General features: G+C 69.7%; 44 protein-coding genes and 6 pseudogenes (1 of these 50 running past the window's edge). 19 read left to right on the top strand and 31 right to left on the bottom strand.

Annotated features, from left to right (window positions below; translation table 11 throughout):
• The 4 genes and pseudogenes from IE242_RS35670 to IE242_RS35655 all read right to left on the bottom strand — a co-directional run.
• On the bottom strand, nucleotides 1–864 hold the 5' portion of the coding sequence (locus tag IE242_RS35670) for a flavin reductase family protein (protein WP_189866929.1). 90 nt of this gene lie to the left of the window's left edge; 864 of the gene's 954 nt are visible here — the first part of the coding sequence; the start codon lies at nucleotides 862–864; the stop codon falls past the left edge of the window.
• Nucleotides 865–1,720: 856 nt separating this feature from the next.
• A complete protein-coding gene (locus tag IE242_RS35665) occupies nucleotides 1,721–2,053 on the bottom strand; it encodes a helix-turn-helix domain-containing protein (protein ID WP_189866928.1) in 333 nt (110 codons plus the stop codon).
• Between the two features lie 4 nt (nucleotides 2,054–2,057).
• Complete coding sequence (locus tag IE242_RS35660) at nucleotides 2,058–3,218, bottom strand: site-specific integrase (RefSeq protein WP_373299673.1); 1,161 nt, start codon at nucleotides 3,216–3,218, stop codon at nucleotides 2,058–2,060.
• 450 nt (nucleotides 3,219–3,668) lie between these two features.
• A pseudogene (locus IE242_RS35655) lies at nucleotides 3,669–4,406 on the bottom strand (IS110 family transposase); the annotation flags it as partial.
• 769 nt (nucleotides 4,407–5,175) lie between these two features.
• On the opposite strand from IE242_RS35655, the pseudogene IE242_RS35650 reads away from it, so the two are divergent.
• Nucleotides 5,176–5,672, top strand: a pseudogene (locus IE242_RS35650) (IS701 family transposase); the annotation flags it as partial.
• A gap of 199 nt (nucleotides 5,673–5,871) precedes the next feature.
• Here the strand turns inward: IE242_RS35650 and IE242_RS35645 are convergent.
• The 7 genes from IE242_RS35645 to IE242_RS35615 form a co-directional block, all read right to left on the bottom strand.
• Nucleotides 5,872–7,113: an MFS transporter gene (locus IE242_RS35645; RefSeq protein WP_229859913.1), complete on the bottom strand. Its 1,242-nt coding sequence runs from the start codon at nucleotides 7,111–7,113 to the stop codon at nucleotides 5,872–5,874.
• A gap of 110 nt (nucleotides 7,114–7,223) precedes the next feature.
• On the bottom strand, nucleotides 7,224–8,144 hold the full coding sequence (locus tag IE242_RS35640; protein WP_189866925.1) for a TauD/TfdA dioxygenase family protein: 921 nt from the start codon (nucleotides 8,142–8,144) through the stop codon (nucleotides 7,224–7,226).
• Nucleotides 8,141–9,502 carry an ATP-grasp domain-containing protein gene (locus IE242_RS35635; protein ID WP_189866924.1) on the bottom strand — a complete coding sequence of 454 codons (1,362 nt, stop codon included), beginning with the start codon at nucleotides 9,500–9,502 and terminating at the stop codon, nucleotides 8,141–8,143. The genes IE242_RS35640 and IE242_RS35635 overlap by 4 nt, the downstream gene beginning before the upstream one ends.
• Nucleotides 9,499–10,632: a GNAT family N-acetyltransferase gene (locus tag IE242_RS35630; RefSeq protein WP_189866923.1), complete on the bottom strand. Its 1,134-nt coding sequence runs from the start codon at nucleotides 10,630–10,632 to the stop codon at nucleotides 9,499–9,501. The genes IE242_RS35635 and IE242_RS35630 overlap by 4 nt, the downstream gene beginning before the upstream one ends.
• Nucleotides 10,629–11,726 carry a potassium transporter TrkA gene (locus IE242_RS35625; protein ID WP_189866922.1) on the bottom strand — a complete coding sequence of 366 codons (1,098 nt, stop codon included), beginning with the start codon at nucleotides 11,724–11,726 and terminating at the stop codon, nucleotides 10,629–10,631. Before IE242_RS35625 ends, IE242_RS35630 begins: the two co-directional genes overlap by 4 nt.
• Entirely contained in the window at nucleotides 11,723–13,105 is a 1,383-nt protein-coding gene (locus IE242_RS35620; RefSeq protein WP_189866921.1) for a DUF6002 family protein, read from the bottom strand. Before IE242_RS35620 ends, IE242_RS35625 begins: the two co-directional genes overlap by 4 nt.
• A gap of 34 nt (nucleotides 13,106–13,139) precedes the next feature.
• Nucleotides 13,140–14,135 (bottom strand): methyltransferase, encoded by a 996-nt coding sequence (locus tag IE242_RS35615; RefSeq protein WP_229859912.1) that lies wholly within the window; start codon nucleotides 14,133–14,135, stop codon nucleotides 13,140–13,142.
• Between the two features lie 361 nt (nucleotides 14,136–14,496).
• On the opposite strand from IE242_RS35615, the gene IE242_RS35610 reads away from it, so the two are divergent.
• The 6 genes from IE242_RS35610 to dpgC are packed head-to-tail and all read left to right on the top strand — an operon-like array spanning nucleotide 14,497 to nucleotide 22,302.
• Nucleotides 14,497–16,488: a KedN5 family methylcobalamin-dependent radical SAM C-methyltransferase gene (locus IE242_RS35610; protein WP_229859911.1), complete on the top strand. Its 1,992-nt coding sequence runs from the start codon at nucleotides 14,497–14,499 to the stop codon at nucleotides 16,486–16,488.
• 44 nt (nucleotides 16,489–16,532) lie between these two features.
• Nucleotides 16,533–17,894, top strand: a complete 1,362-nt coding sequence (locus IE242_RS35605; RefSeq protein ID WP_189866918.1) for a preATP grasp domain-containing protein — start codon at nucleotides 16,533–16,535, stop codon at nucleotides 17,892–17,894.
• Nucleotides 17,885–19,018, top strand: a complete 1,134-nt coding sequence (locus tag IE242_RS35600) for a glycine amidinotransferase (protein WP_189866917.1) — start codon at nucleotides 17,885–17,887, stop codon at nucleotides 19,016–19,018. The genes IE242_RS35605 and IE242_RS35600 overlap by 10 nt, the downstream gene beginning before the upstream one ends.
• 21 nt (nucleotides 19,019–19,039) lie before the next feature.
• On the top strand, nucleotides 19,040–20,203 hold the full coding sequence (gene dpgA / locus IE242_RS35595; RefSeq protein WP_189866916.1) for a 3,5-dihydroxyphenylacetyl-CoA synthase DpgA: 1,164 nt from the start codon (nucleotides 19,040–19,042) through the stop codon (nucleotides 20,201–20,203).
• A gap of 21 nt (nucleotides 20,204–20,224) precedes the next feature.
• Complete coding sequence (dpgB, locus tag IE242_RS35590; RefSeq protein WP_189866915.1) at nucleotides 20,225–20,938, top strand: enoyl-CoA-hydratase DpgB; 714 nt, start codon at nucleotides 20,225–20,227, stop codon at nucleotides 20,936–20,938.
• Entirely contained in the window at nucleotides 20,929–22,302 is a 1,374-nt protein-coding gene (dpgC, locus tag IE242_RS35585; RefSeq protein ID WP_308436812.1) for a (3,5-dihydroxyphenyl)acetyl-CoA 1,2-dioxygenase DpgC, read from the top strand. Before dpgB ends, dpgC begins: the two co-directional genes overlap by 10 nt.
• Here the strand turns inward: dpgC and IE242_RS35580 are convergent.
• The 3 genes from IE242_RS35580 to IE242_RS35570 all read right to left on the bottom strand — a co-directional run bounded on the left by IE242_RS35580 (nucleotide 22,241) and on the right by IE242_RS35570 (nucleotide 26,288).
• Nucleotides 22,241–23,581: an aminotransferase-like domain-containing protein gene (locus IE242_RS35580; protein ID WP_229859907.1), complete on the bottom strand. Its 1,341-nt coding sequence runs from the start codon at nucleotides 23,579–23,581 to the stop codon at nucleotides 22,241–22,243. The genes dpgC and IE242_RS35580 overlap by 62 nt on opposite strands.
• Before the next feature lie 419 nt (nucleotides 23,582–24,000).
• Nucleotides 24,001–25,172 (bottom strand): IS3 family transposase gene (locus tag IE242_RS35575; protein ID WP_189866914.1). Its coding sequence is split into 2 segments (ribosomal slippage): nucleotides 24,001–24,908 and nucleotides 24,908–25,172, totalling 1,173 coding nucleotides; the frame shifts between segments, so codons are not numbered across the junction.
• A gap of 222 nt (nucleotides 25,173–25,394) precedes the next feature.
• On the bottom strand, nucleotides 25,395–26,288 hold the full coding sequence (locus tag IE242_RS35570) for an NADP-dependent oxidoreductase (RefSeq protein ID WP_189866913.1): 894 nt from the start codon (nucleotides 26,286–26,288) through the stop codon (nucleotides 25,395–25,397).
• Between the two features lie 70 nt (nucleotides 26,289–26,358).
• On the opposite strand from IE242_RS35570, the gene IE242_RS35565 reads away from it, so the two are divergent.
• On the top strand, nucleotides 26,359–26,997 hold the full coding sequence (locus IE242_RS35565) for a TetR/AcrR family transcriptional regulator (RefSeq protein WP_189866912.1): 639 nt from the start codon (nucleotides 26,359–26,361) through the stop codon (nucleotides 26,995–26,997).
• A 393-nt stretch (nucleotides 26,998–27,390) separates the two neighbouring features.
• On the opposite strand, the gene IE242_RS35560 is transcribed toward IE242_RS35565, so the two are convergent.
• From IE242_RS35560 to IE242_RS35540, 4 genes and pseudogenes are all read right to left on the bottom strand, one after another.
• Nucleotides 27,391–28,368, bottom strand: coding sequence for a hypothetical protein (locus tag IE242_RS35560; RefSeq protein WP_189866911.1), 978 nt, complete (start codon nucleotides 28,366–28,368; stop codon nucleotides 27,391–27,393).
• A 217-nt stretch (nucleotides 28,369–28,585) separates the two neighbouring features.
• Nucleotides 28,586–30,334: pseudogene (tap, locus tag IE242_RS39515) on the bottom strand (telomere-associated protein Tap); the annotation flags it as partial.
• Nucleotides 30,335–30,623: 289 nt separating this feature from the next.
• On the bottom strand, nucleotides 30,624–31,535 hold the full coding sequence (locus IE242_RS35545; RefSeq protein ID WP_189866909.1) for an alpha/beta hydrolase: 912 nt from the start codon (nucleotides 31,533–31,535) through the stop codon (nucleotides 30,624–30,626).
• A 167-nt stretch (nucleotides 31,536–31,702) separates the two neighbouring features.
• Nucleotides 31,703–32,560, bottom strand: a complete 858-nt coding sequence (locus IE242_RS35540) for an enoyl-CoA hydratase/isomerase family protein (protein ID WP_189866907.1) — start codon at nucleotides 32,558–32,560, stop codon at nucleotides 31,703–31,705.
• Nucleotides 32,561–32,762: 202 nt separating this feature from the next.
• On the opposite strand from IE242_RS35540, the gene IE242_RS35535 reads away from it, so the two are divergent.
• Entirely contained in the window at nucleotides 32,763–33,215 is a 453-nt protein-coding gene (locus IE242_RS35535; RefSeq protein ID WP_189866905.1) for a winged helix-turn-helix transcriptional regulator, read from the top strand.
• Between the two features lie 61 nt (nucleotides 33,216–33,276).
• Here the strand turns inward: IE242_RS35535 and IE242_RS35530 are convergent, their stop codons facing one another.
• Nucleotides 33,277–33,588: an ArsR/SmtB family transcription factor gene (locus IE242_RS35530; RefSeq protein ID WP_189866903.1), complete on the bottom strand. Its 312-nt coding sequence runs from the start codon at nucleotides 33,586–33,588 to the stop codon at nucleotides 33,277–33,279.
• Nucleotides 33,589–33,695: 107 nt separating this feature from the next.
• Between IE242_RS35530 and IE242_RS35525 the strand changes: the two genes are divergently transcribed.
• From IE242_RS35525 to maeA, 4 genes are all read left to right on the top strand, one after another.
• Entirely contained in the window at nucleotides 33,696–34,985 is a 1,290-nt protein-coding gene (locus IE242_RS35525) for an MFS transporter (protein WP_189866901.1), read from the top strand.
• 250 nt (nucleotides 34,986–35,235) lie between these two features.
• Nucleotides 35,236–35,691: an NAD-dependent malic enzyme gene (locus IE242_RS38790; protein WP_276530298.1), complete on the top strand. Its 456-nt coding sequence runs from the start codon at nucleotides 35,236–35,238 to the stop codon at nucleotides 35,689–35,691.
• Nucleotides 35,692–35,693: 2 nt separating this feature from the next.
• The gene (locus IE242_RS38785) at nucleotides 35,694–35,828 is read left to right on the top strand and encodes a hypothetical protein (protein ID WP_276530297.1); all 135 of its coding nucleotides are present in this window, start codon (nucleotides 35,694–35,696) and stop codon (nucleotides 35,826–35,828) included.
• Entirely contained in the window at nucleotides 35,828–37,801 is a 1,974-nt protein-coding gene (maeA, locus tag IE242_RS38780; protein ID WP_276530296.1) for an oxaloacetate-decarboxylating malate dehydrogenase, read from the top strand. Before IE242_RS38785 ends, maeA begins: the two co-directional genes overlap by 1 nt.
• Nucleotides 37,802–38,030: 229 nt before the next feature.
• Here the strand turns inward: maeA and IE242_RS35515 are convergent, their stop codons facing one another.
• From IE242_RS35515 to IE242_RS35485, 9 genes and pseudogenes are all read right to left on the bottom strand, one after another.
• Entirely contained in the window at nucleotides 38,031–39,080 is a 1,050-nt protein-coding gene (locus tag IE242_RS35515) for a hypothetical protein (protein WP_189866899.1), read from the bottom strand.
• Nucleotides 39,081–39,648: 568 nt separating this feature from the next.
• Complete coding sequence (locus IE242_RS35510; protein ID WP_189866897.1) at nucleotides 39,649–43,002, bottom strand: AfsR/SARP family transcriptional regulator; 3,354 nt, start codon at nucleotides 43,000–43,002, stop codon at nucleotides 39,649–39,651.
• The gene (locus tag IE242_RS35505) at nucleotides 43,002–43,922 is read right to left on the bottom strand and encodes a transposase (protein WP_229859905.1); all 921 of its coding nucleotides are present in this window, start codon (nucleotides 43,920–43,922) and stop codon (nucleotides 43,002–43,004) included. The genes IE242_RS35510 and IE242_RS35505 overlap by 1 nt, the downstream gene beginning before the upstream one ends.
• Before the next feature lie 615 nt (nucleotides 43,923–44,537).
• Nucleotides 44,538–44,696 (bottom strand): transposase, encoded by a 159-nt coding sequence (locus IE242_RS38390; RefSeq protein ID WP_229859922.1) that lies wholly within the window; start codon nucleotides 44,694–44,696, stop codon nucleotides 44,538–44,540.
• A gap of 428 nt (nucleotides 44,697–45,124) precedes the next feature.
• Nucleotides 45,125–45,478: pseudogene (locus IE242_RS38385) on the bottom strand (IS110 family transposase); the annotation flags it as partial.
• Nucleotides 45,479–45,780: 302 nt separating this feature from the next.
• Nucleotides 45,781–45,915, bottom strand: coding sequence for a transposase (locus IE242_RS38380; protein WP_229859903.1), 135 nt, complete (start codon nucleotides 45,913–45,915; stop codon nucleotides 45,781–45,783).
• 402 nt (nucleotides 45,916–46,317) lie between these two features.
• Nucleotides 46,318–46,575 (bottom strand): hypothetical protein, encoded by a 258-nt coding sequence (locus IE242_RS38375; RefSeq protein WP_229859900.1) that lies wholly within the window; start codon nucleotides 46,573–46,575, stop codon nucleotides 46,318–46,320.
• 41 nt (nucleotides 46,576–46,616) lie between these two features.
• Nucleotides 46,617–46,763, bottom strand: a pseudogene (locus IE242_RS39385) (transposase); the annotation flags it as partial.
• A gap of 23 nt (nucleotides 46,764–46,786) precedes the next feature.
• Nucleotides 46,787–47,992: an oxidoreductase gene (locus IE242_RS35485; RefSeq protein WP_189866893.1), complete on the bottom strand. Its 1,206-nt coding sequence runs from the start codon at nucleotides 47,990–47,992 to the stop codon at nucleotides 46,787–46,789.
• Between IE242_RS35485 and IE242_RS35480 the strand changes: the two genes are divergently transcribed.
• Complete coding sequence (locus IE242_RS35480) at nucleotides 47,991–48,248, top strand: hypothetical protein (protein WP_189866891.1); 258 nt, start codon at nucleotides 47,991–47,993, stop codon at nucleotides 48,246–48,248. The genes IE242_RS35485 and IE242_RS35480 overlap by 2 nt on opposite strands.
• A 256-nt stretch (nucleotides 48,249–48,504) precedes the next feature.
• A complete protein-coding gene (locus IE242_RS35475) occupies nucleotides 48,505–49,179 on the top strand; it encodes a TetR/AcrR family transcriptional regulator (protein WP_189866889.1) in 675 nt (224 codons plus the stop codon).
• A 215-nt stretch (nucleotides 49,180–49,394) separates the two neighbouring features.
• On the opposite strand, the gene IE242_RS39380 is transcribed toward IE242_RS35475, so the two are convergent.
• Nucleotides 49,395–49,862, bottom strand: a complete 468-nt coding sequence (locus IE242_RS39380; RefSeq protein ID WP_373299676.1) for a transposase — start codon at nucleotides 49,860–49,862, stop codon at nucleotides 49,395–49,397.
• 210 nt (nucleotides 49,863–50,072) lie between these two features.
• Here IE242_RS39380 and IE242_RS39510 point away from each other — a divergent pair.
• Both IE242_RS39510 and IE242_RS38365 read left to right on the top strand, forming a co-directional pair.
• Nucleotides 50,073–51,485: pseudogene (locus IE242_RS39510) on the top strand (IS701 family transposase).
• 1,457 nt (nucleotides 51,486–52,942) lie between these two features.
• Entirely contained in the window at nucleotides 52,943–53,197 is a 255-nt protein-coding gene (locus IE242_RS38365) for a DUF6207 family protein (RefSeq protein WP_229859894.1), read from the top strand.
• A gap of 50 nt (nucleotides 53,198–53,247) precedes the next feature.
• Here the strand turns inward: IE242_RS38365 and IE242_RS39010 are convergent, their stop codons facing one another.
• Together IE242_RS39010 and IE242_RS35435 are read right to left on the bottom strand one after the other, a co-directional pair.
• A complete protein-coding gene (locus tag IE242_RS39010) occupies nucleotides 53,248–53,889 on the bottom strand; it encodes a hypothetical protein (protein ID WP_308436811.1) in 642 nt (213 codons plus the stop codon).
• Nucleotides 53,890–53,891: 2 nt separating this feature from the next.
• Entirely contained in the window at nucleotides 53,892–54,158 is a 267-nt protein-coding gene (locus IE242_RS35435) for a hypothetical protein (RefSeq protein ID WP_189866882.1), read from the bottom strand.
• A 1,035-nt stretch (nucleotides 54,159–55,193) separates the two neighbouring features.
• Between IE242_RS35435 and IE242_RS35425 the strand changes: the two genes are divergently transcribed.
• Together IE242_RS35425 and IE242_RS35420 are read left to right on the top strand one after the other, a co-directional pair.
• Nucleotides 55,194–55,928 carry an alpha/beta hydrolase gene (locus IE242_RS35425; RefSeq protein WP_189866944.1) on the top strand — a complete coding sequence of 245 codons (735 nt, stop codon included), beginning with the start codon at nucleotides 55,194–55,196 and terminating at the stop codon, nucleotides 55,926–55,928.
• Nucleotides 55,929–56,264: 336 nt separating this feature from the next.
• Nucleotides 56,265–57,368: a DUF4037 domain-containing protein gene (locus IE242_RS35420; RefSeq protein WP_189866878.1), complete on the top strand. Its 1,104-nt coding sequence runs from the start codon at nucleotides 56,265–56,267 to the stop codon at nucleotides 57,366–57,368.
• The last annotated feature ends 303 nt before the right edge of the window (nucleotides 57,369–57,671 follow it).

Here is a 57,671-nt window from a genome sequence, read left to right as displayed (position 1 = left end):
GTGACGTACAGTCCCGCCGAGCTTGCGGCTGGTGCATGTCGTGCAGATGCCCTGACGGCACCCGAAGGGCGGCCGCAGACCGCTGGCCTCGGCCAGTTCGAGGAGGGAGACGCCGGCGGCAGGGGCGGAAACCCCGCTCCGGGCGAAGATCACCTTGGCGTGCGGCACGGAGTGCGTCGTTGGCGCAGCGGTCGGGGCGACCGGCGCCGCGAAGTTCTCGGTATGCAGCCGGTCCGCCAAGCCGCGCGCCGTCCAGATACCGCGAACCGTCTCCACCAGATCCGGCGGCCCGCTCACGTACGCGTCGGCCGCTGCGACATCGACGACATCGACGCCGACGGCAGCGAGATGCTCCTCCGACAGGTGCCCGTACAGGTCTCCTCCCGTGCGTTGAGCGGTGTATGCGCGCACCACGGTGAGGTGCGGGCGGTGTCGGGTCATGTCTTCGAGTTCGTCCCGGTACAGCATGTCCGCTTCGGTACGTGCGTAGTGCAGGAACGTGACTCGACCCGAATGGTGCTCGTCGTGCAGAGTACGAAGTATTGACATCAATGGAGTGACGCCGCTTCCCGAGCCGATCATCAGCAAGTGTGCCGGCCGTCGCTCGGGCAGGGTGAACTCCCCCTGTGCGGGCGAGACGGTGTACATCTCGCCGGTCGTCGCGCGGTGCTTGAGGTAGGGCGACACAATCCCGTCAGGGTTGACTCTCGCCGAGATCTCAATCGACCGGTCCTTGCGGTGGGCCGATGAGGCGAGGGAAAAGCACCGATGGCGTCGCACACCGTTCACCTCGACACCGAGACGGACGTACTGACCCGCTTCGAAGCCGCGCCAGTTGGCGTTGGGCCGCAGGACCAGCGTCACCGTGTCCGGTGTGTCAGGTGCTGGATCTGGGTGACCCGGGCCCGGATCTCGCACGTCGACCACATGGGATTGAGAGCAGCCAGGTAGTGGTCAACGCCGTTCGGCGCCGCCAGGACGTTCAGTAGCGGCGAGGTCAACAAGCGGCGGAACGGCTTCACAGGGGCTCCTCGGGAGGATGTGCCGGAGGCGAGGGTGAGGGGAGAGCCAGAGCGAGAACGCGTGGTCGCCATGCGACATCGGAACTCTACGCGTACGCGCGACCGCGTACGGCGACGAAGCGCGAACTGGAGAGCGTACCCGCATCGTGGTCCGCGACACTTCTGAGCACCCCGCAGAAGGTTCCGACCAGCGGTGCTCGTGACCAGCTGATCCGACCGGTGCTCTACGGGACGATGGGGCCGTCCCCCTTGTCTGGGTGTGCCGACAGGACATAACTGGTAGCGGAGCGGCTGGACAGGCCGAAGAGTCCATCAGCCGGAGGGGGTCGGCGCTGTGGCGCGCCTCGTCGATGATGCGGTCGGGCCTCCGGCAGCGCGACCTGCCCGATGTACAGGGTGAGCTGGCGCGGCCGCCCCGAGGGCAGGGTCTCTCCGTGCAGTTCGCTCTGAGCCCAGGGATTCTCCTCACCCAGGCGGACCGCCAGCAGGCAGGGCAGACACACGCCCGCCCGGGTGACGGGCATGACCCAGGCGCAGCGGCGGCACGGGGCGTCGCTCCAGCCGTCGCGGCCCGAGGGCACGCGCCGCCAGGCCCACGCGCACCGCAGGCACAGGGCATCCTGGTTCACCGCTCCCCAGCTCGCACAGGTGCGGCACGAACCCACCAGTCGAAAGCCCCTGATCATGGCTGACTCCCATCAGTTCGGCGGGAGCCGGCGGCGGGGTCCGCCACCGCCCGGCCGCGGAGCCGGGCGAGCGGGACCGCCGTCTCCAACAGCCCGCTGCTCGGTGTTGGGGCGGTCTTCGACGGCGGCCACCGGTTCGGCCTCCATCAGGTCCGCGACCGGGCACTGCAGGGCGGCGCAGATCATGTCAAGGCCCTCCAGCCGGATGGTGACCGGCTTGTTGGACCACAGCGCGGCCACCTTGCTCAAGGACGACGTGAACCCCACGTCCCAGAAGGCCGCCTGCAGCTGCGTCGGGCGCCAGATGTCCCGCTTGGCCGCGGCCCAGCGCAGATTCCACTTCACGGACTCACGCCTCCGTACTCAGCCGGCGAACCGCACGCCGGGACGACTCCAAGCTCGCCCGCTCCGGATCTCCCTGGGCGGTCGCGAGATACCCGACCGTGGTGGAGGCAAAGACGTGACCGAGCAAGACCTGCACGTCCCACAACGGCATCCCCGCCTCATAGTTGTGGGTCGCGCAGGCGTGGCGCAGCAGATGCGGGAAAAGCACGCTGACCGGGCCGCGCAGATGCTCGCGCGAGGCCATCTTCAGCGCGCGCCGGAAAGTGTCCGGCACCACCGGAGGCGCGGGCAGGCCCTCTATGCCGGCCAGGGACTTCGCCAGCCGCTCGGAGGGAAACAGCGGCGCACGCGGATCACTGGGATCATCCGCAAACTCACCCCTCACTTCCTCGACATACCACCACAACAGTTCGCGTCCCTCAGCGAAGAGGAACGCTTCGCGATCCCGCGGTCCGGAACCGCCGGCCCCCTTGCCGTGGACCAGGAAGCGGCCCCACTGTCCGTTCTCCCAATGCACGTCCCCCAGCTGCACCGGGCGCAGCTCCGCCGCCCGGACCCCGGAGATGTACGCCACCTTCGACATCACGTAGCTGCGGACCGCCACCGGGTACTTCCGCGCCCGTGGCAGCGCCTCGCGCCACGCGGCGAAGAATTCCTTCGTCGCCCTCGCCGACGGCGGGATCCGCAGCCCGAAGTGCCCCCGGTGCACAGGCCGGTTGAACGCGTCGACGGGTGACTCGACCACCGCTCCGAACCGGCGATTGATCTCACCGGCATACCGCTGCTCGAGAAAGGCGTTCTTCGATCGCACCGTGGAGGGACGCGGCCGCTTGCCCGGGCCCGCGAAGTACCCGTCCAGTTGTCGCGAGCTCAGGTGCCACGGCATGACGTCGTAGTAGGCGCAAATCTCCAGCACCGGCTGGACCAGCGCTTCCAGGGTCCGGGGCGACAGCCCCGCGACATCCCGCGCCCACACGTCTTCAGCGAGAGAGTCCTGGAAGAGCGCGCGCTCGGCTTCAGCGGACACGGTCGCCGCGCTCTGCCGTTGCAGCGTCAGGACGTCAGCCAGGCCCGGCTCGGGCTCACGGTACCTGCCAGGCCGGTTCTGCGCAGCGACATCGCCGCCCGTGATGAGGGAGAAGCGGCGAGTCCCGGAATCCGTCACAGACAGGCAGATTGCCGAGAGAACTCCTGAAATCCGAGAGTGCTCGTCAGATTCCTACACTTTGAGGTGACTTGTTCGCCTACGGCCTTGACACCTGTCCCTCGTGCTCGCGCAGTGAGGGTTCGCCCGCCGCCCAGGCCATCAGCAACGCCGTCGACATGGTCCGGGTAGGGCTCGTCATCGTGTTGCCCCTGTCCTCCTGCGGCCCCAGGCAGGCCCCCATGGGGATGTACACGACAAACGATCGACCTGTCCACACTCCCTCGCAATCAGGGGCTTTACGAATGCAGTTGCAACGTTGCTCTACCTATCTACCGCATCGCAGGTCAGCGGCATGATCCAACAACGATAGTTGCCATCACTGCAGTTCAGAGCCCATCGAATTCCTGTAGCTGGAACTAGCGCATCACAGGTCAGGGGCCTCCTCATGTTGCAACTACATAAGTAACTGACAGCCAGCAGACCCTTCGCGATGCGGGCCACCATGGAGGCCGCGAGCCGCTCGCCCGGCAGCGCGATGTGCTGGGCTTCGGCCGCCTCGATGACGGCGCGGGCGAGCTCGGAGGCGTTCTTGACGCCCCGGTTGCTCAGCCAGGATTCGAGGCGGCGGACACCGGTGCGGCGGATCGCGCCCGGCCTCTGGTAGCCGGTCAGCAGCATGACCGGACCCCGGCCCTTGCGGGGCAGGACCCGCTCCAGTGCCGGGAAGATTTCTAGGAGCTGTTCGCGCAGCCGGTTGATCTGCCGGGTACGGTCGTTGACGAGGTCGAGGCGGCGGCCGGTGAGGATGCGCAGGTCGACGGCGGTTTCGTCGCCGAGCCGCAAGAGTCCGAGGTCCTGGCGCATGCGGGCCTGGCCGGCGATGACGTGGGCGTCCTTGGCGTCGGTCCTGCCCTGGCCGCGGTAGCCGGCCGAGGCGCGGTGGACGGCCAGGCCGGTGAGGTACACCATCGGCTGCCCGGCGTCGAGCAGGAGCCCGATGAGCAGGGCGGCGCTGCCGTGATTGGTGTCCATCGCCCACAGCACCTCGCCCCGGTCGGCGAGTGCGAGCACCTCCCGGATGAGCTCCAGCAGCTCGGGCTCGTCGTTGCCGACGCGGCGCGACAGCCGCCGTTCGCCCTGGGCGTCGAGCACCACGCAGTGATGATGCTCCTTGCCTACGTCGACCCCGGCCCAGATCGTGAACATGGCCGCCTCCGTCAGCTGTTCGCTTTGCGGTCCCGCGGACGGCCTTGCCGACGTTGTCCTACACAGCGACACAGCGATCAAGTCGCGTATCCCAATGAGCGGTTGTGACCGTCACGGGCTCCGGTCGGCCAAGTCCTTTCAGCCATCGAGCGGCGACAAGCTCACTCCCATACCCGGAGTCCTCGGGCTCACCGATCCTACGAATGACCGGCGTGGGCCCGCGTCAGAACGGTAGGACAAGCTGAGCTGCTCGGCGACCGGGTCGGCGTCGGCCAGGTCCTGGGCGGTGAGGGCGATGCCGGTGAGGCGGGAGCGCTGGAGGCCGGCGGCGGCCCAGCAGCCGGTAGGCCATCGCGCGCAGGTCGTCGTACGCGGAGGCCGCGGTCAGGCGGCGGATCTTTCCCCAGCCGGCCCCGCCGGCGCAGCGCAGCGTCATCTGCGGTGCCCGGGCCGCCTGGCTGCGCCCGGGCAGCCAGGCGGCCGAGCCGGACCACGCAGTCGAGCAGGGCGGCCCCGACTTCGGCGCCGTCCAGGGTGTGCCGGGCGAAGACGTGGCTGTTGACGCCGCGGTGCCCGGGGCTTCGGAGGTGGAGCGGCGACCCGGCAGCAGTCGCACCAGGACCTGACGGCCAGGGCATGGGCAAAGGTGCACGAGTGGGAGCAGGTCCGCGCCCGGCAGGCTGCCGCCGCTCAGGACCGCGCCCGTGGCCCCGGTCAGGCTGCCCGCACCGCGCCCGGCCGCCGTCGCCCCGGCCCCGCAGCATGCGGCCTGCCGGAGAAGAGCACCTGGTACCTGGTCACCGACCTGCCCCGCCACGGCGGCCCACGAGTCGCCGAGTCGCCTCACGCGCCCGCCGATCTCGCTGAGGTGGTGCGGATCCACGGCGTCCGCGACTGGATCGAGCAGAGCCACAAGCAGGTCAAGGACGAGCTGGGCTGGGCCGACTCCCAGATCCGCACCGACCGCGCGATCCGCCGCCGTCGGACCCTGGTCAACCGCGCGTTCTCCTTCTGCCGGCATGCCGGTCTGCCCCCGGCCCCCGACCCGCCGCCAGAGAGGGGGCATCCGGCCGCCCGGCGGCCCCGTTGGCCACAGACTCCGCGGGCCGGCCGCAGCCGGCTGACCCCGGCCATCATGCTGCAACGCTGGTGGAAAGCCTGGTCCAGCACGCCCCCGCCGGCACCACTGCCGGACCTGATCGACGCCGTCAGCCACGGCCAACGACTCAACCCCTACCTGCCCCCGCCCTGACAAACCACCGGTAGCCAGGGGTGGAGCCGGAGCCGGTCCTCCAGGGCCGGCACGATCAACGCCCACGAATGATCCCGGTACCCCGGCACTCGAAGTTCTGCGCACGGCAGGGGCCGCACCTCTGCGACGGCCCGCATGAGACCGCTCCGCCCGGCTCCGGCGGCGGCGCGGTCGGCTTCGAGGGGCAGTCCGTCGTTCGTGTGATAGCCGAGCTCAGCCCTGCACAGCCGCCTCGTTCTCCTTCTCCCCCGTTGCCTTACCGGTCGTGGCGGACCGGGCGTCGTAGCGGCGCAGCGCCGGGAACGCGCAGGCGAGGATCACCGCCCCAACGACGCAGGAGACGCCGCCACTCACCACTCCGGTCACGGGGGAGGTGAACTGGGCCACCGCGCCCGACCGGAGTTCGCCGAGCCGGGGGCCGGCCGCGCTGACCACGAAGTCCAGGCCGCTGAGCCTGCCGCGCAGCTGGTCGGGTGTGCTGACCTGAAGGACCGTGGTCCGGAAGACATCGCTGACGACGTCGCATGCGCCCGCGGCCATCAGCATCAGCAGTGCCAGCCACAGGGCGGTGCTGAGCCCGAAGCCGATCAGGGCCAGGCCCCAGAGCGCGCCCGCCGCCATCATCGCCCTGCCCTGGCGACGGGTATGGCCCAGCCACCCGGAGAACACGGAGGCGAGGATCCCTCCCACGGCAGGGGCTGCGTAGAGCAGGCCCAGCGTCTGCGAGCCGCCGTCGAAGCGGGTCTCGGCGAGAGCGGGGAAGAGGGCGCGCGGTGCGCCGAGCACCATCGCGTTCAGGTCGACCAGGAACACGGCGGCGATCAGCGGGTGTCGACGGGCGAAGCGCACACCGTCCACCACGGCGGCCACACCGGGGCCCGGGCCGCCGCCCTCGGGGGTCATCGCCCGGAGCCGGAGCACGGCGTACAGGCCGACGAGGAAGGTGACGGCGTCGAGCACATAGGCCGTCTCGAGGCCTGCAGTCGCGATAACGACACCGGCCACCAACGGTCCGACGGTCATGCTGGCCTGGAAGGAGAGTTGGGACAGCGCGCCGGCGGCGGGCAGGTGTTCCGCGGGCAGCAGCCGGGGGATGAAGGCCCGCCGGGCGGGCTGGTCGAGGGCGAACAGACAGGAGTGCAGGACAGAGAGCGTGTACAGCAGCGCCACATTGCGCAGGTCCAGCACCGCCTGTGCGGCCAGTAGCAGAGCGACGACGGACAGGCCGCTGCTGGTGATCAGGACGAGTCTGCGCCGGTCGAAGGCGTCCGCCAGAGTGCTGCCCAGCACCCCCATGACGACCAGGGGGACGAACGTGGTCAGGCCGAGCGCGCCGACGGCCAGAGTGGAGTGGGTGAGGGCGTAGACCTGGAACGGCAGTGCCACCGCCGTCATCTGACTGCCGATCGCCGAGAGCGACTGCCCGACCCACAGCCGGCGGTACTCGGGGGACACCCTCAAAGGACGGGTGTCGGCCAGTAAGCGTCGGCGGGGTGTGCGCTTCGAGGGTTTCGTTTCGTCCACTTCGGCTCCGTCAATCGGGGTCGCTCGGCTTCCGGGGCGGCTCAGACAGCCGGCAGTGCCCTGCTCGTGCCGCCCTCCGGGCCGACGAGCGGGGCGGCGCCCGCCATCGCACGCTGAATCAGCCGTTCACCCGAGCCGTGATCGAGTACATAGTTGTGCAGCAGCCGCACATTATCCCAGACGGCGATGTCACCCTCGTCCCACTTCCAGCGGACGGTGCGTTCAGGGACCAGGGTGTGGGCGAGGAACAGGTCCAGCAGGGTGCTGCTCTCCAACTGGGAGAACCCGTCGATGCCGGTCACGCAGTTCGGGTTGAGGACGAGCGACTTGCGGCCGGTTCCCGGGGCGACGGCCACCAGGGGGTGGGTGACGACGGGCAGGGCGAGCAGCCGGTTCCTGCTCTCCTCGTCGTGGCCGGGGAGCAGCCAGTCGCTGTACAGGAGTTTGGCGTCGTGCGGGCAGCTGAGCCGGTCTGCGAGGTCTCGCAGGGGACGGGCCAGGCCGTCGTAAGCGCCGGCGAGGTCCGCGAAGAGGGTGTCCCCGCCGAACGGCTGCACGGTCACGGCCTGGAGCAGTGAGTAGACCGGGACGTCGCGGAGGAAGGTGCAGTCCACGTGCCAGTTGGTGGCATGCCGGTTGTAGCGGTCGCGGCAGCGAGTGTCCTCCGCGGTCACCCCGCCCGTCTGGTTGGCCAGCACATGCGGATGGCCGGCGAGTCCGGGCTTGAGGGGGTGGGCGGGTTGCAGCGGGCCCAGCAGGGAGGCGAACCGGGTCAGGTCAGCCGGATCCGTCGACTGGCCACGGAAGAACAGCACTCCGTGTTCCTCGACGAGCCGCGCGACCGCCTCGGCCGTCGCGCCGTCCGCCGCGCGGACGTCCACGCCGGTGACCTCGGCGCCGATACTGCCCGTGAGGCGCCTGACCCGCAGGCCGGTGCCCTGTTCGACGGTGCTCCGTGTCACCTCTGTACTCCTCTCAGTACGGCGTTCTCCATTGCGCCCTGCCCGTAGACACTGACCACACCGCTCTCCCCCGAGGGGAAGTAGCGGGCGTAGCAGCCGCCCGGCCGGCCACCGAACACCATGGGACTCAGAACGGGAGCGACGGCGACCCGTTCGGCGCGGGTCCCCGACGCGTCGCACATCTCCAGTTCGTACGGCACCGACTCGGTGTACTCCTGGACGATCGTGTCCCCCTCGGCGAGGGCGCGTTCCAGCTCGGCCGCCCACTGCGCGGGAGTGCTCAGCAGGCCGATGAGGACCTCGCGGCCCATCATGCCGATGGCCTTCTTCAGGACGAACCGTTCCCTGGCGGACAGGAGGAGTTCGGGCAGGTCGAACGTGCGCCCGTGCCAGTCCGCCTTGGTGTCGCCCACGACTCTGCTCCAGGGGACGTACCGCCCCACGAGCGCGCGGTCCGCCCCGGTCATCCAGGGCAGCCCCTCGGAGAGCCAGGCCAGCACCTTCTTGTTGGCGAGCAGATAGCTGCTCTGCGGCGGAAGCAGCAGGCATCCCGCGGCCAGCACCGATCGCACCGGGTCCAGCGACTGGCCGCGGCTGGTCCAGTCGGCGGTGGCGAAGTAGCGCAGGCCGACGGGAAAGTCCAGCCGTTCGGGCAGGCCGAGGCCATGGGGCAGCCGGTCCGGTTCGAAGAACTCGGCGCGCAGACCGCGGCGCCGCAGGACGTCGACCTCGATGTCGTAGTAACGCGACGTGGCCGCCTGGTCCTGTTCGTAGGGGCTGCCCACCAGGGCGACCGCACGCGGCAGCCCGAGGTCCTGGCAAACCTGGTCGAAGAAGGCGGCGCGCGCCTCCAACGGGTCGTGGCCGGTGAACGGAGCGCCGTCGTGGCCGCCGTACACCTCGGTCCAGACGCGGGACAGCAGATGGGTCTCGGCGGGGCCGCCGAACGCGCCGCTCACATTGAACTCGATGAACCGCGGGCCCTGCGGGCCGAGGATCACGTCGGGGCGGGCCATCGCGGCGCAGTAGCGCTCCTCGAAGGGGTCATCGTCGGTGAAGAGCGGGTAGTCGTCGCCGTCGGGAGCGAGTCCGAGCGCCGCCAGTCTCCCGGCGCGGGTCGGCGCCGACTCCAGCACCGCGCGGCGCAGCAGGGCCAGCAGCCCGGTCGCGGCGGTGAACAACTCGTCGTACGCGGGTCCGGGCAGCACGAACGGCTCCAGGGGCGCCCGCTCGGTCTCGATACGGGTGCCGCAGTCGCGCAGTTCGTATTGAAGCGTCCGGAGCACCTCGGACACCGGCCAGCGGCGTACGAGAGCGGACCGGGCGGTGCCGGGGCGGGTGAGTGCCCGTTCGGTCACCGGTACTCCCTCCGTCGGTCCGGCCGGGCGGGGAGCGCGCCGGCGAGGAACTGGTCGAGGTCGACGAACCGCGGCTCGGCCAGACCCGGGGTCCGCCAGCGCAGGCCGGTTCGGGGCGGCCGGTCGTGGTCGTGGAAGTAGACGGGCCGCAGCGTCCCCCGGCCGTCGACGGCGACCGGCGGATTGCTCACCAGGAAGTCGCGCAGCGGCTCGCTGTCGCGGCGCGCCCGGAGCCAGATCCGCTGCCCGCCCCAGTGATTGGCGGGGAGTGAGACCTCTGGGTGGATCTTCCGCTTGAACTGGAAGGTGCCCTTGCTGAGGAAGGGTTCGCAGCCGCCGAGGTCCACGGTGTCCGCGCCGTGGCGGGCGGCCCAGTCGAGCACTTCGATGTACAAGGCCATCGAGACGCCGGAGCGGTAGTGGGTGGTGTCACCGTCGAGCACTCCGGCCAGCCGGATCACCAGCTTGCGCCCGGACCGCTCCCATTTGCACAGCATGCCCGCCACGCGGGTGCCGGAGTCGCGCAGGAAGAGGAGGGCTCCCCCGCGGAAGATGCAGGAGTACGCACTGCCGCGGGGTTCGGAGCGGGCGGCGGCGCCATGCCGGTGGGCCATGGTGGGCTGGTGCATACGGTCGTAGAAGAAGTCGAAGTCGGCCGTGCCTGTGGCGCGTTCGAGGGTCCAGGTACGGCGGGTGCGCTGACGGCGGTAATGGCCGCGGTCCTTGGCCGACACCCGCTCCAGGGGTGCGGTGCCGCCGCCGACGGGGACCTGGAGCGAGAGGCGCAGCGGCAGCAGCAGCGCCTGGCGGCTGGGGAGACGTCGTGCCTTGGCAGCAGTGCAGGCGAGCACCAGCAGATCGGGGGTGGCGGTGAGGGCCGCGGCACCGGTGGTCCGGCGGACGGCGGGTCCCGCGTGGGGCTCGCGACGTTCCTCCAGGAACGGCAGGGTCAGTCCGACGCTCTCCGCGGGGCCCCGGCAGCCGATGGTCAGTTCCCCCTCGGCCGTGTGGGAGACGAGGCCGGTCGGGCGGGTACCGTGCAGGGCGTCGACGGCGCGGTGGGCGCCCAGGACGATGCGTCCGTCGCCGTTGCGCCAGCGATAGCCGAGGCCGTCCCACAGTGCGCTCAAGGGCATCGTTCCTCCAGCCGAGGCCGTGCCGCACGCCGGCGCAGCCGGTCGCGTACGGTCTTCAGTTCCGTCTGTGCCTCGTCGAGCGCGGTGGCCGCGAAGCCCTCCGCCAGGGCGGGGGCGTATGCGGTGACGGCTGCCTGGGCCGGTCCGGTGAAGCGGACCCGGCCGTCGTGGACAGTCACTCCGTCGCCGGTGCCGACGCGCTGGTTCCATTCGGTGGCCTCCTGCTCGGTGAGGAGCGGCGGAAGGTCGAGGGTCAGCGTGCCGTCGCGCGCCGTCACGGGGTAGCCGCCGGGCAGTCCGTGCGGGCCGGGGAGCGAGGTGTACAGCGTGTGGCCGTGCGCGAGCGCGGCGATCAGGAGGGCCGCGGTGTGTCCGGTGACGAGGTTCAGCCGCTCCCGGTCGGTGGTGCGCTGCCGGGTCAGTAGTGCGGTCACGTCGGGAAGGGGTGCGCCGTCGAGCCAGGCTCGCGCCTCGTCGGCGGGGTCGGCGGGCGGGTGCAGATGGACGTGGTGGGCGAGGACCTTGAGCCGGGGTGTGGGGCCGAGACCGAGGGCGTGGCCGAGAGATGCCGCCACCAGGCCGGCGTTGCCGATGCCGCAGAGCACCGGCAGGTTCAGTGTCTTGAGCAGGGGGTTCACCGCGTCGGGGAAGCAGGCATTGATCAGCAGGGTGTCGGGGGCGGCGTCGGCGACGGCGCGGGCGGCCCGTACCGGTATCTCCGCCTGCAGAGGCAGGGTGAGGCCGAACCCGGCCTCCGCGATCAGGTCGGTCCAGGCGCTGGGGTGCCGGGTGCGTTCCCACGGCGACTGGGAGGAGGCGCAGACGACGAGCAGCCGGGGGCTGGTGCGGGCCAGCAGTTCCGTGACGGCGGGGCTGCCGGGATCGACGTACGCCGCGTCGAAGTCGATGGGTGCGCCCGACAGCAGGGCTCTGCTTCCGGCCAGATAGGCGATCTCGTCCGCGGCTCGCACGTCGCGGCCCGCGACGGTGACGCGCAGCGGGCCCGACCGGGTGGCGGCCAGCGAGCAGCACACCGAACGGGCCAGCGACCCGGTGCCCAGCACGACCAGGTGAGGCGCGCCGCTCAACGCTTCCACACCGCGGCGGCCACGTCCTCGACCGAGTGCACCACGTGGTAGTCGGCGGCGCCGACCGCGTCGTAGTCGCCGCGGGCGTAGGTGCCGCTGCCGTGGACGACGACGGGGCCGTCGCCGACAAGGTCGCGGTCGATGGCGTTGAGGACGCCGGTCAGTGCCATGACGAGCGACCACTCGGTGAGGGTGCGCGGGTCGTCGGGGAGCCGGGCGGCGGTGTCGGCGAGCAGCCCGAAGACCAGCGGATAGCGCTCCAGGCACTCCTGGAGCGAGACGACGATGCCCGCCCCGCCGTGTCGGCCGATCAGCTCGTTCATGGCCGGGGAGGTCGCGGGGCGCTGGGTGTAGAAGGTCGGGTCGAGCACTTCGTCGAGCCGGTGCACGGTCCGCGGGAAGGAGGGGTCCTCGTGCTGGACGTGGAGCCCGGTGGCCGTGTCGAGGGTGTAGCGGGGCAGCCTGGACCGGTCGAAGCTGCCGTACTTCCAGCTGAGCACCATGTCGGGGGTGTTGAGATGCTGCACGAGGAGGGAGGCGGGCCGGCTCTCGGGCGAGGACTCGCCGGACTCCTCCAGGACGGTACGGCCCCGGTGGTAGCCGAGCAGCCCGAAGGCGCTGGAGACGGCGTGCGCGTGCAGCCTCCTGGGGCCGTGGTCGCAGGGGTCGACGCGGTTCTCGAAGAAGGCCCGGGCGGCGTCGGCGATCAGGTAGTTCTCCAGTTCCAGGGAGAACCACAGCCGTCCGCCGGTCTCCCGCGCCCAGGCCCGTGCACGGGCGTCGGCGAAGGCGCGGGCGAGGGGCTTGACGTCCTCGGGCCGCTCCGAGTCGAGGAGCAGCAGGGGGTTGAGGGCCTGGAGTTCGCTGTCCGTGGACAGTCGGGAGCGGCGGAGTTTGGCGTGGCTGGACAGAGGGGCGAGCGTGGTGATCCGCAGTTCGTGGGGTTCGGCCAGGCCGGCTTCCAGGGCGCGCAGGACGGCATCGCGCAGTGCGGTGCCCTTGTTCCCCGAGGTCGGGGTGAAGAGCATGACGGGTGTGCCGGTGCGCCGAATGTGTTCGACGGCTCGCGCAACGATGAGGAGGGAAGCGAACGTCTTGGTCGTCCCGGTCGCCGGGTTGCCGGTGAGGTCCAGGAGGGTGAGCGGGCGGTCCCGGTACGTCCCGAGGGGCTGCCAGCGCGCCGTGGCCGCGGAGTAGTACGCGCGGGTGGCCGGGTCGAGCGCGGGGAAGGCGAAGCCGGGGCGGAACCCCTCGGCCTCGAGGCGGGGACTCGGGTCGGTGACGCAAGCGGCCACCACTGCGGGCAAGCACTCGTAGTGATCGAGGATCAGGTTGCCGGACGTGGTCTCGGTGCCGGCCGGACGTGGGGGCGACGTCATCGTCGGGGTCCTCCCCTGCTGGGTGGCTTGGTGGTCATCCCTTGACGCCGACGACGAGCGCGTGCTCATACGGCAGCCCGGTGTACGAGCGGACGCTGTCGCAGCCGGCCTCCGTCAGCCACCGCTCGTAGTCCTTGGGCGGGTAGGCCATGCCCTCGCCGCTCGCCAGGACGTTGAGGAAGAGCGAGAGCCGGGCGGAGAGCAGTCCGCTGTTCTCGTCGTCGGGGGCACACATGTTGTAGAGGAAGATCTTCCCGCCCGGGGGCAGCGCCTCGTAGGCCTTCGCCAGCAGCCTGCCGTTGTGCTCGGGGGAGAAGACTTCCATGGAGTGGCTGAACAGGATGCCGTCGAAGCCACCGGGGAAGTCGTCCTCGAAGATGTCCCCGGGGTACGTCAGCACCCGGCCCTTCACATCGTCCGGGAGTCCGCTCTCGGCGTGCCGGCACACGCTGGGCATGTCGAAGATGGTCACCGTGGCGTGTGTGTGCCGCCGGACGAACTTGATCGCGGTCGTGCCGTCGCCGCCGCCGACGTCGAGCAGTCGGCCGACCTCGGCGATCTCGGCGTTGTCCAGGAGTGCGTGGGCGAAGAGATGGGTGAACGGCCCGATGGAGTCGTGATAGCTCGCCACCAGTTCCGGGTCGTTCGCCAGCCGGTCGTAAAGTGTGTTTCCCGGCCCGGGATAGGACGCGAGCGCCGCCTCGTTCTTTCCGGTCCGCAGGGCGTCGGTCAGGTGCGGGAAGGCCGGGTATTGGAACTTCCGCCAGCCGAGAAGCGTGTCCCGCCATCCCTCGGGGCTGTCGGTCACCAGATGCTCCTCGGCGACCCGTGAATTCACGTATCCGCCGTCGCGCCGCTCCACCAGTTCGGTGGCGCACAACGCCAGCATCAGCACGCGCAGTTTGTGCGGCTCGATTCCGACGTGATCCCGCAGCTCCTCGAAGGTGGCACCCGGGTGGCGTGAAACGAAGGGGAGCACATCCAGCTCCAGAGCCGTGACGACGGCGTTGAAAAGCGCCGGCCCGTTCACGATGAGCTGGAATCTTTCGTATACGCGGTCAAATTCTTGCGAATCGCCCATCAGCTAAATGGCCCCTTTCAAGGGTGTGACTGATGTTGAGATCGACAAGACCTCGGGGAGGCTAACACGCCATCTCGGACAGGGTCAACGACGCTCACACCGGCACAGAATGACCGATTTTCGGGTTTCGAGGCCGAAAATGATATGCCGAGCAACAAGTTGTCGGGTGAAACAAGCCATTCTGCAGTCCTCCCCGACCAGGCAGCCCGACAGGGTTGACATCGAGATCAACAGCCCTTGAGCATAAGGAAACGGCGCGAAACCTGCGACTCATCTTCATTTGTTCCGACGCTCGATGCGAGGAGCACGCGTGACAGGTTCCGAAGACCGCAAAACCACCATCTTCCTGGTGCAGCAGGGCGTCTGGGAAATGCCACTGGAGTCGATGCCGCTGGCTTCCGGATATCTGAAATCGACCCTCATGGCCGACGACGAAATCAGCCCCCACATCGAGGTCTCCATCAAGAACTTCCGGGGCGGAACCACGAATGCGGTCATGGCCAACGCGCTTTTCAGCGAGGGCCCGCCCGACATTCTCGCCTTCTCTGTACTGGGGTGGAACTACCAGTCCTTCGGCGCGCTCGCCGCCACCTTCCGACAGCTCAACCCGGCAGGCCTCGTCGTGTTCGGCGGCACCCATGTGACCAACCAGGCGGCCCGTGTCTTCCGGATGTTTCCCGAGGTGGACGTCGTGGTCAACGGGGAGGGCGAGCTGACGTTCAGAGAGCTGGTCCGGGCCCGGCTGACGGGCGCGGACCGGCACGCCCTCGGCTCGGTCGCCGGGATCTCCTACCGCGCGCCGGACGGCAAGGTCGTCACCACCGAGGAGCGCCCGCGCCTCGACAACCTCGAGCAGATCCCCTCGCCCTTCCTCACCGGCGCGCTGGAACTGACCGACGAGAACGGCGAGTTCCGGTACGACGTGGCCCTGATGGAGACCAACCGCGGCTGCCCCTACAAGTGCGCCTTCTGCTACTGGGGCGGCGCCGTCGGCCAGAAGGTCCGCGCCTTCTCCACGGAGCGGCTCCGCCGCGAGCTGAAACTGTTCGCCAAGCTCAAGGTGCACACCATTGTGGCCTGCGACGCCAACTTCGGACTGCTGCCGGGCGACCTCGAGTTCGTCGAGGCGCTGATCGAGACCCGGGACACCTACGGCTTCCCGCGCGCCCTGGAGACCTCCTGGGCCAAGAACAAGTCCAAGACGTTCTTCAGGATCGTCCAGCGGATGAAGGAGGCCGGCATGCACAGCTCCTTCACGCTGGCCCTCCAGACCCTCAGCGACAGCGCGCTGGAGACCATGAACCGGCGCAACATGAAGGTCAACGAGTGGGAAGATCTGGCGGCCTGGCTCGACCGGGAGGGCCTCGACTGCTACGCCGAGCTGATCTGGGGCGCCCCCGGAGAGACCGTGGAGTCCTTCATGGAGGGCTACGACCGCCTCGCCCGGCGCGTGTCCAGGATTGCCGTCTACCCCATCCTGCTACTCCCCAACACCGACTACATGGAGAAGAAGGAGCTCTTCGGGATCACGGCGACCCGCGGCGACCGCGACGACTTCGAGTACGTGCTCGCCCACAACACCATGACCTTCGCCGACAACCAGTACATGCAGCGTTTTCTGTTCTGGGCCCGGGTGGTCGCCGAGAACGCGGTGTTCCGCCACATCTGGGGCTCGCTCCGGCACTTCGCCGGCCTGACCCAGTCACAGGTGCTGACCAACCTGGGTGACTGGATGGCGCAGGCCGACGATCCGGCGGCCGTGCCGTTACGGGAGTACTGCGCGACCGCCGTCGGAGGCACCGAGTCCTTCGGCGCGGCGATCAGCTACTTCTACACCGATCCGGAGGCCGTGCGGCTGCTGCACCGCTGGTGGGACGAGGCGGTCCGCCCCTTCGTGCCCGAGCGGTTCCGGCCGGTCCTCGACGAGGTGTTCCGCTACGACCTGCTCACCCAGCCCGTCTTCCGCCCGGACCACTCCGGGACCGCGTACGAGGAACTGCCCGTCGAGGTCATCCGCGACGAGCAGTACTACGTACGCAGGGACGTCCGGCTGGCCTATGACGTGCCCGCGATCGTCGCCGCCCTCCGCGCGGACCGGGAACCCGACCTCTCCCCCTCGCCGTGCGTCCTCGACCTCTACTACCGGACCGGGTCGGAGTCCGCGGTCACGTCGACCAACCACGAGATCGTCATCCACTTCATGGGGATGACGAAGGAGCACATCCTCGCCAACGCCAACGCGGGCGGCCCGGCGACCGGCGCGACCGGCGAAGGAGGCAGCGTCCGGGGCGGCTGCGGTTGACCCCAAGGGCACACACCGAGCGTCTCCACGGAGGGGGAACGCCCTTGACACGGCTACTCATCGGCAACGACTTCAACGAAGACCTCTTCACCCGTATCGCCGCCTCCTGGTCGGTACAGCGGCTGGTGTGGTTCGCCCAGGACGGCGATGTCCTCGTCCTCCCCGTCCACCCCGAGGAGGACTTCCTCGCCTACGTCACCTCGCTCACCGGCACCCGGCGCGCCACCCTCGAGGTGGTCGTCCCGGCACCGGGGGCCGGTGGGGAGGACCTGCTGACCGCCGACCGGCTGGCGGATCCCGCCTTCCTCGGCGCACTGCGCCGGGCGCTGGCGGGCCGTCCCGTCACGGACATCCTCGCCCTGTGGCCGGACACCTCGGTGGCCGCACTGGCCCGCGCCCTCGGTGCCGAAAACGCGCTCCCGGGCCTCGGCTTCGCCGCCCAGAGCGGCGGCACCCTGGTCAACAGCAAGGCGGTGTTCCGGGCGGTGGCGGCGGGCGCCGGCGTACCGATACCCGAAGGCGCGGTCTGCGCCACCCGGGAACGCGCCGCGTCCACGATCACCGAACTGCTCGACGCGGACGCGCCGGTCATCGTCAAGCAGGACTACTCGCTCGGCGGCAAGGGCAACGAGATACTCAGCCGCGTCCCCGGCGTCCCGCCCGTCGGCGGCCGCCGGACACTGACCCTCACGGGTGCCTCCGACACACAGGGTTATCTCGAGGAGCGGTGGGCGGAACTGAGCCGCGACGGCCGCGACCCGGTCGTCGTAGAACGCTACTACCCGGGCAGCACTTCCCTGTTCGCCGAGTTCCTGATCACCGACGACGGTGTCGAGTTCGGCGGCACCGGCGAAATGATCATGGCGCCGCTAGCCAAGGCGCAGGTGGTGCCCGCGCAGGGACTCGAACGGGACACCGCCTGCGACCTCGTCGCGCACGGACGGCGGCTGTGCGTCCCGCTGCACGCCATGGGGTACCGCGGGCGCCTCAGCGCGGACGCCGTCCTGAGCCCCGACGGCGAACTGTTCTTCACCGAGTACAACGGCCGCGTCACCATGTCGACCCACACCTACGCGGTCATCGGCGCCCGGCTGGCGGGCCTGGACCACGCGGACGACCGGGTCGTCGTCGAGTGCATCTGGCCCGACGGCTGGTCGGCCCGCTCCTTCGCCTCCGCCGTCACAGCGCTCACCGAGACCGGCCTCGCCTACGACCCCTCGACCCGCACCGGGGTGGTCTTCAGCAGCGCCCTCGACCTGAGGGACCACTCGATCATGCAGTGCGTGATCGCCGAGGACCCGGCCCACGCGGCCGTGTACGAGCAACGGCTCAAGGACCTGTTCGGCCCCGGCGGCACCGCCGCACGTACCGACCCCACCGGCAAGGAGAACGCAGCATGCGGTTGAACAGCTTCGACGAATGGTCCCCGCTCAAGGAGGTCGTCGTCGGATCCGCCGTGAACTACACCTCCCACGAACGGGAGTTGTCGTTCGACCTGTTCTTCCACGACAACATCGTCCGCTCCGAGTGGTATTATCCGCGCCTCAGCACCGGCGGCACCGCCGCCCGCTCCCCCATCAAACAGCGGTACGTGGACGAACTCATCGAGGACGTCGAGGGCATCGCCGCCACCCTGGAGTCCCTGTCGGTGAAGGTGCACCGGCCGCTGGACGTCGACGCGGCCACCACGGAGGTCCGCACCCCCGCCTGGTCGGCGGCCGTCGTGCCCCCGTTGAACGTCCGGGACAACACCCTGGTCCTCGGTGACGAGATCATCGAAACCCCGCCCATGATCCGCTCCCGCTACTTCGAGACCCAGTTCCTCACGCCGGTCTTCGCCGAGTACTTCCGGCAGGGCGCCCGGTGGACCGTGATGCCCCGCCCGCTGCTGACGGACGCCTCCTTCGACCTGTCGTACGCCCGGAGCAGCAACGTGGGCGGCCCCACGGAGCCGATCGAGAATCCGCAGCCCTCCGTGTACGACGTGGGCTTCGAGATGATGTTCGACGGGGCACAGTGCCTGCGGCTGGGCCGGGACATTGTCGTGAACATCTCCACGGCCAACCACGCCCTGGCCTGTGACTGGCTGGAACGGCATCTGGAGGGCCGGTTCCGTATCCACCGGGTGCACCGGCTCAGCGACAGCCATATCGACAGCATGGTGCTGGCGTTGCGGCCCGGCACGCTGCTGGTGCGCAATAAGGAGGTGCTGGACTTCCTCCCGGAAGCGCTGCGGAGCTGGGACCTGATCGTGCCGCCGCCGCCCGGGAAGAACAACTTCCCGCAGTACGAGGACGACGACCTGGTGCTCACCAGCCCGTTCATCGACCTCAACGTCCTGTCGGTCGACCCGTCGACGGTTCTGGTGAACAGTGCATGCCCGGAACTCATGCGGACCCTGGAGCAGCACGGGTTCACCGTCGTCCCGGTGCGCCACCGCCATCGACGGCTGTTCGGCGGCGGCTTCCACTGCTTCACGCTCGACACCGTCCGCGACGGCGGCCCCGAGGACTACCTCGGCCTCGGCTGACACCGCGGAGAGGAGTAGACGATGACCCGGATCAGCGGCTCTCTCGCACGGATCGCGTCGGTCGGGACCGCCGTGCCGCCGGCCTCGTACACACAGGAAGAACTGCTCTCGATCTTCGGGGTGACCGATCCCAGGGTCCGGTCGGTCTTCCTCAACAGCGCGATCGAGCGCCGCCATCTCACCCTGCCGCCACGCGGCACGGACGGCACGCCGCGTACGGAGACACAGGGCGATCTGCTCCGCAAGCACGTCTCCAGCGGGCTCCTCATCGGCCGGGAGGCGATCGAGGCGTGTCTGAAGCGGCTCGACGCGGATCCGGACGAGGTGGCGTTCCTGGCGTGCGTCTCCACGACCGGGTTCCTCGCACCCGGCTTCAGCGCACTGCTGATCAAGGACCTCGGGCTGCGGCCCTCGTGCGGGCGACTCGACGTGGTCGGCATGGGGTGCAACGCCGGGCTCAACGCGCTCGCCGCGGTGACCGGCTGGGCGAGCACGCACCCCGGACGGCTCGCCCTCATGGTGAGCATCGAGGTCTGCTCGGCCGCATACGTCTTCGACGGCACCATGCGCACTTCCGTCGTCAACAGCCTCTTCGGCGACGGCGCAGCAGCCATCGCCGTGGTCGCGGACGCCGGGGCGGGGCCTGGAACGGGACACGGAACCGCGCACGGGCCGGAACACGGGATCGCGCACGCGTCGGGGCGCAGGGTCGGCCGTGACGTACGGGCGCCGGGCTTCGGGGTGGGACCCGTGGTGCTCGGGTATGCGAGTCGTATCGTCACCGACGCGATCGACGCGATGCGTTACGACTGGGACGAGGACCAGGGACGGTTCTCCTTCTTCCTCGATCCGGAGGTGCCCTACGTGGTCGGCGCGCATGCGGAGGAGACCGTCGACCGATTGCTCGGCGACGCCGGTCTACGCCGCTCGGACATCGCCCACTGGGTGATCCACTCGGGCGGTAGGAAGGTCATCGACGCGGTCCGCGTGAACCTCGGCCTCACCCGTCACGACGTGCGCCACACCCTGTCGGTGCTGAGGGACTACGGAAACCTCTCCAGCGGCGCCTTCCTGTTCTCCTTCCGGCAACTGTGGGAGGAGGGAACCGTCCGGCCCGGTGACCACGCGGTGCTGATGGCCATGGGCCCCGGCTCGACGATCGAGACCGCACTGCTGCGCTGGTGAGACGCGCGGAATGGGAGAAGCATGAACAAGCATGTCATCCGGGACGTCGCCGAGTTCGTCGACGGACTCGGCTTCATTCTGACGGTCGACGGAACCCGCCCCCTCGACGAACTGACGGCGGCGGTGACCTCGGTCTGCGCCCGGGCGGAGGAACACGACGGCCGGAACGCGGTCGTCCTGCGGCTGCGGTCAGCTCGGCCCGAGCGGTCCTGGCCCGGCCGGGTCCGCATCGGGCAGGTGAACCGCTGGGAGCGCGCGGTCCGCAGGGTCGAGCGGCTGGCGGCGGTGACCGTCGCCGTGCCGGAGGGTGTATGCGGCGGCCCCGCGCTGGATCTGCTGCTCACCACCGACTTCCGGATCGCCTCGCCCGACTTCCGGCTGCTGCTGCCGGTCAACGACGAGCACTTCTGGCCGGGCATGGCGGTCCACCGGCTGGTCGACCAGCTGGGAGCCGCCCAGGCCCGCCGGCTGGTGCTGTGGGGCCACGAGATCACCGCGGAGCAGGCCGTGCCCCTCGGCCTGGTGAACGAGATCGCCCAGGACCCGGAGGAGGCGCTGCGCGCGGCCGTCGTCATGCTCGGCCAGCTCAGCGGGGCCGAGGTCGCGGTTCGGCGCAATCTGATCCTGGAAGCGTCCGCCACCCCCTACGAGGATGCCATCGGCACACATCTGGCCGCCTGCGACCGCGAGTTGCGCCGGCTGGCCCGCACCGAGGAGTCCAAAGCATGGTCATGACACCCCCGGGGGCAACCGCCGCAGCCGGCCCGGTGCCCGCCGTGCTCCCGCCGGACGGCACCCTCGACGAGGACGCCTCGGTGCTGGCCGAGCAGGCGGAGGACGGGGAACGGGCCCTGGCGCGCCTGCCCGCCCCGGCGGACCGCGACGCCGGACAACGGAACCTGGCAGCGGCCGTGTTCGGCTCCTGCCGTCAGATCCGCGAGCAGTTCATGCGACGCCACGCGGACGCGGTCTACGACGCCCTGACGGACGGGCGCACCCGCCGGCACCGGCTGACCGAGCTGGTGTTCGCCGCCGCCGAACGCTTCCCCGGCCTGGTGCCCGACCGCAGCCGGATGGACGAGGAGAGCGCCCGTGTCCAGGCCCACAAGGAGGGCAGGGAGATCGATCAGGGCATCTTCTTCCGCGGCATCCTCCGCTCCCCGACGGCCGGGGCGCATCTGACGGACACCATGCTGATGGCCTCGCCGCGCGCCCTCGCGCTGGTCGACCGCTACCGCCATGACGGAAGGGTCGACCTGGGCCCGGTGCTGCTGGAACGCCGCGCCGCGGCCGGGCATCTCACCGTGCGCAACCCGCACTGCCTCAACGCCGAGGACAACGCGCTGATCGACGCGATGGAGACGGCCGTCGACCTGGTTCTGCTGGACGAACGGACCCATGTGGGCGTCCTCCGGGGCGGTGTGATGACCCACCCCCGCTACGCCGGCCGGCGCGTCTTCAGCGCCGGGATCAATCTGTCGGACCTGCGCGACGGCCGGATCTCGTACGTGGAGTTCCTGCTGCGCAGGGAGCTGACGTATCTGAGCAAGATCCTCCGTGGTCTGCTGCTCCCACCCGCCGAGGCCACCTTTGCGGTGCCGTCCCTGCAGAAACCGTGGGTGGCCGCGGTCGACTCGTTCGCCATCGGCGGTGGCATGCAACTGCTGCTGGTCTTCGACCGGGTCATCGCCGCTGACGACGCCTTCTTCAGCCTCCCGGCCGCCCAGGAGGGCATCGTGCCCGGGGCGGGCAATCTGCGGCTCGGCCGGCTGACCGGTTCCCGGCTGGCCCGCCAGATCATCCTCTCCGGCAGAAGGATCCGGGCCACCGACCCGGAATCGGCCCTCGTCTGCGACGACGTGGTGACCGCGGACGCCATGGACGACGCCGTCGAGGCCGCCGTACGGGAGCTGGACAACCCCGCCGTGGCCGCCAACCGCGCGATGCTCGCCCTCGCCGAGGAGCCAGCGGACCGGTTCCGTGTCTATATGGCCGAGTTCGCTTTCACCCAGGCGTGCAGGCTCTACGGCGAGGACGTCATCGGCAAGGTGGACCGGGCCTGGTCCCGTTCGGCCGCCCGGAGGCGACCTCCTTCCTGAGGAACCCGGCGAGCCGGGCCACGCCTTCCTCGATCCGGTCCGGCTCCAGATAACTGCAGGACAGCCGCAGTTCGTGGTCGCCCCTGCCGCCGGCGTGAAACTGCGACATCGGCGTCCACAGCACGCCGTGCTCCGACGCGGACGTCTCCAGCAGGGCGGCGTCGGCCGGCACCGGCAGCCGCATCCGTACGAAGAAGCCCCCCGACGGACGCGACCAGCTCACCCCCGGCAGCGGCCCGGCCCCGGGCCCGAGATGCCGGTCGAGCGCGTCCAGCAGCAGCGCGAGGTTGCGGCGGTACAGCGCGGACTTGCGCTGCGCGAGGGCCTTCAGCGATCCGCCGTGTTCCAGAAGCATGCCGCCCACCACCGCCTGGCAGATGGGCGAGGTGTTGACGGTCACCATGCTCTTGCTCACCGCCAGTTCGTCCGCGAGCAGCCGCCGCCCGCCGTCGCCAGTACGGATCACTTGGTCCGCGACCACATAGCCGACCCGGGTACCCGGCAGACACACCTTGGCGAAGGTGCCCAGATGGATCACCTGGCCCGCGGTGTCCAGCGCCTTGAGCGGTGGGATCTCCTCCCCCGTCGGTGCGGTGAAGCCGTAGGCGCCGTCCTCCAGCAGCAGCAGGTCCTCGTCCTCGGCCAGGGCCAGCAGGCGCCTACGGGCGGCGAGACTCGTCAGGCTCCCCGACGGGTTGGAGTAGTCCGGGGAGACGTAGACGGCCCGGATCCGCTCGCCCCGGGACCGCGCGGCGCGGCAGTGCGCCCGCAGCGCGGCGACGTCGACGCCGTCCTCGGCCTCGTCCACGGAGACGACGTCGACGTTCAGCAGCCGGGCGGCGCCACGGATGCCGACGAAGCACGGGTCGACGACGGCCAGCAGGTCCCCCGGCCGGGCGCACAGGGCATGCAGCGTGAGCAGCATCGCCTCCTGCGCGCCCACCGTGACGACCACGGCGTCCGGTCCGGCGTCGATGCCGTGATCGCGGCGGAGCGCGTCCGCCACGAGTCCGTTGATCAGCCCCCGGCTGGGTCCGTACTCGTAGAGCAGACGCCGGGTCCGCTCCCGGCTCAACGCGCGCTCCGCGGCCTCGTGGGCGACCCAGGTGTCGACATGGCGGGCGATGTCGAGGTCGTCGAGGAAGGCAAGATGCGGGGCGCCGGGGGCGAACGAGATCGCGTCGGGGTACCGGCTCATGATTTCGTTGAGGAAGCTGATCGCGCCGAGCACCGGATCACCGAACGCGCTGTGCAGCTCGTCCTGTCGCAGCTCAAGCACGATCCCACCTCATTCGTCTCCTGGCCCCTCCTCCCTACCCTCGAAGGGACCGGGACAAGCGCGGCGAGCGGCCGGGCGGCATAGGTGACGCGGACGGCGCCGTCGGCGTGGCGTTGCCTCGTACGCCGAAGACCTCGCGGAGGACGACGAGGTGGTCGCAGAGGCGGGCGGCCGGGTCGAGGTGCACCGGCATCACCACCCTCGCCGTCCTGTACGACGAGCAGGACACGTCGGCGTTCGCCGCCGGAGAGGGGGACGTAGTCGCGGTCCGCGAAGGGGGCGACTCCGCAGCGGGCGACCGCCTCGACAACGGTCTCGCGGTCCAACCACCGGAGCATCGGGCAAGCCACGCGAGGAGGGGCCATGGGATGGGTGGATCCGAAGTGGGGGCCTTCCACCTTGATCGTGGACACCGGTTGTCATGCAGCGATGGCCAGCGTAGTTGATCTCTGTTCGAAGGCGACCGGTGCGAGGTAGCCGATCGTGGAGTGCCTGCGCCGGTGGTTGTAGAAGCCGAGCCAGCGGAAGACGGCGAGCCGGGCGGCTCGTGCGGTCGGCCAGCCGCGCCGGTCGGGCAGGATCTCCCGCTTGAGCGAGGCGAAGAACGACTCCGCGGCGGCGTTGTCCGCCGAGGTGCCGACCGCTCCCATGGACCGGCGGATTCCGGCGCGGTGGCAGGCGTCGGCGAACGTTTTGGTCCCGTACTGAGCCCCGTGATCGGAGTGAGAAATGACGCCGTCCACCTGTCCGCCGCGGGTGCGGACGGCCGCCTTGAGTGCGTCGGTGACGAGCTCGGCCCGCATGTGATCGGCCATCGACCAGCCCAGCAGGCGGCGGGAGAACACGTCGATGACGGTGGCCGGATACATGAATCTCCCGCCGGCGAGGGGCAGGTAGGTGATGTCACCGGCCCAGGCCCGGTCGGGGGCGGGTGCGGTGAAGTTCCGCCGCAGCAGATCGGGCACCGCCTGGGCGGTGGGGCGCGGGATCGTAGTGCGGTGTCGCCGTTTCAACCTCCGTCCCTGAATGCCGTGTTGGCGCATGAGCCGCTCGATGCGCTTGCGGTTCACCATCACACCGCCTGCGCGGAGTTCGGCGGTGATCCGCTTGGCTCCGTACGTCTTCCCGGACTCCGTGTGGACCGTGCGTATCCGCCGGGTGAGCGCGGCGTCCGCGGCCTTCTTCGCGGCCCGGGCCGGGGCGGTCTTCAGCCACCAGTAGAACCCGGACCTCGACAGGTTCAGCACAGTGCACAGCCGCTTCACGCCGAAGGCGCCACGGTGGTCGGCAACGAACTCGGAGCGGCTCACCAGTTCGTCTCGCCCGCAAAATATTTGGCCGCCCGGCGCAGGATGTCGCGTTCCATCTCCAGCTCGCGGACCTGCTTGCGCAAGGCAGCGATCTCCGCGTCCTTCGTGGACTGCGCGACCGCCTCGGGCCGCTCGGCATGCTCCGCGGTCTTGATCCACTGCCGCAGCGTCTCGTGGTTCACGCCCAGCTCGGCGACCACGCGCGAGACGGGCCGACCCGACGAACGGGCCAGTGCCACCGCGTCGGCCCGGAACTCCACCGAGTACTTATAGGTCCCCACCTGGGACTCCTCTCCCTGGACTCAAGATCCAGTGTCGAGGTGTCCACGATCAAGGTGGAAGGCCCGAAGGACTGCACCCCGAAGAAGCAGACACACGAACGCGCCCCTGCCTGCGGGTTCTTTGCCGGCACAAGGCGCGCTGTAGTGCCTGGGCTCTCTCCGGTCCGTCAGCGCCACGTGGATGTGTGCCGAGCCGGGCCGTGCGACTGCGCAGGGAACAGCTCAGACGACGATGACCCGGCGCCCGCGCGTGTGACCGGCCTGGCTGTCGATGTGCGCCGCAGCGGCCTCGGCGAGTGTGTACGACTTCTCGACCGGGATGTGGAGTTTCTTCCGCGAGATGAGGCTGACGGCTTCGGCGAGTGCTGCCGGCACGCTCCCGGCCACGCCGGAGAACCGGACGCCCAGATCCGGCGCATCGAGATCGGCGATGGAGATCACCTTCTGCGGGTCCCCGGTCAGTTCGACGAGCTCGCGGATCACGCCCGAGCCGGCCAGATCGAGAGCCGCGTCGATCCGGCCGAGCCGCCGTACCCGTTCGACCCAGCCCTCGCCGTACGTCGTGGCGAGGGCACCCAGGCTCCGCAGATACTCCTGGTTCGCGGCCCCGGCCGTGCCGATCACCGTGATGCCGCGGTCGCGGGCGATCTGCAGCACGGCCGATCCGACTCCCCCGGACGCACCGCTGACCAGCAGTGTCTGCCCGGACTGCACACCGACCTCGCGGATGATGCGCAGCGCGGTCTCCACCACGGAGGGGTACCCGGCCGCCTCCTCGAACGTCAGCCCCTCGGGCATACGGGCCCAGGCCGACAGCACGGCGAACTCCGCATAGGTGCTCGCCCCTTCGCCGAACACGTGGTCACCGACCTCGACCCCTTCGACACCCTCGCCGACCTCGTCCACCACCCCGGAGGCGTCCAGTCCGACTCCGGACGGCAATTCGACCGGATGGGCTCCCAGTCTCTGGCCTTCACGGACCCTCCAGTCGGCAGGGTTCACGCCCGCCGCCCGCACGGCGATGCGTACCTGGTCGGGGCCCGCGTGGGGCTCCTCGGCATCCACGAGGTGCAGAACATCCGGACCGCCGAACTCGGCGAAGCTCACTTTCTTCATGCCGTCGACCGTAACACTAACGGTTAGCATTTAAGGACCGTTACACCTTTGTAACTGGTAGGATCAAGGCATGACCTTGCCGACCGGACGCCGCGAGCGCAAGAAGGCCGCGACCCGCCAGAAGATCGCTGACACGGCCCTGCGGCTCTTCCTGGAACGCGGGTACGACGCGGTGGGCATCCGTGATGTGGCCGCCGAGGCCGACGTGGCCGTCACCACCGTCTTCTCCCACTTCGCCTCGAAAGAGGCCCTGGTGTTCGAGCAGGACCAAGACTTCGAGCAACGCCTCACGCAGGCGGTCACCCGCCGTGCACGACACGAGCCGCTCATTCCTGCGCTGCGCCGCGAGATCGAGGCCTTGGTGCGCCATTGCACGGCGGACAGCGCCGCCCCGATCTGGCACATGGTCGACGCATCACCCGCCTTGCGGGAGTACGAGGAGTCGATGAGGCTGCGCCATGCGGAATCGCTGGCAATGGCCATCGCCGCCGATCCCGACCTGCCACAGACCACAACGGTCTGCCGGACGATCGCGAGATTCGTGATCGACGCCCATTCGCTGGCCCGGGAGGCGGCCGATCCGGAGACCGCGCTCGACGAGATCTTCCGGATGATCGAGGCAGCCTGGGCAGCCACCCGCCCTTCGACGGACGCACACAGCTGTTCCGGAACTGCTTCTCGGGGCAGGGTAGGAGACAGTCCGGAGTAAGGAGTTACGGCTCGGGGTGTAGTTCCTCGGAGGGAGAGCCGGACCGACATGGACCTTCGGATCCACAAGTGGCGGGTGACCCTTCCGACCGCTGTTGCCCGCCCCGCCTTCGACTGCGTCGGCCATACTGCGGTCTGGCCGTGACTGACACGAGTATCTGCGGCGCTTGCCGAAGTCGCAGCTCAACCTGTCCCTCCAGAGGAGCCTCACCCATCGCGCTTTGACTCACCGGTGAGCCGAAGCACGACAGTTGTCACCGGCGGAGCCTGATGAGCTGGCGAATGGGGCCGGTCGAAGCAGCCTGGTTGTCACAAGCGAGGCACGCTACTTGCCGCAAGACGCCCATCAGCAGCTTTCTTGTCACCAGATGCAAATATCGGAAGCCCCGAACTCTCAACCTGCCGGGTGCGGCGGGTGGGAAAGCAGCGGAGAGCGTGTCCAGCGGAAGGGGTTGCCGTCGGGACCGTCGGTGAGCCAGGAGCCGTCACTCAGGGGAACCAGTTCGTACGGGTTGGTCACATCGACGGCGATCTCGCCGCTGAGTGTGCCCGTGCGCACGTCGATCAGGTGGTAACGGAACCACTCCTCCTCGTCCTGACCCTCACCGCCCAGTGTGACGACGGCCAGGTCGGGGGTCAGGTAGCCGCCGCTCCATTCCACGAAGGTCTCCTCCGCGTCGTACTTGAAGGCTTCGACGGGCAGAGTGAACAGCACGTCCCCGCTGGAGTGGCGGTGGAAGGCGACGTCCGCCTGCCCGTGGTCGACGGTCATGAACTGCTGTCCATCCGGCGACAGGTCGATCAGACAACGGTCCTGCCACGGGTATGTCACGAAGTCAACCTCGCCGTCGGCCCCGGCCACACCCCGCAGAATGACGGATCCGTCCTGGCCCTCACCGATGTCGAGGTAGATGCTGCCGTCCACAGGGTGCACGTGGTGGCTGGCGCCGTGCCCGACTGTCTCCAACTCATGGCGGGCGAGGACTGCCCCGCTATTGGCGTCGTGCACGACCCACTGGTCTGCGCCCCCGCGTCCCGCCATCGCGTCTGGCCGGTACAACCACACGGTGCGGCAGTCCAAGGACAGCGCACAGCCAGGCCGGTGACCGTGGCGCTGGTCCGAGTGCGGCCTGAAGTCCGATTTCCACAGCAGCTCACCGGCGCGGGTGAGGCAAACGACGCTGTTCAGCGTCGTGTACACGACTCGCTTCAGATCGGGCCAAACCGCGGACTCCACGACGTCGTCGCCGGGCCGTGGTTGGAACACCGCGGCAGGCTCCAGTGCCCCGAACACGCCGGAGTCCATCGCGTAGGCATGGATCCGCCCGTCGCGGTGGCGCGTGATCACCTTCAGAGGCCGCACAGGAATCATCTGCCGAGGCTAACGCCCAGTTCAGGCCGGCCGACAGCCGGACTCGTTGGGCGCACCGTTCTCCAAGGCGACCACTCCGACGAAGGGACCGATTCGCCCGGGCTCGATCACCGAAAGCGTTCAGACACAACAGTTGGTGACAACCGGCCTGCCTAAGTGACAACTACCGTGCTTCGGCTCAACCGGCTGCCACTGCTCGACCTATTCGGCCTCTTGGTCAGAAATCCAGGTCGAGGTAGTCAATGTCGTTGATGGCCACGTCCGACAGCCCCATGGCGCGTGCTCCACCGTCCTGGAAATAGACCTCTTTGAATCCGTCGGCGATCGGCGATGATCTGGCGCATCTGCTGGTCGCTCGCCCCGGCGTCGCAGGCGTCGAACAGGCGCTGCGCGTACGTCGGGGGAGGTGCACGGTGAGGCGGCGGAAGCGTCCGTCGTCGGTCGTGCCGATCGGCGCGGTGCAGCCGAACCGGGCGCGGGTCTCCACCGTGATCCCGCCGGTGCTGGCGGCCTGCTTCCGCCGACGCTTGCGGACCTGGGGCTGCCAGCGGGCCCGGACGGCGGCGTCGATCTTCTGCTGGATGTCCTTGGGCGGGTGCTTGTGCTCGCCCTTGCGGTAGCGCTCCACCGACCGCTGGCTCACCCCGAGCTCCGCCGCGACGGCCCGGGTCGTCTTGAGCTGCTTGAGCAGGAAGCCGATCTGGCCCTTGAGGGTCTTGGGCGGCTCCCGGGTGAAGGCTTCCCGGTCGGCGCGCTCGATGGCGTCCTCGATCTCTCCCACAGCGTCAGCTCCCTTCGGGGGTGGGGGGCTGGCCGTCAGGGGCGACCAGCCGGAACCAGGTCTCGCGCGTCTCAGGAAGGCGAGCGGGCTGTCGCCGGGGCTGGGGTAGACGCCGCAGTCGGAGAGCAGGGCGAGCGGGTACAGGCCCGTCAGCTTCGCCATGTTCATCAGCTTGCGGTGCATGTTGACCCGGGCCTTGCTGATGACGGCGGCGCGGATGTCGGGGCGCCAGGTCGGCCGCTGAAGGGCCGGCCACCGCTCACCCTCCTTGTAGTGGCGGCCCTGGGGGCGCTCGCGCAGCTTGCCCACGCCGCCCTTGATGGTGGCCTTGATGGCGGCCAGCACGGCGACCAGGGCCGGGTCGACGTCCTTGTGCCGCTCCAACGCGGCGAGGAACTGCCGGTCGTCCAGGTCTACGGTGACGCCGAGGTCGGCGAGGGTGTCGACGTAGGCGGTCTTCAGCCGGTCGTGCCATGGATCCAGATACGCGCCGGTCTCCCGGCGCAGGTAGGCCTCGAGGGGCTGGACGTTGTAGCCGAGCTGCTGGGCGTAGGCGACGGTGTGCGTCTGGTACCAGGCAGGGCCGGTCGGGCGCTCGCCGGTCGGCGTGAACGGGCTGGGCAGGCGCGGGTCCAGCTCGTTGTGGGACAGGTCGACCAGCCAGGAACCGGGCACCTTGGGGTTGAACGGCGGGTTCACGAAATGCTCGGGGCCGGACAGGCCGACGACCAGACGGGCCGTGGAGGCGAGGAACGCCGTGTTCAGGTCCAGGCCCACCGCGAAGGGCAGCGTGCACTCCTCATCGGTGAGCAGGTTCACGTCGCGCACCCACTGGTAGGCCTCCTCGTTGAGGAACCCGCCCCTCCAGCCGGAGTTGACGACGACGGGGTGCCCGGGGGTGGCCTCCGGCGGCGCCGGGTCCATCGGCTGTGTACCGAGCGAGCCGGGATGGTGGCCACTGACCCAGTTCCCGGTCGCCGGGTCCTGCACGGCCCGCGTGGGCGGGCGCAGCGCCGTCATCAGCTCCAGGCCCGACACGGCCGTTGACCCGCGCGGGGTGATCACGCGCTGGGCGTAGATCCCGAGGGCGCGGGCGATGTCGGCCGGCTCCATGTCCGCCGCCCCGGGCCAGGACCGCTCATCGAGGGCGTCCCAGGACAGGATCGCCAACTGCACGCACCCCCTCGTGCATGGACCAGGTCCGCCCGCACATCACCTGGGAACACCACCCGGAGATCGGCACTGTCCCCCTTCCCGAGCCGGCCCTGGTCGACCAGCTGCGCCACCTCCCCTCACCGCTGTAACCGGTTGGCCGACGCCCGCACACAGCGTCAGCCGACACGCAGCAAGTGGTCGCGACTCCTGGGCGGCTCGACCGGTCCACCGGTCGAGCCGCCCAGGAGCACTATCGGTGTGGGAACCGTGTTTGCGTCCGGCCAGCCGTGCTGCCTCTCACTGTTGGTCGCGCCGGTCCTTACTGCTTCTGTGCGGTCTTCAGGTGGGTGTCGAACCAGTCGATGGCGACCGAAGAGGACAGCTCAAACTGTTGCACGTAGGGCGAAAAGTGGTTGCCGTCCATGAATACGAGCTTCTTCGGTTCACGAGCGCACGCGAAACCGTCGAGGGCGATGTCGGTCGGGGCGACGTCATCGTCCTTGGCCACGAGCATCAGCAGCGGGGTGGGTGCGATACGCGGCAGCCACAGGCCGGGCTCGTAGGCGCGGGCACGGCGGTTGGACTGGAGAGTGACCTCGTTGGTCCACTTGTCCTCGGGAGCCCAGTTCAAGTAGAAGTCGACCGCGCCCTGCTGCCGGTAGGCGGCCTGGTTGTCGGGGTCGGTGTCGACGAACGGCACGTAGACGGGTGGCTTGCCGGCCAGCTGGTCGCGCTCGTCCTGGTTGAACCGCTCCTCCAGGGCGCGGACCTCGTGCGGCGGGACGCGGCGCAGGCCGGTCTCGTACCCGCTGACGGTGGGAACCTGGGCGCACACGGCCTTGATGCGGCGGTCGGTGGCGGCCAGGATCAGAGTGTGGCCGCCCGCGTAGCTGGAACCCCAGATGCCGATGCGCTGGTCGTCGACCTCCTCACGGGTGCCGAGGTAGGTGATCACCCAGCGCCAGTCGGCTATCTGCTGGTAGGGGTCGATGTCCTGGCGGGGCGTGCCATCGCTGTCGCCGAAGTTGCGGTGGTCGTGCAGGAGGACGGCGTAGCCGACCTCGCTGAAGCGGCGGGCGATGTGCTCGATGCCGTGGTAGCGGGTGCCGCCGAAGCCGTGGGCCATGGTGATGGCGGGCAACGGCCGCTCGGCGTCGTCGGGCAGGAACAGCCAGGCAGCCAGCTCGATGCCGTCGGGCAGGGGGACACGCACGTCGAAGCGCTGGGTCATGGTGATCACCTTTCATGCGGCCGGCGGTCCAGCCGCTGTCGTGTCGAAGCTGCGAGGGGGCGGCTGCGGTGGCTCAGGGATCGCTGAGGGAACGCGGCAGCTAGAGATGCGAGGGCTTGACTCCTCGCGGTGATGTATCCGCAGGGCGGGGAGCGAAGGCTCGCGGATCAGAGCTGGTCGGGCGTGATGGCGGCCATCACTTCGCCCAGCTCCAGCTCGGTCGTGCCGCGGGTCTGCAGGCCCTGCCGGAGCAGCCAGGCCGTGCGGGGGGCGACCGAGCCCTCACGCACCAGGTGCTGGAAGACGACGGCCGCAGCACGGATCTCCTCGTCGGAGGGTGCGCTGATGCGGGTGACGGCCGCTTTGGTGACCGCGACGGCGTCCGCGGGGAAACTCGCCACGCGGCGGGCGAAGCGTTCGACGAAGGCGTCGAGTTCGGCGTCGGGCACGGCACGGTTGATCCAGCCGTAGCGCTCGGCGACATCGGCGGTGAAGTCGTCGCAGCCCAGGAGCACTTCCAGGGCGCGGCCGGCGCCCAGCAGCCGGGTCAGGCGCTCGACGGCGCCGGCGCCGGGCGGGGCTCCGAAGCCCACCTCGGGCTGGCCGAGGACCGCGTTCTCCCGTGCGGCGAAGCGCACGTCGCAGGCGAGCAGGAACTCACTGCCCGCGCCGCGGGCCCGGCCGCGCAGCTTGCCGATGGTGACGACCGGCAGCCTGCTCAGGCGCTGGTAGAGCATGCCGAGTGAGGCGTCACCCGGGCCGCCGGCCTTGGCGGCCTCGGCGGTGTACTCGGGGACCTTCGTCATGTCCACGTGCGGGATGAAGAAGTCCGGGTCGGCGCTGTCGAACACCACCGCCTGGAACGGGGTGGGACTGCTCAGGTAGCCGATGAGGTGGACCAGGTCGCGGACGAGTTCCGGTCCGATCAGGTTGAGGGGCGGGGCGTCGAACGTCGCGTACAGGACGCCGCCGCCGTCGGCACGCAGGCGGATGCTCTCCGTCTGCGGCAGGACATCGTCTGGCATTTCAGTTCCTCCGCCGGCGGGTTCTGGTGGGCGCCGCCGACGCCATCATGAGCACGACTGGTTTAAAAACGCAACCACACGGCGGACGGGGGCGCAGGGGGCGCAACTCGGCGCGAGCGGAGAGGATGGCGGCGGCCCGGCGATGACCGTCATGCATGGTTTAAAGTTGAAACCCTCGCGCAGGTGAGGGAGGGATGCACCCATGCGGAAGACGGATCTCAGTGAGGCGACCTGCCCGGTCGCCCGTTCGCTCGGCGAGGTCGGCGACTGGTGGTCGCTGCTCATCGTCCGGGACGCCCTGAGCGGAGTGAGCCGGTTCAGCGACTTCCAGCGCAGCCTGGGGTGTGCGCGCAACATCCTCAGCGCCCGGCTGGCCAAGCTGGTGGAGACCGGGGTCATGGTGACCGAGCCGGCCTCTGACGGAAGCCCGTACCGCGAGTACCGCCTGACGGAGAAGGGCAAGTCCCTCCGGGTCGTCCTGGTGGCGCTGCGCCAGTGGGGGGTGGCTCATCTGTTCGACGACAGGGAGGAGCGACTCCAGCTGGTCGACATCCGGGACGGCGAGCCGGTGGCCCGGCTGGAGATGCGCGCCCACGATGGGCGCGTCCTCTCGGCCGACGACGTCGAAATTCAGTCCGCCCCTGGTGGGGCCTGACCTCGAGGCGCCGCTGCCGTGCGGTACCGGACCGGCCGGGCCGCCGGCATGGCGGTCCGCTTCAGAGGACGGCGTCCAGCAGCCCGGGGAAGCGGGAGTCGAGGTCCTCGCGGCGCAGGCTGAGTGAGCGCTGGCGGCCCTGGGGCACGTTGCGGATGACGCCCGCCTCGCGCAGGGTCTTGAGGTGGTGCGAGAGCGTCGACTTGGGAATGGGTCCCGAGCGGGGCTGGCACTCGGCGACCTCCAGCGAACCGTCGGCGGCGAGGCGGCGCACCAGCTCGAGCCGGACGGGGTCGCTCAGGGCGAAGAGGACACTGGTCATCTCCAACTCGGCCGTCTCGGGGTGAGCGAACTCGCGCGTCTTCGCACTCATGGTTCGAGGATACTGAAACCATGAGAGTTCGAGAATCTTGGAACTATTGCCCGGGGTGACGTACGCTCCGACAGTTCGAGTTTTTTGGAACTCTCCTTGGAGTCCTCATGCCCACCGCCCCTCGGCCGCAGCCGCTATCCGGTGGCCGCGCCCTGCGCCTGTCCCGGGCGACCGCCTTCTGGCTGCTGGGCGTCACCCAGCTCACGTTCATGGCGGCGAGCAGCGCCCCCTCCCCGCTCTACTCCGAATACGCCCGCCGCTGGGGCCTGCCGGCCACCGCCCTGACCGTGGTCTTCGCCGTCTACGCCCTGGCGCTGCTCGTTTCCCTGCTCGTCGTCGGCGGGCTCTCCGATCACCTGGGCCGCCGTCCGGTCCTCACCGTCGCCCTCGTCGGCGAAGCGGCCGCCATGGCGGTCATGCTGACCGCCGGCGGGGTCGACCAGCTGATAGCCGGCCGGATCATCCAGGGCCTGGCGACCGGCGCGGCCACCGGCGCCATCAGCGCCGGAATGATCGACCTGCAGCACCCCGGGTCCAAGCTCGGCCCGCTGCTGAACAGCGCCGGCGCCGCAGGCGGCATGGCCCTCGGCGCCCTGGCCGGCGGAGTGCTCACGCAGTACGCGCCCTCCCCGCACACCGTCATCTTCGCCCTGCTCACCGCAGCCTCCTTGGCGCTGGCTGCGGCCGCGCTGCTCATACCCGAGACCTCCCCCCTGCGGCCCGGTACACTCGCCTCGCTGCAGCCACGGGTGTCCGTCCCCCACCCCGACCGCAAGGCCTTCCTGATCGCCGTGCCGCCCTTCGTCGCCAGCTGGGCGATCGGCGGACTGTACTTCTCCCTGGGATCGTCGCTGACCGCCGACATCCTGCACACCGGCAATCACCTCGTCGCCGGTCTCGTGGTGGCCCTCCTGCCCGGCGCCGCCGCACTGGCCTGCATCGTGCTGCGCGGCATGGCCCCGCTGCCGATGATGCTGTCCGGGTCCGCTGCTCTGGTCGTCGGCACGCTCGTGACCCTCCCGGCACTCCTTCTGCCGTCCACGGCCCTGCTGCTGGGCGCTACCGTCATCGCCGGCTTCGGCTTCGGCACGGCCTTCTTCGGCGCCTTCCGGATGCTGGCCCACACCGCCGCCCACGAGCAGCGCGCCCAGCTGTTCTCGGCCGTCTACGTCGTCTGCTACCTGGCCAACAGCATCCCGGCCATCGCGGCCGGTCTCGTCATCCCCACAGCAGGACTGCGTGACACCGCGATCGGGTACGTCAGCGCCGTCACCGTGCTCGCGCTGCTCTCGATCCCCTTCGGCATCTCAGCGCTGCGCCGCACGAAGGCAGCAGCAGCCGACTCCCCGCTGCCAGCAACCGCTCCTCTCCTCGAAGCAGCCGACACCAGGCCCTGACCGGCCCTATCCTCGCCCGACACCGAAGAGCCGCCTGGCAATCAGCTACAGCCGGGCGACCCGGGCCTTGCCCGGCAGCCGCCACAAGCCCACTCCCGCGGACCACCGTTGACCCCGTCCTGCGACGAAATACCGCGGAAGTCATGCCCTGCGCGCCTGATGCGCACCGCCAAGCATGGGACGCATGACCGCGCCGAGGCGGGCGCTTGTCGGTATCCCACCTTCACTACGACCCAGCGGAGTCGATCTCATGCCCGACCCACTGCGCCCCTCGCGCCGAGTGCTCAGGACGACCGCCCGAGGCTGCCCCGTCCTGACCAACCCCCGCCCGAACCGCGGCACCGCCTTCACACAGACACAGCGGCGCGAACCGGACCTGGTGGGCCTGATACCGCCACAAGTGCTGACGCTCGACCAGCAGGCGGCACGCGCCTACCAGCAGTACAGCGCACAGCCGACAGACCTCGCCAAAAACGTGTACCTGACCGCGCTGCACGACCGCAACGAGGTGCTGTTCTACCGGCTGATCGGCGACCACCTGCCGGAAATGCTGCCGATCGTCCACACCCCGACCGTCGGCACCGCCATCGAGCGCTACAGCTTCGAGTACCGCCGCCCGCGCGGCATCTACCTCTCCGCCCACGCACCCGAGGACATAGAGCGCTCCCTGCGCGCTCCGGGACTCGCCCTAACGACATCGACCTGATCGTGGCCACCGACGGCGAGGCCATTCTCGGTAGTGGCGACTGGGGCGTGGGCGGCATCGACATCGCGGTCGGCGAACTCGCCGTCTACACCGCCGCCGCCGGCGTCGACCCGCACCGCACCGCACGCTCGCGGTGATGCTCGACGCGGGAACCAACCGGCCGGAGCTCCTGGACAACCCGCTCTATCTCGGCATCCACCACAAACGCGTCGACCAGGAGACCTACGACTTCTTCATCGACGCCTACGTCGACACGGCCGCCACCCTCTTCCCGAACGCACTGCTGCACTGGGAGGACTTCGGCCCGGCCAACGCCCGCCGCATCCTGGACCGCTATCGACACAAGGCGTTCACCTTCAACGACGACATCCAGGGCACCGGCGCCGTCAACCTGGCCGCCGTCCTGGCGGGCGTCCACGCCACCGACCTCCCCCTGGCAGAGCATCGCATCGTCATCTTCGGAGCCGGCAGCGCAGGCATCGGCATCGCCGACCAGCTCCGCGAAGCCCTCATCACCCAGGGCCTGCGCCCAGAGCAGGCCACTGGCCGTATCTTGGCCGTCGACCGACACGGCCTGCTCACCGAGGGCCAGCACGACATGCGTGACTTCCAACTGCGCTACGCCCGCCGCGCGGCAGAGGTCGACGACTGGCGGTATGACGCCGAGGCCGGCGGCATCCTGCTCGACGAAGTCGTCGCGCGGGTGCGGCCCACCATCCTCATCGGCACCTCCGGCCAGGGCGGCGCCTTCACCGAGGACATCGTCCGCGCGATGGCCTCCCACACCGACCGGCCGATCATCCTGCCCATGTCCAACCCCACCCGCCTGGCCGAGGCCGTCCCCGCCGACCTGCTCGCCTGGACCCAGGGACGGGCCCTGATCGCCACCGGCAGCCCCTTCGGCCCGGTCGAGCACGAAGGCGTCACCTACCAGCTCGGGCAGGCCAACAACGCGCTGGTCTTCCCCGGCCTCGGCCTGGGAGCCATCGTCGCCAAAGCCGACCGGGTCACCGACGCCACGCTTCACCACGGCAGCGCACGCCGTCGCAAGACAGACCGACGCCACAGCCGCCGGAGCGCCCTGCCCCCCCGATCACCCAGCTCCACGAGACATCCGTCGCCGTGGCCGTCGCCGTGGCCCAGGCCGCCGCCAGCGACGGCATCGCCCGTACCTCGGTCGACGAGGACACCGAGCAGCGTGTCCGCGCCGCCATGTGGCAGCCGGTCTACCCGCCGGTCAAGGCCACTGACCCACCGACGGCCGGCCACCTCCGGTCCCCCGCCAGCCGCACGGCAGGTACGGGGCCGGGCACAGCACCGCCTCGTGCAAGGGCCAATCGCATCCGGCGGTCCTCACACCGCGTGGCGGGAGCGGATCACAGGTTTCTGCCCGCCGGGCGGGAGCAAAGGCGGCGTCTCGGGGCGTACGGGCCTGCAGGAAGCCAGGATTGGCGAGGCTGCTGGCACTGCCAGCCCGTACCCGTTGGAGGAGACTGCGCTGGACCCCGAGGTGGAGATGCTGATCGAGACGGACTCGGACGCGTACGCGCTGTGGAAGGCGCTGAGCCTGGTCGTGGCCACTCACCCGCTCGCCCCCAGGCCGGTGAGCGAGGACACCGCCGCGGTCTATCTGTCCGTGATGGGTGCCGAGGACCTCGGGCACCGCACCCGCGTCCCGCTCGCCGGGCGCCGGCTCTCAAAGGCCCTGCTAGGCAGTGTCGACACCGAGCCGTGCAGTCGGCGTCCGCTGCCGTCCATCAACGTGAGCAGGGGCCGGGAGGTGAAGTCTGCCGGTTCGTCCTGGACCGCACTCTCTGCTGAACCAAGCCATGGCGCTACGCGCTGCCCAGCGACTGCGGGCGTGCAGGTGTCAATGCATCGACCACCGCGTCGAGCCAGGCACTTCTGCCCCGCCGGGATGCCGCCAACGCTCGGAACTGCCTCGTCTCAAATCCCAAGAGAGGACCGCCACTTCCATCTCGCTCTTTCTGAGCGCGCAACTGATCAATCAGTGCAGGCACGGGCACGTCTTCGTCCAGGGCGAAGCGCATCGCGTCGGCGAGCCCGCTGTCCAGAACGGCGACAGCCGGTGAAGATGAAGTGGGTGTAGCTCCTTTCGAGGGACGGCTTCACCTGCGTGAACTGCGGTCTGGGTCGCTCCCGAGCGATCGGCTCGGCCACCAGGGTGGCTGGCGCGGCGGCCTACGTCCTCCACGCCTGCAACGGTGACCGAGGCGGAACATGAAGTGAGACTCAAGGGCGACCCCTGATGAGAATCTCCAGCGCGCTGAGGTGAGACGTCCCACGCGGCAACACTGACCGGCCGCAGCGGCCTTCCACTAAATCAGTGCGAGGTGCGGATGATCCGGGGACGGCGGGCACACGTGGAGTTGCAGGTTGTAGTCGCCCGCAATGTCGATCAAGGTGAAGTTGCCGCGCCGGGCGCCCAGGGGAGGCGGGGCCGGGTTCGCCGGTTCCTCCTTGGCGATCCAGGTTCCGCTGCCGCCGTCCCATTCCGAGGAGGCGATGGTCAGGAGCGGGACCATCTCTTCGGCGCCGCACTCGGGGCAGGGGCGGTCGACGGGGTCGGTGGGGCTCCAGCGGGTCCAGCCGCCGGTCTTCCAGCCGGGGGCGGTGGAGAGGTTGTTCAGGTAGAGCTCGCCCGGGTCGTACGCGTACGCCTGGTAGCGCGCGGGGTCGATCGTCTCCCAGCGGCTCTTGTCGGCCAGCTGGTCCCGGAGCTCCTCGTCCAGCTCGCTGGGGTGTGGAAATTCGGTGACCTGTTCCGGTGAGAACAGGCACGGCTGCGGGAGGTAGTCGTCGGTCTGGACGATGGGCGGCTCGGGCGGTGCGTCGAGGACATCGGTGACGGCTGCGGAGGAGCGCCAGAAGAGCGCGGTCCGGGGGTGGGCGTACTCCGCGTGGTCGAAGGGGCACCACAGGACCTGGAGGAGGTCCTTGTCGGGCGGGCACGGGAAGGGGATGTCGCGGGCGTAGAGCTGGGCGACGGGGAGAAGGGGGATCGGGCCGTCGAACCATGGGCGGCCCGCCCTGGCCCGCTCCAGGGCCTCCCGTTCCTCGGGGGTCCACTGAGGTGCATCGGGGTCGCGGTGCAGCCGCTCGGCCGACGCAGTGAGGCGGCGACGCTGGAGCCGTATGTCGTCCGGTGACTGGATCTCCAGCGCCGCGGCACGGTTGTGCGGCTCGTCGCAGTACGGCCACGGATCGTCGGCGGGCCACAGCAGCGGCCCGCCGACGGAGCTGTCGTGCACGGTCGGCACGCCCGGCCGCGGGTGCAGCCGGGTCGCCGTGCGCGCCAGCGGGGCCAGTTGAGGGAAGAGCGCGGTGACGTCGAACGGCCGCGGCGGGGTGGTGAATATGGTGTTCACAGCGGTGATGCTGCCAGCAGCCGCTGACAATGGGTGCACCGATCCCCGTCAGTTGACACCGGATCGGTTCGCTGAGTCAGCAGGCAGGCCAGAGGAAGATCCCAGCAAGGTGTGCGCGCTGGAGGCCGAACATGAAGGGGCCGGGATCGTGGACGGGTGCAGCTCCTTCCGCGGGGCAGGATGAGCTGGGCATTTGCCGGTTCGACTCGACTGCCGGTCGTGAAGATCCTTTCGGAACCCGCGGGTTGCTTTTACGCACCGTATGAAGATCCACAGTGTGGAGGGCGTAGGTTGCCGCGCCAGCCGCCCTGGTGGCCGAGTCGATCTCTCGGGAGCGGCCCAGACCGCAGTTCACGCAGGTGGAGCCGTCCCTCGGAAGGAGCTACACCCACCTGAGAATTCTGGTTACGCACCTCGCCAATCGCACGTGGCCCTGACAATCACCGCCCACGGCTGCTCAAGCACTGCAGGTGCGGTACGGCACCAGGGCGGCGAGCCGTGCGGCGGCGCACCGGTGCCCGTCCGGGCGCACCAGCGCGTCATCCGGCGCCCGGGCGACGTCGTGCGCTCAGGACGGAGCGGCCGGGCTGACGTCCTGTGGGGTGAGAGCGGCCAGCTGGGCGCGGACCGTGTCGGCGTCGGGGACGCCGAGGCCGGCGTACAGGCCCAGGGCTTCATCCCAATGGCGGCGGGCTTGAGGCACGTCTCCTGTGGCGTGGTGTGTAGCGGCGATTCCCGTGTGTGCGCGGGCTCGCTCGTACTGGTCACCGGTATCTACGGCCAGAGCCAGCGCCTCGGCGTGCCGGGCTCGAGCCTCCAGCGTCTGGCCGTCCGCTTGCAGGGCCTCGCCCAGGCCGTTGAGCGCATCGACTTCAAGAGCGCGGTGGCCGATCTCCTTGGAGATGTCCAGGGCCTTGTGGTGATGGTCAATGGCTTGCTGATGCTGCTTCTGCTCCCGGTGAACCAGGCCCAGGCACGTCAGCGCGTAGGCCTGGCTGACTCGGTCATCGAGCTGCTTGGACAGATCCAGGGCCTGGTGGTGATGGTCGGCGGCCCGCTGATACTCTCCCTGCCGCCAGTAGACCAAGCCCAAGCTGAGCAAGGCGAATTTCTGGCCGGCGCGGTTACCGGTCTGCTGGGAGATCTCCAGGGCCTGACGATGGTGGTCGGCGGCCCGCTGATAGCGTCCCTGCCGCCAGTAGACCAGGCCCAGGCAGGTCAGCGCGTATGCCTGGCCGTCCCGGTTGCCGGTCCCCTCGAAGAGGTCTAAGGCTCGGCGCTGGTGACTGACCGCCGGCTGGTAGTGCCCCTGCTGCCAGTGAACCAGGCCCACACAAGCCAACGCATAGGCTTGGCCATCCCGGTCACCGATCTCCTCGAAGATGTCCGCAGCTCGGCACTGGTAGTCGGCGGCCTGTCGGTAGTGCCCCTGCTGCCAGTAGACCAGACCCAGGTGATTCAGCACCCAAGCCTGGCCGCCCCGGTTGCCGGTCCGCTCGAACATATTCGCGGCTCGGCACTGGTCGTCTGCGGATTCCTGAAAATGACCCTGTCGCCAGTAAACCAATCCCCGGCATGTCAGTGCGTAGGCCTGGCCGTCTTGGTTGCCGGTCCGCTGAAAGAGATCCAGGGCCTGACGGTAATGACCTACCGCACGCTGATAGTGCCCCTGCCGCCAATAAACCACGCCCAGGTAGCTCAGCGCATACGCCTCGCTGTTGCGGTCGCCGACGTGACGGGCCGCCTCCCGTGCATGGGTGTGGAGGGTTAGCGCGACGGCATACAGTCCCGAGTCATCCAAGTGGCGGAACAAGGTGGTGGCCAGATCCGAGGCGTGGCGGTGCCAGCCGTGCCGGACGGCGTGAGCGCAGACGGCGACCAGGTTGGCACGTTCGGCGTCCAGCCAAGCCCGCGCCGTATCCGGGTCGCCGACCGGCGGGGCAGGTATGACCGGCGTGTAACGGAAGAGCCGGGGCCGCCGGTCCAACAGGGGAAAGCCAAGGGCGATGGTGGCGGTGGTGGCGGTGGCCAGGTAGTGGTCGAGCAGACGGGTCAGGGCAGCCTTCCGGTCAGGACCCGGGTCGGTGCCGGCGGCCAGTTCGGCGGCGTAGGCGCGCAGCAGGTCGTGCATGCTGTAGCGGTCGGGGCCGGTGGTCTGGATGAGGTGGGCGCGGGCCAGCTGGCCGAGCAGGCGGCGGGCCGCGTTTAGATCGGTGCGGGTGAGGGCGGCGGTGGCGTGAGCGTCCCAGTCGGTGCCGGGGTGCAGGGCGAGCAGGCGGAAGGCGCGGGCGGTGTCGGCGGGCAGCCGCTGGTAGGACCAGGAAAGAACCGCCCGCATCCCGGCACCGATGTCCTCGTCTGCGTCCAGCAGGTCCAGGCGCCGCTGCCGGTCGGCGAGTCCGGTGGTCAGGTCGGCCAGGCTGTGGTGAGGGCGGGCGGCGGCGAGCTCGGCGGCCAGCCGCAGGGCCAGCGGCAGCCGCCGGCACAGGTTGGCCAGGGTGGCGGCGGCCTGCGGATCGGCTTGCACACGGGCGCCGATCAGCCGGTGCAGCAGGGTGCGGGCGTCGTCGGCGGGCAGCAGGTCCAGCACCAGGCGGTGGGCGCCGTGCAGGGCGACCAGGCCGGGCAGGGCGTCGCGGCTGGTCACCAAGGTGGTGCAGGTGGCGGTGCCGGGCAGCAGCGGCCGTACCTGGTCCGCGGTAGCGGCGTTGTCCAGCACAATCAGCATGCGCCGCCCGGCCAGTTCGCTGCGGTAGCGGGCCGCCCGGTCCTCCACCTCCAGCGGGACGTCCCGGCCGCGCAGGCCGAGCGCGGCCAGCAGCCGGGCCAACGCCTCCCCCGCGGTCATCGGCCGCTCCGGGCCGTAGCCACGCAGGTTCACGTACAACTGCCCGTCCGGGAAACTGTGCCGCGCCCGGTGTGCCCAGTGCAGGGCCAGCGCGGTCTTGCCCACCCCCGGGGTACCGCAGATGAGGCCGATCACCGTCGCTGTCGAGGTCGCGTCCGAAACCATCAGCCGGTCCAGCCACGCCAACTGCTCTCTCCGGCCGGTGAAGCCGGCCACGTCCCCGGGCAGCAGGCACGGCGCCCGCACCGGACCGGAGCGTTCCGGCAGAGCGCCTTCCGGGGCGGGTGACGTCAGGGCGGGATCGGCGCTGAGCACCGCCCGCTCCAGGCGCTGCAGCTCCGCACCGGGTTCGATGCCCAGTTCCTCCGCCAGAAGTGTCCGGCCCTGGCGGTAGGCGGCCAGGGCCTCGGCCTGCCGCCCCGACCGGTACAGGGCCAGCATCTGCTGGGCGCGCAGCCGCTCCCTCAGTGGATGCTCGCGCACCAGCCGGGCCAGCTCGGCCACCACCCCCGCATGCCGGCCCAGCGCCAGATCCGCTTCGATGCGCTCCTCCAGCACATCCAGCCGGTGCTCTGCCAGCCGGTCTCGCTCGGCCTCCAGCAGCGGACCGGTCAGGCCCTCGCAGAGCCCGCCCCGCCACAGCTCCGATGCTCCGTGCAGCGCCTCGGCCGCCGCGCGCAGGTCTCCGGCGGCCCGGGCCGCCCGGCCCCGCTTCACCTGCGCGGCGAACGTCTCCAGATCGAGTCGGCCGGCCGGCACCGTCAGCATGTATCCGGCCCCGCTCCAGGTCAGCAGCCGGGACGGGGCGCGGGCGGGCCGGCCGGGCTCGAGCACCCGGCGCAGCCCGGCAGCATGCCGCTGCAACAGGTTCACCGCGCGCCCCGGGACCGTCGTTCCCCATACGGCGTCGATGAGCTTGTCCCGCGATATCGGCTGGTTGGCGTGCAGCAGTAGTACCGCCAGCACTACCCGTTGCTGCATCGGGCCGACGTCGAGTTCTGCCCCGTTTCGCCACACTTGCAGTGGACCGAGCACCGCGAAGCGCAACGTCTGGGGCGCCGTGTGATCGTCCATCACCGACTCCCTACCGGGGGCAAAGCCAATCTAGCCCGCCGGAGCCGGTCAGACCCCCGTCGGCGAACGGCATTTTCACCACCCGCTACAAAGGGCGCGTCAACCCGTGCTGCAGCCCCGCCCCGCCTGAGCTTGACTCTGTCGGGGATCTTGGAGTCGTTGAGGTCAGCTGCCCAGGCTTCGCCACGACTTCGGCCGGGGATCTCGCGCCGGTCGAGGTAGTTCTGGAAGGCGGTTGGTCGGCTGGGCATGGGGGCTTCCTCGGTGGGCGGAAGTCCGCTGAGGCGTTCGATGTTGACGGCGATGGCTGTCAGAACATGCTGGACGTGCGCCTTTCCCTGTCCTCGGTAGCGGCAGCGGCGCATGCCGTGTCCGTGAGCAAACTCGTTGACCGTGCCCTCCACTCCGGAGCGAACCGCATACCGGGTCCTCCATTCGGGCGTCTGCTGCTCGGCGCGGACGCGGAGCTGCAGGTCGCGGAGTTCGCGCGGGGGAAAACCCACGGTGCGGGCGCTGTCGACGGTAGACGTGCAGCGGGATCGGACGGGGCAGGGGCGGCACTGGCTCCTGCTGAACCGGGCCACGATCAGCGGGGCCACGGTTGGCGAAGAGGTCGGGTAGGGGCCGTGCCAGCCCGCGCTGACCTGACCCTGGGGGCAGGTGACCTGCTGGCGGTCGTAGTCGATGTGGAAGTCGTCCCGGGCGAACCCCTCGTTCCGGCGGTGCTGACGGGTGGGATTGCTCCGCAGCGGCCCAAAGACGGTGACCTGGTGTTCACGTGCGGCTTGTTCCAGATGGGGCAGAGAGGTGTAGTCGGCATCGACCAGATGCTCGGCGGGCAGCAGCCCGCGACGCGCCAGGCGGATATGGATACCGGGCAGGACCTTGCTGTCGTGGGTGGTGGCCGCGGTGGTGGCCACGTCCGTGATCACGTTGGGGCCGTCGGGAGCGCAGGTCTCGGTCAGATGAGCGGCGAATCCCTTCCAGCTGATGATGTGGCCGTGCCGTGCGTAGCGGGCCGAGAATCAGCTCCAGGCGGGTCAGGTCACGCACCGCGGCCAGGACATGGGTGGAGTCGGTGCGCTGCGTGGTGCGCTCGCGCACCAGTCCGGTCTCCTTGCGACGGGCCAGCGCGAGGTCGAGGAGGCGGTCGGCACGGCCGTCTTCGGCGAGCCGGGCGCGGAAGTCGGCCAACACGCTGAATGAAAAATTCCCCAGGTCACGGGCATGCTGACGCGTTCGTTAGCCAGAGCTTGAGATGGTGGTCAGCTTGCGGGGGCGAGAGCGACATCGTGGCCAAGCGCGTTGAGCCGGCGGACCAGGTCGCGGGTGCGTCGTTGCGGGTCGATCAGGCGGTGGTGGTAGTCGGAGCCGAGGTCGCGGAACGTGGTGTCCGAATCATTGATCAGGTGCCAGGCGGTGATCAGGATGGAGCGGGCGATGGCGACCAGGGCCTTCTTGCGCCCGCGGCGTTTGACGATGCGTCTGTATCGCGCGCCGAGGTAGGTGTCGGTGCGGGCAGCGGCGCTGGCCGCTTAACCGAGGGCGCTCTTGAGCCAGGGGTTGCCCCGGCCGGTCGGGCTGGAGCCGCGCTTGGCGCCGGACTGTGTGGTCCTCGGGGTGAGCTTGGCCCAGCTGGCCAGGTGATCCGCAGTGGGGAACACGGCCATGTCCGGGCCGAGTTCGGCGAGCAGAATGTGGGCGGTGGTGAGTCCGACACCGGGGATGGCGTCGAGCCGCTCGACGAGCGAGGGCCCGGAGCGTATGTGTTCCTCCGGTCCGGGCAGGTCCTGAACAGCGGTGGCGATCTGCTCGTCCAGTCGCGCGATCTGCCCGCTGAGGTGGTCGACGCTGTCCAGCAGCGTCTGGCAGAGGAAGCTGTGGTGGTCCTCGAACTGCCCGGTTTAGAGCCCCTGCCAGGGCGGTCTTCTTGCGGACGAGATTGCCGCGGGCCAGCTCGGCCAGGGCGGGGGCTGCGTTCGCCGGCGATGAGGGCGGCGAGCATGTCACGGCCGGAGGCGCCGAACAGGTCGGTGAGCACGCTGGTCACCTTGATCTGCGCGTCGTCCAGGATCTTCTCCACCCGCTGCTTGTGCCGGCTGCGTTCTTGGTTGAGGACCGCGCGCAGGCGGGTCAGATCACGCAGCTGCCGCACCGGTTTCGGCGGCACGAACGAGGGGCGGAGCATGCCCCGCTCGGTGAGCTTGGCCAGCCAGACCGCATCCAGCTTGTCCGTCTTGGGCCGCCCCGGGACGTTCTTTACGTCACGGGCGTTGACCAGCCAGCATTCCAGGCCGCGGGATTCCAGGAGAAAGAAGTACGGCTTCCAGTACGCGCCGGTGGCCTCCATCACCACCCGAGTGACACGCCGGCAGACCAGACGGTCACCCAGCTCCAGAATCGCGGTGGTGGTCGACGGGACGTTCCACACCTGCTGGACCCGGCGTCCCGTCCGGGTCTCGTGGGGCAGGCGCATACCCACCATCCCCGACGCCTTCGCGACATCAATCGCCGCAACCCTCTCCACCAAGTCCTCGGCCGTGCTGAGCTCTTGTGTCTCCGGCACCGTCCTCACCTCGCTTCGACTTCGATCCGGGCAGGCGGCGGCTGCCCATGGAGCGGGAGGGGGCATCGGAAAGCTGAATGGCGTGCTCGAGGCAACAGTGCACGGCCCCTCAGGCCAGCTCCGGCGTCAGACTGTGATGCGGGATCCACCCCCAAGGTGCTGCCGACGCCGACGGACAGCCGCCGACCCAATTTTCACGCCGGGGCAAGGCGTCACGCAGGGATACGGACACTGTGGTGGAAGCCGGGATCGTCCAGCTCCATGGCCATCGCGTATTTGAAGTCGATGCGGCAGCGGACCGCCTCGGCGGCCTGCCGGTCCGACAGGCCGAGCAGGAACGGCAGCACACAGACGGTGGCCAGCTACGCAGGCGAGAGACCCGGACGCCCGTCCCGCGGGTACCAGTCGGCGAAGTCCTCGTCACGCCACAGTCCGTCCAGGCGGTCACGTACCCATATCGCCGTCGTGCCACCCGGGTTGCTCGCCCGCGCAACCTGCGCAGTCAGAGGCGGGACTTGCTCACCGGAACGGGGGCGGAGGGACAACGGGCACCTCGACAGCTGCGTCGATCGGAGGAACCACCCGAGCGTGCCCGTTGATCATGCTGTCGCACCGGGAAACTCCAAAATCTCCGACAGAGTCAAGCTCGACTCACACTTCAGAGGGCTCTTTGACTCCTGAACCTCCACGGAAACCCCAGCTCGGATCGGTACGGCACGACGACCAAGAATCCCGCAACGATCGCTAGATCAGCAGCTCAACGCACCACTCATGCAGTGATCCTTCGTGGATTTGTCACTTATTCGGCCGGTGGCGGCGGCGTGCTGGTGAGCGCGGACGATGGTGGAGTCGACATGGACCAGCCACTCGATGTCGCCGGCCGCGTCCGCCCGGGCCTGCACTTGCTGCAGGGCCCGGGCGAAGACTCCGTCGAGGGCGTAGCGGCGATGGGGGCGCCCCCGCGCGAGCGAAGCCGAGCGTGGGGGAGGGTGTGGACCGTCTTCCACGGCCCGTAGCGTTCCGGCAGGTCACGCCAGGAGATCCCGGTCCGTATCTTGTAGACCATGCCGTTGATCACCCGGCGGTCCTCCACCCGCGGCCGACCCGTCGCGGCCCGTGGAATGAGCGGAGCGAGTAACTCCCACTCCTCATCGGTGCGTTCATGACGGCGTACCACGCCACCATGATCCACCATCTAGCGACCTGCGAAGACGGACCCTAGATGACGGCCCCGGCTTCGAGGTCGAAGGGGACACCTGTGAGCTGCTCGCTCGCCGCCCACAGCCGCCTGCCCTCCGCGGGGTCGTCGGCGCCTGTGGGGAGCTTGGCGGGCTTGGGGGTGCCGGAGGTCTGGTCCCGCCCGGCGGGGCCGATGAACCGGCCCGACTGGACGTACGGGCTGGTCGCCGCGTACAGGGAGGGCCAGGCCGCACCCTCGGGCGAGCCCATGAGCAGGCGTGCGGCGATCGGGGTGACCATGCGGCTCAGGGCGCCGGTGCCGTGCTGCTGCAGACCGGTCATCGCCGACCCCGGGTGGACGACGAGCGCCTCGACGGGGCTGCTTGCGGTGCGGCGCGCGAGTTCGAGGGTGTAGACGATGTTGGCGCGCTTGGACTTGGCGTAGGCGCCCATGGCGCGGTAGCTCTTTTCGCTCATCAGGTCGTCCAGCCTGCCCATCGGCCACCGCGCCGCGCTGGCGCTGACGGTGACCACGCGCGGTGCGGACGAGCGGCGCACGGCGGGCCAGACCTGGGCGTTGAAGGCGAAGTGGCCGAGGTGATTGGTGCCGACCGTCATCTCGAGGCCGTCGTGGGTGGTCCGCCGCTCGGGCAGGTTCATCACGCCGGCGTTGTTGAAGAGCAGGTCGACCGTCTCGGTCTCGGCGATTCGGGTGGCCGCGTCGCGGACGGAGGAGAGGTCGGAGAGGTCGAGCACGAGGGTGTCCGTCCGGGCCTCGGGGGTCGCGGCGCGCACAGCCTCCGCGGCCTGGTCCAGCTTGGTTCGGCTGCGGCCGGCCAGGATGACGCGGGCCCCGTGCCGGGCGAGCGCGCGGGCGGTCTCGAGTCCGATCCCGCTGTTCCCGCCGGTGATCAGCGCGGTGCGGCCGGTCTGATCGGGGATGTCGTCGGGGGTCCAGTGGTTCACTGTTGTCACGCTCCTCGGATTCGTTGATTTTGTGCTCGGTCCTGCGGCGCTCGGCAGGGTCGCGATACCGGGCTGGAAGAGCATGCCGAGGATGCCCTCGGCGAAGGCGGCTTCGGCGATCTTGCCGTTCTTGATGCGGTACACGCCGGTGCCGAGCCACTGGGCATGCTTGCCGGTGGGGTCGGCGCCCATGAAGTCACCGGTGTGGGTGCCGCTGTTGGTGAAGAGCAGTACAACGGTGTCGTCCTCCGCGACGACCTGGATGATGTCCAGGCGCATGTCGCTGAAGGCGCCGGCGGCACTGGGCCGCCGTGAACTGCCTGTAGGCGTCGGTGCCGCGGTGTTCTCCCAGGCTGCCGCCGCGCCAGATCATGTCGTCCGCCCAGAGTTGGTCGATAACGTCGAGACAGCCCCCATTGACGACTTCGTCGATGAAGCACCGGACGACGGCGATGTCGGCTTCGGTGGTCGCTTGGGTGCTCAGGGTGTTCTCGCTTTCCCATGGGTGGGTGTCTGGCCGCCTCACTGGCAGTAGCACCACGCGGTCGCCCGCCTGCAGAGCGGCGGTGACAATGGCGCGGCCCGGGGCCGCGGGAGCTTCGGGTGACGAACCAGCCTTGGACGTGAGAGTGCTCATTTCGGAAGGCGGAGAGCTGCACAGGCGTCGGTCCTGGTGCGCAGCCGAAGACCTGCCCCCCTTTTTTTCAGACCGGTGGTCTATTCGACTGCGACCCCAACGTAGAGGACCGCCGGTCTGATGTCAAAAGACCGGCAGTCTGTAACATGGGGGCATGACGAACTTCCAGCGCGCGCGCAGTGAGGAGCAGCGCGAGACACGGCGCCAGGCCATCCTCGACACCACCGCCGCCATGCTCGAGGAGATGCCCATCGGCGAGATCAGTTTGAACGAGCTGAGCCGCCGCGTCGGGCTGGCGAAGTCCAATGTGCTGCGCTATTTCGAATCGCGTGAGGCGATTCTGCTGGAGCTGCTCGACCGTGCCTGGCGGCAGTGGGTGGCCGATTTGCCTGCCCTTGTGCACGCCGGCATCGACCAGGACGCTCCGGTGAGCCGGCGTGCAGAGCAGTTCGCCGCCGTCATCGCGGGCTCCCTCGCCCAACGCCGGGTCCTGTGCGACCTGCTGAGCGCGCAGGCGGGCGTACTGGAACACAACGTCTCCCCGGAGGTGGCCGCCCGCTATAAGCGCGCGGCCGTGGCCAACGTCGCCGACATCGCGGCGTTGGCCCACCAGCACCTTCCTGAGCTGGGCAACAGCGCACCACAGTTGACCGTAGCCATGATCATGGCCGTCGGTGCCGTGTGGACACACGCACGTCCCTCCCCGGCGATGCTCGCCGCCTACCAAGCCGACCCCTCACTCACCGCGTTCAAGCTGGACTTCGTGACTGCCCTGCAGGAGATGCTGGCCACGCTCACCGCGGGCACCATCGCCCGCGCCTCCGCCTGAGCCCGGTCCTGCCCCACTCGCCTTGGAACATCCGCGCGCGTCATCATCAAGGTTTCGGCAAACGGCACGTTCAGGCAGTAGCCGTGGGCCGGGCCGCGGTGGCCGGCGCGCGGTGGCGCACCGCGACCAGGTACGACAAGACCGCGACCTCCTATGAAGCAGCGGTCTCTCTCGCCTCGTTCCTGCTCTGGGCGAGATTTGTTTGAAGACGGACCCTAGGTCCAATGCCGTGACTTTGTTGGCGATCTTGTGGGTGCGGTGACGAGTCCTGCGGCTGTGCACAATGTGCGGAAGTCGGTGTCCCGGCGTGAAGCGGTCGGTGCGGTGTCGAACCAGTCCGCCAGGCGGGTGAAGTTGCAGGCCATGGCGGTCAGCACGTGCTGGACGTGAGTGCGGGCGAGCCCGCGGTAGCGGCTTCTGCGCAGGCCGCAGGTGCCGATCGCCTGGGACAGGGTGGCCTCGATGCCGGCACGAATGGCATACCGCCGCTGCCATTGCGGATCCCGCTGCTCGAGCCGGTTGCGCGTCTGGATCTCGTGCAGGGACTGGCGGGGCAGCAGGGCGAGGGCCCGTGGCCGGTCGTCGAGTCGGTGCACTGGGCCCGGACCGGGCAGGCCAGGCAGTCCTTCTTGGCGAACTGGATCTGGATGCAGTCGTGCCCGCCGATGCGCAGCGGCCGCCATGCCCGGCTGACCGCGCCCTGCGGGCAGGTGGCCTGCCGGATGTCCCAGTCGATGGTGAAGGCAGTCCTGTTCGAAGCCCTGTCCGGCCTTGGCCTGGTGGCTGTGGTCGGCGGCGACCGGACCGAGCAGGGTGATGCCGTGCACCTGTTACCCGTGGTTTGTTGATGTCGGGCAGTCGTCGCAGTAGAAGGACGAGCAGGGGTGGCTGTCATGACCGCTCGTTGTCCGTGTCCACCGGCGCCGGGGCCGCTCGAGTACTACGCCGCCGGCTTTGATGATCTGCTCGACTCGCTGGCTCAGCGGCGGGGCTTCCGCCAGTACCTGACGGGGCTGCTGGCGCCGCGGGAGCGGAACAAGACGCTGACCTGCCTGGCCGGGGCGGAACCGGTGGCCGGCGCCCAGCACCCGGCGGTGCAGCGGCTGCAATTCTTCCTCTCCGAGTCCCCGTGGGAGCACGAGAGGGTCAATGCCCGCCGTCTTGAGCGGCTGCGGGAGGATCCGCGCACCGCCCCGCACGCGGGCGGGGTGCTGGTCATCGATGACTCCGGCGATCCCAAGGACGGGACGGCGATCGCCCACGTGGGCCGGCAGTGGCTGGGCCGCTACGGCAAGACAGACAACTCCGTGGTCACCGTGACCACGCTGTGGGCGGACGAGAACCTGCACTACCCGCTGCATGCCGTGCCCTACACCCCGGCCCACCACTTCGAGCGGGGCCGCGGCGAACCCGGCTTCCGCACCAAGTGGCGCATCGCCGCCGCCCTGGCCCGGCAGGCCCGGGCGGCCGGGTTTCCCTTCCGGGCGGCGGTGGCCGACGGCGCCTACGGCGACGTGGACGACTTCCGCTGTGAACTGCACGCCGCGGACGTGCCGTTCGTGATGGCCATCCGGCGCCGCCGCGGCGTCTGGGCCTACGCTCATGAGGCCCATACCCCATCGACGCGGCACTGCGGTTGGCCTGGCACGGCCCCGGCCGGCCCGGCGACTGGATGCCGGTGAGTAGCAGCTACCGCGATGGACACACCGCCACCTGGTGGGCGGCGGATGCCACTCTGGGCTTCTGGGGCCCGGACGGGCTGAACCGGTTGGTGGTGGCCACCACCGCCCCGGCCACGCTGCCTGAGAAGAGCACCTGGTATCTGGTCACCGACCTGCCCCGGCCCGGCGGCCCACGAGTCGCCGAATCACCTCACCCGCCCGCCGGTCTCGCCGAGGTGGTGCGGATCTACGGGATCCGCAACTGGATCGAGCAGAGCTACAAGCAGGTCAAGGACGAACTCGGCTGGGCCGACTTCCAGGTCCGCACCGACCGGGCGATCCGCCGCCACCAGACCCTGGTCAACTGCGCGTTCTCCTTCTGCTGGCATGCCGGCCTGCCGACCTGCCCCGGCCGCCGACCCGCCGGGGTCAGAGAGGGGGCGCCCGACCATCCCAGCGGCCTCGCCGGCCCCAGACTCTGCGGGCCGTCCGCAGCTGGCTCACCCCGGCCATCATGCTGCAACGCTGGTGGAAAGCCTGGTCCAGCGCGCCCCCGCCGGCACAACTGCAGGACCTGATCGACGCCGTCAGCCACGGCCAACGACTCGACCCCTACCTGACCCCGTTCTGACAAACCACCGGTAACCGGAATGCCCGTGCTCTTTCGCGGACGCAGCGACACGGTCCTCACCCCCTGGCTCGGCCCTCGACCACCATGTCACCGAACCAGACAGTCCTCCTCGGCTGCCACAAGATCGCCAACAGCACAGCGTTGACCCTAGGTCGCCAGGTCAGCACGTCACCCATCCAGTGATCGTCAATGGATTCGTCACATCGTGGGCGCGCTGGCGGCGCGAGCCAGCGCCCGAGCTATGACTGCTATGACGCCTCGATCACCTACTTCGCCGACGCAGCAAAGCTGGCAGGTGCCGAGCTCACCTACCTTCCCAGGTTTTCCATGCTGGTCCCGCGGATGCTGAACAGCGACGGCGAGGAGGTATCGCCGATGGAGTTCTACGCTCTGTGGGGAAAAGCCTGCGGACGTGGAGTCGGTGGACAACGCTGCCGGTGAACCTGCTGGGGCTGGGAGCGCCGGGAGCCACGATCCACGCCGGCTTGGCCGATGAGAACGACCTGGTGGAATCGGACTCCGGCTGGCCCCGTGGCCTTGCTCCAGGAGCACTGCTGCAACTCTGGGCGGACCGTGACAGCTACATCGGAGTGCGTGACCACGGGAGGGGGAAGCCCCGTGTAGGGCACTCCTGCGTCTTCCTCGGGTACGGAGACGGGAAGAACCGGATCCGCATCGCCGATCAGGTCGGCACCCGCCGCACAGTCATTTACCCGTTGTCCGACTGCGAGCTCGCCATCGGTGTGAATCCTGGGCGTGCTGTGGTGTTCCACAGCGGTACTGGATACCGGCTTTGACAGGTCAGGCATCACCCGCCGTGGCCGACACACTCGAGGTCCAGGTGATGACTTCCCGCGAACAGGCCGCGGTCGACGGCGGCCTGGAGGTCGGCCTGCGTTCGTCTGCTCCGGGCCGGGATCGCGCAGCGGGTTACGGTGCCCGCAGTCCCAGCACCTCAGTCTCCGGGGGTGCTCGAATGTGCCGGAGACGCCGAAGGATCCGTCGATGCGGAAGCCTCCGCAGCCCTGGCACGGCGTGGCCTGGAAAGGCTTGTCGCAGCGGAAGCAGTCGCCTTCCGCGCTGGTCTGGTCGAGGCGGGCAACTCGGGTGTCTGGACTGCCACATCGCACGCAGAACGCTTCTTGGGTCTTCATGGTTCCGATGTGCATCAGATTCGCGGGGACGTTCCCCCTGCTCCGATCCGGCGACGTAGCTGGCGGTCACGGGGCGGGGCGCGTGACACTGAGGCCGCAGGGTTGTTGGGCCGGGGGCACCCCATAGAACCGGGCCCGGGGACGTCATGGCTGATCCCCCGGGGCCCGTGGTGCGTCCTGCTCGGTGTCAGTTCCCTTCGGCCAAACCGTTCACCCGCGTCTAGCCGGGCGTCTCGCAACGCCCGCCGACATACCCGGTCGGGAGAAGACGCCGGTACCGCCGAACCGTCCCGGCCCGCCGCAGCGTAGTGCCGTGCATGAGGCCGATCAACGAGGTGCACCTGGCGGAGCCGGGGCCGGCCATGGTGGAGATCGCGGCGTGCGACGACCGGACCGCTGCTGAGTGGCCCGCCCACTTCGTCGCCTTCGACCTGCTGCGCCTCGGGGGCACGGACACCACCCCGTGGTCCTACCGGCGGCGCCGCGCCGCGCTGCTGGATGTGTTCGCGGAACAGGGGTTGGCGGCGCCGTGGGCGCTGTGTCCGTCGACCCCGCCCCGGCAGAAGCTTTGAACTAACTCCCCCCGCCGGTGGAACGCTCAGCCCGCCACCCGGTGGTGAGGTCACCGCCAGACAGGCGGGATGGCGCCGAGCTGCTCGAGGACGTCCCAGCTCGCCGGGCGGGCCGAGGGGTCGGTCCACGGGGCTCCGAGACCGACCCAGTAACCGCGGCGGGTACGGATGGCCCGCATCGTCTCCCAATCTCCGGGGCGCCCCAGGTCGTCGATGCCGGACTCGCTGCCGCAGGACGGGCAGACCGTCTCGGTGGGCACGCCGTCACGCCAGAACGACGGCCCGGCCAGACCGCAGATCCGGCACACGGTCTCCGTACCCGGCGACCCGGACGCGGCCCGTTCAAGGACGCGCTGCTCCCGGTCGACCGGGGGCGGCGGCGGGGTACGCCACGGCGCGGGGATGTTCATCACCTGCTGGAGCACATCCCAGTCCCGCGGCTTGCTGCGCGGGCACCACCACTGGGCACCGTGGCCGATCCACCATCCCCGGAAGTCGTGCAGGCCCCGTACACCGTCCCACGAGCCGGGCTCCGCGCCCATGTCACCGATGCCGGACTCGCTGCCGCAGCAGTCACAGATGGCGGAGGTCGGCCAGCCGTCCTCCCAGAAGGTGTCGTCGTTCCACCCGCACATGCGGCAGAATTCCTCGGGGGGAACCGGCGCGCTCGGTATCGTCTCGTTGTCCGGCATCCTCAGCGCCACTCCTCGGGGATGTTCTGTATCTGTCGCAGGAGATCCCAGTTCTTCGGGCGACGGTGAGACTCTGCCCAGGGGGCACCCCGCCCGACCCAGTACCCGCGGAGTTCGCGGACCTGGGTGAGGTTGTCGTCACCGATTCCCGATTCGGTGCCGCAGCAGTCGCAGATGACGTACAGGGGGAAGCCGTGGGCCCCCCACAGGATCTCGCCGTCGTCGACACCGCAGACGCGGCACGCGGTCTCATCTCTCTTGTCGGGCATACCGCGATTCTCCACTCCGTCGCGCCGACGGTCCGCGGCGGGCCGGACGATCCCTCACGCCTCGTGCCAGTTCGCCGGTGACCGAGGCCGCCTCGGAGACGGGCGCGGCCACCGTTGGTCATCCCCACAGCCAGGAAACGACGAGACCTCTTCCGAGGGCCGGTTCCGTTCGCCCATCCCGCGCCGGGGTGTTGTCCGTACGATCGAAAGCTGTGATCAGACTGCTTGATCGCGGTGGCCGGTCGGCTATTTCGGGACCGAAGAGAGGCGGATACCGTGAGGGCAGGCCCGGATCCGCACCGCGGCGGACGGAGCTTGTGAGGTCTGCGGAGGTGTGACAGTACAGGCCGTCCCTTGAGCGGCCGGGTCAGGCGGCGGCTCACCAGGGTGATCGATGTCCAGGCAGATGCGCTTCACTGTGCTGGGGAAGGCGTTCGTCGTCCCGCACGTTTCTGCGGGCCCGCGTAATCCAGCTGATGGCCCGCTCCACCACCCACCTTTTCGGCAGCACCTGGAAGCCCTTCTGTCCCTTGGGGCGGGCGACGGTGCGTGGAGCAGGGACCGGCCGACGCTCACGCGGCCGCAGCACCGGTACGTGCCGCATCGATCTCTCCGGGCGACGGCGAGTGAGGCATGCGCGGTGCACGAACGCCGTGCCGGCTCTGTTCACGAGAACCGACAGCACCGGTACACGGGATCGGGAGGCGTCGGCGGCGCGTCGTATTCGATGTTCATGAGAGACGACAGCGCCCCCAGCGCGCCCCGCCGTCGCAGTGCCTCGCCTCGACAAGCCGCGATGAGGCGCCCCGAACAGTTCTGCGTAGTGTTCCGACTCCTTGGCATCCGGCTACGGGGCCCGCGCAAAAACCGATTGGCGGACCACGGCGGCCGTTGCTACTTTTCGCGGAGGCCGTGCGAGAGAACGAGGAGGTGGTGTCCGTGCATGTATCGACATGGGTGCTCTCCTCCGGGGTCACGGTCGGGCGATAGGTCATCCGGGAGCGCCGTTCAAGCTCATTCCCGAAAGGCATGACCATGCCCCTTCACTTCACTTCCGAACAGCGCCTCGACGACGGCGTCCTCGAACGCGCATTCACCCTCGGGGAGATCCCCGGCATCCTGTGGACGCCCGCATCCGCACCGGCGCCGCTGGTCCTGCTCGGCCACCCCCCGCTCGGACTGCACAAGATGTACCCCCGGCTGGTGGCGCGGGCCCGGCGCGCCGCGGCGGATGGCTTCGCTGCGGCCACCATCGAGCTTCCCGGAAGCGGTGACCGGCCCCGTTGGGCCGCCGCCGAGCAGGCCCGCGCCAACCTGCGCCAGGTCATGGAAGCCGGCGAGCCGGTCAGCGACGAGATCGTCGACGCCCTCATCCTCCCGCTCGTCGACAAGGCGGTCCCGGAATGGCAGGCCGCCCTCGACGCCCTCCTGTCGCTGCCCGAGATCGGCGGCCCGGTCGGGTACTCGGGGGGCGTGATCTCCATCGGCGTTCGCCTTGCGGTGGTCGAGCCGCGCATCGTGGCCGCCGGTTTCTTCGCCGGGAGTTTCGTGCCTCGCGCCATATTCGAGGAGGCCCGCCAGGTCACCATTCCGCTGCACGTCCTGCTGCAGTGGGACGACGAAGGGAACGACCGGCAGGCGGCCCTGGCCCTGTTCGACGCCTTCGGCTCCAAGGAGAAGTCCCTGCACGCCAATATGGGCGGACACACCGGCGTCCCGCAGTTCGCGGGGGACGCCGCAGCCCAGTTCTTCACCCGGCACCTGAAGTGAGGCCGGGCCGCCGGGCCATCAGCAGACGGTAAGCCATGTCGGCCGGGATGCTGCTCGTCGAGGGCAGGTCCCGGCGCTCCTCTGCTGTTCATGCCGCGGGCCCCTGCCAACTCGGCAGGGGCCCGCGCTGCCCGAAACCATGGGCTGTTCGATTGCTGCAGTGCTTCGGATGCTGCCCTGAATCGTGTCCAGGTGCTGTCGGCTCTCGTGGACAAAGCCACTCAGAGCTTTCTCACCAGGTGGCTGCCGGGTCGGGCATTGCGCCCACCAGGGCAGTGCTGGTCCCCCGGGAAAAACCTTCGACCAACGTCATACCGGTCCGGCAGTCTCCGGGCCATGACCACACCGCCCTTCATCCCCGGACTGGAACTCTCCCGCCGCTTCTACCTCGAAGCCGTCCGGCCCCTGCTGGACGAGGCCGCACCCGGCATCGCTCACTCCGCCGCCCGTCTCGGCGGCGGCTCGGAGGTCCTGGGATTCGACACCGCCCGCTCCGCCGACCACGAGTGGGGACCCCGGCTCCAGCTGTTCCTGCACCCGCACGACGTCACCCGCCACAGGACTGCGATCAAGAAGCTGCTCTCCGCACGGCTGCCCAAGACCTTCCACGGCTACCCGACCCACTTCGCCGCCACCGCCGACGCGGGCATCCGGATCATGCAGGCGACCGACGGACCGGTGCACCACCGCGTCGACATCACCGATCCGGCCACCTGGTTCACTGCGCAGCTGGGCTTCGACCCCGGCCAGGACGTCACCACGCTGGACTGGCTGGCCACCCCCGCGCAGCGGCTCGCCGAGGTCACCTCCGGTGCCGTCTTCCACGACGGGATCGACCGGCTCGGCCCGGCCCGCGCGCGGCTCGCCTGGTACCCCCACGACCTCTGGCTCCACCTGCTCGCCTGCCAGTGGCAGCGCATCTCCCGGGAGGAAGCCTTCGTCGGCCGGTGCGGCGAAGTGGGCGACGAACTCGGCTCCGCCGTCGTCGCCGCGCGCCTGGTCCGCGATCTGATGCGGCTCTGCCTGCTCATGGACCGCCGCTACCCGCCGTACAGCAAATGGCTCGGCAGCGCCTTCGCCCGCACCCCGCAGGCCGCCGTCCTCACGCCCGTCCTCACCGCAGCCCTCGCCGCCACCGACTGGCACACCCGCGAACACCACCTGGCCCGCGCCTACGGGACCGTCGCCGCCGCCCACAACCGGCTCGGCCTCACCGACCCGGTCGACCCCACCACACGCCCCTACCACAGCAGACCGTTCCAGGTCCTGCACGCCGAACGCTTCACCGCGGCACTGACCGCCCGCATCACCGACCCGGCCGTCCGCGCGCTGCCGCTGACCGGCACCGTCGACCAGTTCACCGACAGCACCGACGCCCTCAGCAACCCGCAGCGGACACGAGCGGTGACCCGGGCCACGGCCTCCGCCCCGAACCCGTGACGCCCCGAAGCCGTGACGCCGTGACGCCGTCGCCAGGCTGCTACCCGCACGCCACCACGCACACCCTCATGCCTCATGAGACACCGCGAAGTCTGGAGAAGGACAGGTGGCGGGCCCTGGTCTCGGTGGAGACCGGACGGGCCGCGCTGCGCTCAAGGCAGGGCACGGACCTTGCGCCGGCGTTCCCGGAGATCCGGTCCGGCAGCGGGCAGCTGCCGGACGCAACGGCGCTGGACGGCGTTACTGACTTCGGCTCATTAGGGTGAGGCGGGGCCCCCGAGGGTGAGGCCGGTGCCGGCTATG

Origin of the sequence: Streptomyces poonensis, from assembly GCF_014650915.1 — a bacterium.
Classification (GTDB): domain Bacteria; phylum Actinomycetota; class Actinomycetes; order Streptomycetales; family Streptomycetaceae; genus Streptomyces; species Streptomyces poonensis.
Note: the sequence above shows the minus strand (reverse complement) of the source record. Positions and strands in the feature narration are given on the sequence as shown.

Excerpts from the sequence above, each read along its gene's own strand:
- IE242_RS35620 (WP_189866921.1), bottom strand. The coding sequence starts at position 13,105 with ATGACGTCGCCCCCACGTCCGGCCGGCACCGAGACCACGTCCGGCAAC.
- IE242_RS35600 (WP_189866917.1), top strand. The coding sequence starts at position 17,885 with ATGCGGTTGAACAGCTTCGACGAATGGTCCCCGCTCAAGGAGGTCGTC.
- dpgA (WP_189866916.1), top strand. The coding sequence starts at position 19,040 with ATGACCCGGATCAGCGGCTCTCTCGCACGGATCGCGTCGGTCGGGACC.
- dpgB (WP_189866915.1), top strand. The coding sequence starts at position 20,225 with ATGAACAAGCATGTCATCCGGGACGTCGCCGAGTTCGTCGACGGACTC.
- dpgC (WP_308436812.1), top strand. The coding sequence starts at position 20,929 with ATGGTCATGACACCCCCGGGGGCAACCGCCGCAGCCGGCCCGGTGCCC.
- IE242_RS35570 (WP_189866913.1), bottom strand. The coding sequence starts at position 26,288 with ATGAAGAAAGTGAGCTTCGCCGAGTTCGGCGGTCCGGATGTTCTGCAC.
- IE242_RS35565 (WP_189866912.1), top strand. The coding sequence starts at position 26,359 with ATGACCTTGCCGACCGGACGCCGCGAGCGCAAGAAGGCCGCGACCCGC.
- IE242_RS35560 (WP_189866911.1), bottom strand. The coding sequence starts at position 28,368 with ATGATTCCTGTGCGGCCTCTGAAGGTGATCACGCGCCACCGCGACGGG.
- IE242_RS35545 (WP_189866909.1), bottom strand. The coding sequence starts at position 31,535 with ATGACCCAGCGCTTCGACGTGCGTGTCCCCCTGCCCGACGGCATCGAG.
- IE242_RS35540 (WP_189866907.1), bottom strand. The coding sequence starts at position 32,560 with ATGCCAGACGATGTCCTGCCGCAGACGGAGAGCATCCGCCTGCGTGCC.
- IE242_RS35535 (WP_189866905.1), top strand. The coding sequence starts at position 32,763 with ATGCGGAAGACGGATCTCAGTGAGGCGACCTGCCCGGTCGCCCGTTCG.
- IE242_RS35530 (WP_189866903.1), bottom strand. The coding sequence starts at position 33,588 with ATGAGTGCGAAGACGCGCGAGTTCGCTCACCCCGAGACGGCCGAGTTG.
- IE242_RS35525 (WP_189866901.1), top strand. The coding sequence starts at position 33,696 with ATGCCCACCGCCCCTCGGCCGCAGCCGCTATCCGGTGGCCGCGCCCTG.
- IE242_RS38790 (WP_276530298.1), top strand. The coding sequence starts at position 35,236 with ATGCCCGACCCACTGCGCCCCTCGCGCCGAGTGCTCAGGACGACCGCC.
- maeA (WP_276530296.1), top strand. The coding sequence starts at position 35,828 with ATGCTCGACGCGGGAACCAACCGGCCGGAGCTCCTGGACAACCCGCTC.
- IE242_RS35510 (WP_189866897.1), bottom strand. The coding sequence starts at position 43,002 with ATGGACGATCACACGGCGCCCCAGACGTTGCGCTTCGCGGTGCTCGGT.
- IE242_RS35480 (WP_189866891.1), top strand. The coding sequence starts at position 47,991 with ATGTCGCTGAAGGCGCCGGCGGCACTGGGCCGCCGTGAACTGCCTGTA.
- IE242_RS35485 (WP_189866893.1), bottom strand. The coding sequence starts at position 47,992 with ATGCGCCTGGACATCATCCAGGTCGTCGCGGAGGACGACACCGTTGTA.
- IE242_RS35475 (WP_189866889.1), top strand. The coding sequence starts at position 48,505 with ATGACGAACTTCCAGCGCGCGCGCAGTGAGGAGCAGCGCGAGACACGG.
- IE242_RS39380 (WP_373299676.1), bottom strand. The coding sequence starts at position 49,862 with ATGGCGGCCGCTGCGCATCGGCGGGCACGACTGCATCCAGATCCAGTT.
- IE242_RS38365 (WP_229859894.1), top strand. The coding sequence starts at position 52,943 with ATGAGGCCGATCAACGAGGTGCACCTGGCGGAGCCGGGGCCGGCCATG.
- IE242_RS39010 (WP_308436811.1), bottom strand. The coding sequence starts at position 53,889 with ATGCCGGACAACGAGACGATACCGAGCGCGCCGGTTCCCCCCGAGGAA.
- IE242_RS35435 (WP_189866882.1), bottom strand. The coding sequence starts at position 54,158 with ATGCCCGACAAGAGAGATGAGACCGCGTGCCGCGTCTGCGGTGTCGAC.
- IE242_RS35425 (WP_189866944.1), top strand. The coding sequence starts at position 55,194 with ATGCCCCTTCACTTCACTTCCGAACAGCGCCTCGACGACGGCGTCCTC.
- IE242_RS35420 (WP_189866878.1), top strand. The coding sequence starts at position 56,265 with ATGACCACACCGCCCTTCATCCCCGGACTGGAACTCTCCCGCCGCTTC.